The 57,671-nt window shown below is 54.7% G+C and carries 36 protein-coding genes (2 of these 36 only partly in view); 13 read left to right on the top strand and 23 right to left on the bottom strand.

Annotated features, from left to right (window positions below; genetic code table 11):
- Nucleotides 1-585, bottom strand: the 5' portion of a protein-coding gene (locus tag AAFH99_RS08470) for an acyl-CoA dehydrogenase family protein (protein WP_406827490.1). Its footprint begins 639 nt before the window's first position; only the first 585 of its 1,224 coding nucleotides appear in the window; it begins with the start codon at nt 583-585; its stop codon lies off the left edge, out of view.
- A gap of 35 nt (nt 586-620) precedes the next feature.
- Nucleotides 621-1,292: a histidine phosphatase family protein gene (locus tag AAFH99_RS08465; RefSeq protein WP_406827489.1), complete on the bottom strand. Its 672-nt coding sequence runs from the start codon at nt 1,290-1,292 to the stop codon at nt 621-623.
- 193 nt (nt 1,293-1,485) lie between these two features.
- On the opposite strand from AAFH99_RS08465, the gene AAFH99_RS08460 reads away from it, so the two are divergent.
- From AAFH99_RS08460 to AAFH99_RS08445, 4 genes are all read left to right on the top strand, one after another.
- A complete protein-coding gene (locus AAFH99_RS08460; RefSeq protein ID WP_406827488.1) occupies nt 1,486-2,376 on the top strand; it encodes a LysR family transcriptional regulator in 891 nt (296 codons plus the stop codon).
- A gap of 245 nt (nt 2,377-2,621) precedes the next feature.
- Nucleotides 2,622-4,652: an FAD-dependent oxidoreductase gene (locus AAFH99_RS08455; protein ID WP_406827487.1), complete on the top strand. Its 2,031-nt coding sequence runs from the start codon at nt 2,622-2,624 to the stop codon at nt 4,650-4,652.
- A 258-nt stretch (nt 4,653-4,910) separates the two neighbouring features.
- The gene (locus tag AAFH99_RS08450; RefSeq protein ID WP_406827486.1) at nt 4,911-8,096 is read left to right on the top strand and encodes a Mur ligase family protein; all 3,186 of its coding nucleotides are present in this window, start codon (nt 4,911-4,913) and stop codon (nt 8,094-8,096) included.
- Nucleotides 8,097-8,147: 51 nt separating this feature from the next.
- Nucleotides 8,148-9,014: a D-alanyl-D-alanine carboxypeptidase family protein gene (locus AAFH99_RS08445; protein ID WP_406827485.1), complete on the top strand. Its 867-nt coding sequence runs from the start codon at nt 8,148-8,150 to the stop codon at nt 9,012-9,014.
- 178 nt (nt 9,015-9,192) lie between these two features.
- Here AAFH99_RS08445 and AAFH99_RS08440 read toward each other — a convergent pair whose 3' ends face one another.
- From AAFH99_RS08440 to AAFH99_RS08415, 6 genes are all read right to left on the bottom strand, one after another.
- The gene (locus AAFH99_RS08440) at nt 9,193-14,526 is read right to left on the bottom strand and encodes a BapA/Bap/LapF family prefix-like domain-containing protein (protein ID WP_406827484.1); all 5,334 of its coding nucleotides are present in this window, start codon (nt 14,524-14,526) and stop codon (nt 9,193-9,195) included.
- 407 nt (nt 14,527-14,933) lie between these two features.
- The gene (locus tag AAFH99_RS08435) at nt 14,934-16,253 is read right to left on the bottom strand and encodes an HlyD family type I secretion periplasmic adaptor subunit (protein WP_231491573.1); all 1,320 of its coding nucleotides are present in this window, start codon (nt 16,251-16,253) and stop codon (nt 14,934-14,936) included.
- Complete coding sequence (locus AAFH99_RS08430; RefSeq protein ID WP_406827483.1) at nt 16,253-18,412, bottom strand: type I secretion system permease/ATPase; 2,160 nt, start codon at nt 18,410-18,412, stop codon at nt 16,253-16,255. Before AAFH99_RS08430 ends, AAFH99_RS08435 begins: the two co-directional genes overlap by 1 nt.
- Nucleotides 18,413-18,472: 60 nt before the next feature.
- The gene (locus tag AAFH99_RS08425) at nt 18,473-19,924 is read right to left on the bottom strand and encodes a TolC family outer membrane protein (RefSeq protein ID WP_043317058.1); all 1,452 of its coding nucleotides are present in this window, start codon (nt 19,922-19,924) and stop codon (nt 18,473-18,475) included.
- 209 nt (nt 19,925-20,133) lie between these two features.
- A complete protein-coding gene (locus AAFH99_RS08420; RefSeq protein ID WP_406827482.1) occupies nt 20,134-21,984 on the bottom strand; it encodes a BapA/Bap/LapF family prefix-like domain-containing protein in 1,851 nt (616 codons plus the stop codon).
- A gap of 448 nt (nt 21,985-22,432) precedes the next feature.
- On the bottom strand, nt 22,433-23,731 hold the full coding sequence (locus tag AAFH99_RS08415) for an MFS transporter (RefSeq protein ID WP_081848003.1): 1,299 nt from the start codon (nt 23,729-23,731) through the stop codon (nt 22,433-22,435).
- Nucleotides 23,732-24,346: 615 nt separating this feature from the next.
- Here AAFH99_RS08415 and AAFH99_RS08410 point away from each other — a divergent pair.
- Together AAFH99_RS08410 and AAFH99_RS08405 are read left to right on the top strand one after the other, a co-directional pair.
- On the top strand, nt 24,347-25,906 hold the full coding sequence (locus tag AAFH99_RS08410) for a carboxylesterase/lipase family protein (RefSeq protein WP_406827481.1): 1,560 nt from the start codon (nt 24,347-24,349) through the stop codon (nt 25,904-25,906).
- Between the two features lie 29 nt (nt 25,907-25,935).
- Nucleotides 25,936-26,538, top strand: coding sequence for a histidine phosphatase family protein (locus tag AAFH99_RS08405; RefSeq protein ID WP_156035149.1), 603 nt, complete (start codon nt 25,936-25,938; stop codon nt 26,536-26,538).
- A 19-nt stretch (nt 26,539-26,557) separates the two neighbouring features.
- Here the strand turns inward: AAFH99_RS08405 and pepN are convergent, their stop codons facing one another.
- Both pepN and ggt read right to left on the bottom strand, forming a co-directional pair.
- Nucleotides 26,558-29,197, bottom strand: a complete 2,640-nt coding sequence (gene pepN / locus AAFH99_RS08400) for an aminopeptidase N (protein ID WP_406827480.1) — start codon at nt 29,195-29,197, stop codon at nt 26,558-26,560.
- Nucleotides 29,198-29,294: 97 nt separating this feature from the next.
- On the bottom strand, nt 29,295-30,965 hold the full coding sequence (gene ggt, locus AAFH99_RS08395; protein WP_406827479.1) for a gamma-glutamyltransferase: 1,671 nt from the start codon (nt 30,963-30,965) through the stop codon (nt 29,295-29,297).
- Between the two features lie 200 nt (nt 30,966-31,165).
- On the opposite strand from ggt, the gene AAFH99_RS08390 reads away from it, so the two are divergent.
- From AAFH99_RS08390 to AAFH99_RS08380, 3 genes are all read left to right on the top strand, one after another.
- Nucleotides 31,166-34,309 (top strand): YdbH domain-containing protein, encoded by a 3,144-nt coding sequence (locus tag AAFH99_RS08390; RefSeq protein ID WP_406827478.1) that lies wholly within the window; start codon nt 31,166-31,168, stop codon nt 34,307-34,309.
- A 265-nt stretch (nt 34,310-34,574) separates the two neighbouring features.
- The gene (locus AAFH99_RS08385) at nt 34,575-34,700 is read left to right on the top strand and encodes a YnbE family lipoprotein (protein ID WP_406827477.1); all 126 of its coding nucleotides are present in this window, start codon (nt 34,575-34,577) and stop codon (nt 34,698-34,700) included.
- 51 nt (nt 34,701-34,751) lie between these two features.
- Nucleotides 34,752-35,096, top strand: coding sequence for a YdbL family protein (locus tag AAFH99_RS08380; RefSeq protein ID WP_406827476.1), 345 nt, complete (start codon nt 34,752-34,754; stop codon nt 35,094-35,096).
- 110 nt (nt 35,097-35,206) lie between these two features.
- Here the strand turns inward: AAFH99_RS08380 and rpoS are convergent, their stop codons facing one another.
- The 12 genes from rpoS to tilS all read right to left on the bottom strand — a co-directional run bounded on the left by rpoS (nt 35,207) and on the right by tilS (nt 47,593).
- Nucleotides 35,207-36,268, bottom strand: coding sequence for an RNA polymerase sigma factor RpoS (gene rpoS / locus AAFH99_RS08375; RefSeq protein ID WP_043317067.1), 1,062 nt, complete (start codon nt 36,266-36,268; stop codon nt 35,207-35,209).
- A 273-nt stretch (nt 36,269-36,541) separates the two neighbouring features.
- Nucleotides 36,542-36,844: a peptidoglycan DD-metalloendopeptidase family protein gene (locus AAFH99_RS08370; protein ID WP_406827474.1), complete on the bottom strand. Its 303-nt coding sequence runs from the start codon at nt 36,842-36,844 to the stop codon at nt 36,542-36,544.
- Between the two features lie 740 nt (nt 36,845-37,584).
- The gene (locus AAFH99_RS08365; protein WP_231491577.1) at nt 37,585-38,586 is read right to left on the bottom strand and encodes a DUF368 domain-containing protein; all 1,002 of its coding nucleotides are present in this window, start codon (nt 38,584-38,586) and stop codon (nt 37,585-37,587) included.
- Nucleotides 38,586-39,257: a protein-L-isoaspartate(D-aspartate) O-methyltransferase gene (locus AAFH99_RS08360; protein WP_197023772.1), complete on the bottom strand. Its 672-nt coding sequence runs from the start codon at nt 39,255-39,257 to the stop codon at nt 38,586-38,588. The genes AAFH99_RS08365 and AAFH99_RS08360 overlap by 1 nt, the downstream gene beginning before the upstream one ends.
- Before the next feature lie 261 nt (nt 39,258-39,518).
- Nucleotides 39,519-40,511 (bottom strand): tRNA pseudouridine(13) synthase TruD, encoded by a 993-nt coding sequence (gene truD, locus AAFH99_RS08355; protein ID WP_406829171.1) that lies wholly within the window; start codon nt 40,509-40,511, stop codon nt 39,519-39,521.
- 5 nt (nt 40,512-40,516) lie between these two features.
- Complete coding sequence (gene ispF / locus AAFH99_RS08350) at nt 40,517-40,999, bottom strand: 2-C-methyl-D-erythritol 2,4-cyclodiphosphate synthase (protein ID WP_406827473.1); 483 nt, start codon at nt 40,997-40,999, stop codon at nt 40,517-40,519.
- Nucleotides 40,996-41,751 carry a 2-C-methyl-D-erythritol 4-phosphate cytidylyltransferase gene (gene ispD / locus AAFH99_RS08345; RefSeq protein WP_051686983.1) on the bottom strand — a complete coding sequence of 252 codons (756 nt, stop codon included), beginning with the start codon at nt 41,749-41,751 and terminating at the stop codon, nt 40,996-40,998. Before ispD ends, ispF begins: the two co-directional genes overlap by 4 nt.
- Complete coding sequence (locus tag AAFH99_RS08340; protein WP_043317072.1) at nt 41,748-42,062, bottom strand: septum formation initiator family protein; 315 nt, start codon at nt 42,060-42,062, stop codon at nt 41,748-41,750. The genes ispD and AAFH99_RS08340 overlap by 4 nt, the downstream gene beginning before the upstream one ends.
- Nucleotides 42,063-42,287: 225 nt before the next feature.
- Entirely contained in the window at nt 42,288-43,574 is a 1,287-nt protein-coding gene (gene eno, locus AAFH99_RS08335; protein ID WP_043317074.1) for a phosphopyruvate hydratase, read from the bottom strand.
- 98 nt (nt 43,575-43,672) lie between these two features.
- A complete protein-coding gene (gene kdsA / locus AAFH99_RS08330; protein WP_043317076.1) occupies nt 43,673-44,518 on the bottom strand; it encodes a 3-deoxy-8-phosphooctulonate synthase in 846 nt (281 codons plus the stop codon).
- Nucleotides 44,519-44,538: 20 nt separating this feature from the next.
- Entirely contained in the window at nt 44,539-46,167 is a 1,629-nt protein-coding gene (locus AAFH99_RS08325; protein WP_043317078.1) for a CTP synthase, read from the bottom strand.
- Nucleotides 46,168-46,291: 124 nt separating this feature from the next.
- Nucleotides 46,292-47,593 carry a tRNA lysidine(34) synthetase TilS gene (gene tilS / locus AAFH99_RS08320; protein ID WP_406827472.1) on the bottom strand — a complete coding sequence of 434 codons (1,302 nt, stop codon included), beginning with the start codon at nt 47,591-47,593 and terminating at the stop codon, nt 46,292-46,294.
- 279 nt (nt 47,594-47,872) lie between these two features.
- Between tilS and AAFH99_RS08315 the strand changes: the two genes are divergently transcribed.
- On the top strand, nt 47,873-49,447 hold the full coding sequence (locus AAFH99_RS08315; protein WP_406827471.1) for an endo-1,4-beta-xylanase: 1,575 nt from the start codon (nt 47,873-47,875) through the stop codon (nt 49,445-49,447).
- Nucleotides 49,448-49,472: 25 nt separating this feature from the next.
- Here the strand turns inward: AAFH99_RS08315 and AAFH99_RS08310 are convergent, their stop codons facing one another.
- Nucleotides 49,473-50,648 carry a helix-turn-helix domain-containing protein gene (locus AAFH99_RS08310; RefSeq protein ID WP_406827470.1) on the bottom strand — a complete coding sequence of 392 codons (1,176 nt, stop codon included), beginning with the start codon at nt 50,646-50,648 and terminating at the stop codon, nt 49,473-49,475.
- A gap of 183 nt (nt 50,649-50,831) precedes the next feature.
- Here AAFH99_RS08310 and AAFH99_RS08305 point away from each other — a divergent pair, with 183 nt between their 5' ends.
- The 3 genes from AAFH99_RS08305 to bglX all read left to right on the top strand — a co-directional run.
- Complete coding sequence (locus tag AAFH99_RS08305) at nt 50,832-52,988, top strand: carbohydrate-binding protein (protein WP_406827469.1); 2,157 nt, start codon at nt 50,832-50,834, stop codon at nt 52,986-52,988.
- A gap of 296 nt (nt 52,989-53,284) precedes the next feature.
- The gene (locus tag AAFH99_RS08300) at nt 53,285-56,011 is read left to right on the top strand and encodes a TonB-dependent receptor (protein WP_406827468.1); all 2,727 of its coding nucleotides are present in this window, start codon (nt 53,285-53,287) and stop codon (nt 56,009-56,011) included.
- A gap of 142 nt (nt 56,012-56,153) precedes the next feature.
- On the top strand, nt 56,154-57,671 hold the 5' portion of the coding sequence (bglX, locus tag AAFH99_RS08295; protein ID WP_406827467.1) for a beta-glucosidase BglX. Its footprint extends 810 nt past the window's final position; only the first 1,518 of its 2,328 coding nucleotides appear in the window; its start codon is at nt 56,154-56,156; the stop codon falls past the right edge of the window.

Raw genomic sequence — 57,671 nt, 5'->3', positions numbered from 1 at the left:
TTGCTGTCGATAGCGGTCTTCGCTGTCCGGTGCAGTCTTGCCCATCACGATCATGATTTGGCAGCGCTTGTTCATTGCACCACTAATGTAGAACTTGTGCCCGTTGATTACATACTCATCGCCATCACGCACAATACTCGTTGCAATATTCGTCGCATCGCTCGAGGCCACTTTTGGCTCGGTCATGGCGAAGGCGGAGCGAATTTCACCTTGGAGCAATGGCTTCAGCCAGCGTTCCTGCTGCTCTGGTGAACCGTACTGAGCAAGCACTTCCATATTGCCAGTATCGGGCGCGCTACAATTGAAGATTTCAGAAGAGAACCCGACCCGTCCCATTTCTTCCGCCAGCGGCGCGTACTCGAGATTCGTCAGTCCCGCCCCCCATTCACTGTCCGATAGGAACAGATTCCACAGCCCCGCCTCTTTAGCCTTGCGTTTGAGAGTTTTCATGATTGGCGGCTCGCCCCAACGGTCCAGTTCGAGCTGCTGATAATAAGCTTGCTCAACCGGAACTACTTCCACCGCCATGAACTGTTTCAGCTGCGTAAGCAGTGTCTGTACCTTCGGGGAATATTCAAAATGCATCGCGCAGTCCCTTATTCATTCTCATGTCAAACAGCCTAGCTGTACGTAATAAATTCTCGACGCTCGCGGTAATCAAGGTGTGGAACATGGTTGAAGGTGTGTAACGTAGTCCCACTGCGCCCGGCAAAAAAGTGACTGACGGCGGTATTTTTTATCTGCATATTCAACTGCGGCATGCAGAGGGAAGGAGCTCCCAGAGTCTGCCGCACCATCATCGCAATAGCACCACCAGAACTCACTACCAGGGTTCGCCCACCTTTACCCCCCAACGCCAACACCGCGAGTACTTCTTCAATACGCTGCTCAAACTGCTGCCAGCTTTCAGTGGCCTCGATTTCACCACTGGACCAGGCGTGCAGCGCCATTTTCAGGAACCGATAGTAATCCTCACGGACAGCTCTCGAGTGCGGCGCAGCCCGGGGATTTTTTTCGGCATAGGCGCTCATTACGCGCTTGAAATCGAATTCATTCAGTTGCGGTAGTTCTTGCGCCCCTTGGTAATCGAGCCCCAGGCCTTCACAGATACCTTGAACGGTTTGCCGGTGGCGCAGCAGGTTGCCACTTACGACGCGGTCAAACTGCAGCCCCTCTTTCGCCCAATGCTCCCCCAGCCAACGCGCCTGCTGCCAACCCAGCCCAGAGAGCTGGTCGTAGTTGTCACTGCCGAACGACGCCTGGCCGTGCCGCACCACGCATATTTCAGACATCGCCTGTCCTCCACTCCCGTTACACAACCGGTGGATACATATCTTCTTCTGACCAGGTCTCAAATGATATGTACCGCTCCGTCGTTGGCAGACAAACCTAACGACTTACCGTAGATCATTGAAATTTATTATGTAAATATCGAAACATTCACAGCAGTGATGAACTGCCCAAACGATGACGAGAGCCGTGACCATGCAGTTGCAGAAAATGGATATGAATCTGTTCCCGGTACTGGACGCGATATACACCACCCGAAATCTGACCCGTACAGCGGAGCAACTACATCTTACCCAGCCTGCAGTAAGCAACGCGCTCGCACGCTTGCGGCGCGCTCTCGGTGACCAGCTATTTACCCGTACGCCGAACGGCATGTGTCCGACACCGTTGACCGAGCAAATCATGCCCCAGGTGCAACAGGCGTTGTCGTTGCTTGCGAACAGCGTGGCAGAACACCACCGGTTTGAGCCGGCAGCGGCCACGAGGACTCTGCGGGTGTCTATGAACGATATGGCAGAAACTCTTGTGTTACCGCGATTGCTGGAGCACCTGCAGGCCCAAGCGCCGGGGATCAGCGTCGAATCTTACTACGTACCGAGAGACCAGCTGGTGAAGGAGCTGGGGGCGAACAGCCTGGATTTTGCCCTTGATGTGCCAATGATCTCCGCAACCCAGCTGAACCAGCACAGACTCTCTGCGGATCGCTACCAGTGTATGTTGCGCCCCGATCACCCCCTGGCAGAGGAGGCCAATCTGACGCTGGATCAATATCTGGATCTGGAACATATACACGTGTCCAGCCGTCGCAGTGGTCCAGGAGTCGCGGACATCGCCCTCAATAAGCTCGGGCGCCGGCGCAAGGTGAAGCTTCGGGTACAGCACTACCGGGTTGCCCCATTGGTAGTGCTAAAGACAGATCTGGCGTTGACCGTACCGCTCAGCCTGGCACAACAATACCCGGCCAAACGTTTCGAGCTACCCTTCCAGATCCCACAGATGGACTGGCATCTTCTGTGGCATCGCAGTCAGGACGAGGATGGCGCCCATCAATGGCTACGGGAGCAGATACTCGGCCTGTTTGGGTGAAACAGTGAGGTAGGAGTAGTGGAACCCGTCAAGGGATCAACACGCTATCCCCATCTCCGGCCTTACCTCCTTTCCTAGCGCTGAAAGCCAGAGGTTTCGATCGGATTGGTCACTGCGGGCTAGCCTGAACAATTGCTATCCTTGAGCCAGAATATGCAACTTTTTGCATATAAGCCTCTGAAACCAAAGCATTTGCAGCAGGCCCCATCGCCACACAAGAGTCGCATACAGAGAGAATGACCGCCATGACAAACGCCTATCCCCACCTCCTTGCGCCACTGGATCTGGGTTTTACCACTCTTAAAAACCGCGTCCTGATGGGCTCTATGCACACCAACCTGGAAGAACATCCCGGCGGGTTTGAGCGCCTGGCGGCGTTTTATGGTGAGCGTGCACGGGGCGGTGTCGGCCTGATCGTAACCGGTGGTATTGCGCCCAATGAGGAAGGTGGTGTATTTCAGGGGTCATCAAAAATGACAACCGCCGATGAGGCAGAGCACCACAAAGCAATCACTACAGCGGTGCACAACGAAGGTGGCAAAATCTGCATGCAGATTCTGCACGCTGGCCGTTACGCCTATAACCCCAATCTGGTAGCACCCTCTGCCATCCAGGCGCCGATCAATCCGTTTACGCCAAAAGAACTGAGCGATACGGAGGTGGAACAGCAAATCGACGATTACGTACGCTGCGCGACCCTGGCAAAAGAAGCGGGATACGACGGTGTCGAAGTGATGGGTTCCGAGGGATATTTCATTAACCAGTTTATCGTTGCCCGCACCAATCACAGAGGTGACCGCTGGGGCGGCAGCTTTGAAAACCGCACTCGACTGCCAATCGAAATCGTACGCCGTATTCGCGACGCGGTGGGTGAAGACTTTATTATTATCTATCGCCTATCGATGCTGGACCTGGTAGAAGGCGGCAGTGATTTCGATGAGGTTGTTGCATTGGGGCAGGCGATTGAGACCGCCGGAGCATCCATCATCAATACCGGTATCGGTTGGCACGAGGCTCGGGTACCGACTATCGCCACCAGCGTACCCCGTGCGGCATTTGCAGATATTACTGCCAAAGTGAAACAACACCTGAAGGTACCGGTTATCACCAGCAACCGTATCAATATGCCTCAAGTGGGGGAAGATGTCCTGGCCTCAGGTAAGGCAGATATGGTGTCAATGGCACGCCCATTCCTTGCAGATGCTGAATTTGTAAACAAAGCCGCACAGAACCGCGCCGATGAAATCAATACCTGCATCGGCTGTAACCAAGCCTGCCTCGATCACACTTTCGAACTCAAGCTCACATCCTGCCTGGTCAACCCACGTGCCTGCCATGAAACGGAGTTGAACTATGAGCCGGCAAAAGCAGTAAAGAAAATTGCTGTTGTCGGTGCCGGCCCCGCCGGTTTGGCAGCCTCTACCGTAGCCGCGGAGCGCGGTCACCGGGTCACCCTATTTGAGGCAAGCGATAAGGTCGGTGGGCAGTTCAATATCGCTAAACAGATTCCGGGAAAGGCGGAATTTGAGGAGACTCTGCGCTACTTCAAGCGCAAACTGGAGCTGACCGGCGTTGACGTAAAATTGAACACCGTGGCAAGCGAGGAAACTCTGGCGGAATTTGATGAGGTCATCATCGCTACCGGAATCTCACCGCGGAAACCGCCAATCGCGGGTATCGATCACGCCAAAGTGTTGACCTATCTGGACGTGCTGAAAGAAAAGAAACCCGTGGGCAAATCGGTGGCAATAATCGGCGCAGGTGGCATCGGCTTTGACGTTGCGGAATATCTCACCCACAGCGAAGATCACGCCGACGAGCTGATCGCGAGCAACAAAGAAGAGTTTTTCGATGAGTGGGGAGTGGATATCGAACTGGAACACCGCGCTGGTCTGAAACCGCAGCAACCAGTAACCAGCCCACGTCAGATCTTTCTGTTACAACGAAAGACCTCGAAAGTAGGTGCGGGACTGGGAAAAACCACTGGCTGGATCCACCGTACCAGTCTCAAGCATCGAAATGTCCAGAGTCTCGCTGGGGTAACCTACGAAAAGATTGATGACCAGGGACTGCATATTCGGCTGGGGGATGAACAGAAAGTACTGGATGTGGACAACGTGGTTGTTTGCGCCGGCCAGGAATCCCTACGCACCCTGCATGACCAATTGCAGGCCCGCGGCCAAGTCAGCCACTTGATTGGCGGCGCCTTTGAGGCCGCAGAGCTCGACGCAAAGCGGGCAATCGACCAGGGCTCCCGGCTCGCCGCAGCCCTTTAAACCCGCCGATCTCCACTTCTGCTGGGTGCCTGAGCGGCCACCCAGCAGACGCATTCGCACTCAATCTTCTCCCCACTCCTTTTCCCAATCTCTCGCCAGCATTCAGACAATCACAGCAGAATTCCACAGGCTGACTATACTCTATCGTACGGAACAGTCCGCCAGGAAAGCGGATATAGCGCCTGGATGCCGATAGCGAAAACCCAGGTCCGCACCTCCTTACCCCGAAAATAACGATCAACAGGGATAGTTTCCAAAATGGCCACCAGTGCGACCGCCGTTTCCTTTTCCGAACTGCTTATGCAGGCCAAACCTCGGGTACTGCAACATATCGCCCGACTCCCGCCGCCCTACACCGTCTTCTTTTCCCTATCTGACGGAGCGCAACGAGCCAAGGTCTGCCACGAAACTGCGCACGATATTGATGCCCTTTGGCTGAAACTCGCCAATCAGGCTCGTAAAATTATCAAAAGCGCCAAAATAACACCCTGCTGGTTCCGTATAGACTGGGTTACCCGCAGGGAAACGATGACCTGGGAGCGCCTCAATACACGATTTAAAAATACCAAGCGCGGCTACTTCCGCTACGGGCTAGCACTCGACGCTGAGTGTAAAATTGCATTTCTCGAACAGGAATTAAACGGCAACGCAATGCTCTACGGTGGAAACAAGATCCACCATGTAGTCATCAACCGACAGAAATTTCGTGCCTATACCGATACGAGGTTCGGCCCAAAGACGCCTCTCGAGTTCGACGACCAGGCGTCAGTGAGCGTATTGAGCACTGAAGGGATTTTTCTGGACTCCAAGGACATCAAAACACCTCCAAAGCCTTTATACGGGCCCGGGAGGAATGCGGGCCGCAGAATTATCGAAGAGCTCGACGAAGGATCCACCTACCAACTGATCGAATCTAGTGGTAAATACCTGGCTAGCCAGGTAAAACCCAATGGACGTTTCTACTACGGTTGGCACTGCTGCTTTGATCGCCCGATCAACACATACAACACGTTGCGTCACACCAGCTCCATCTACGCACTGACCGAAGCCTGGGAAGCCACTGGAGATGCCGAAATGAAAAAGGCTATCGACCGGGCGTTACACTATCTTACCGGGAAACTCATCCAGCACACCCAGCTGCCATCCGGTGACAAGGCAGCGTTCCTACTAGAAGCAAATGGCGAAATTAAACTGGGAGGCAATGCGGTCTGCCTACTGGCACTGACCAAATACAGTGAGGTTACCGGAACAAAAAAATATCTGAGTCTTCTTGAAGAGCTTGCGCTGGGCATCCAGTACATGCAGGACAAAAATTCAGGAAAATTCGTCCATGTCCTTCAGTATCCAGCTCTTACAGTAAAAGAAGAATTTCGCATTATTTACTACGACGGCGAAGCGGCATTCGGATTGATGCGCCTCTTTGGATTAACCAAAGACGATCGCTGGCTTCAGACTGTAGAAAAGGCATTCGACTACTTTATCGATAACAAACACTGGCAAGCCCATGACCACTGGCTTAGCTACTGCGTGAACGAGCTCACACTCTACCGCCCCAAAGAAAAGTACTACCAGTTTGGCATACGGAATGTCGCTGGCTATCTCGATTTCGTGTTAGAGCGTATTACCACTTTTCCCACTCTACTCGAACTGATGATGGCCGCTGAAAAAATGGTATCTCGACTTCGAGATCAGGAAGAGTTCACGCATTTACTCGCGCAACTTGACCTGGAAAAATTCTACAAAGCACTGCATACGCGCGCAGAATACTTGCTGAATGGCTACTATTGGCCGGAATACGCCATGTATTTCGAAAACCCGAAACGCATCCTTGGCAGTTTTTTCATTCGCCACCACGCGTTTCGAGTCCGTATTGATGATGTGGAGCACTACCTTTCCGGATTTATCGCCTATCGAAACCATTTGATTCAAAAAACACCACAAAACACCAAAGCAATCCCCCCCCTAAGTGCACCGCCAAAATCTGCCGACATTAGCCATCAACAACCTGTAAAAATTACCACAGCAGATAATCGCCCTATTCCAGTAGCAGATAACTGGAATAGGCATAACCTGACCCAGGCCACCTCGGGAGACTGGCTCACTCCACCAAAAGATTCCTGGCGGGCCACGGGCCTATGTATATTTTCCCCCGGCATGCGCCCTGGCAATATGGTGGTACTCAGGCCTGAAAACGACAAACGGTTTATCCACCCCACTCAATTGCGAAATTTACGCTACACACCACAGGCGATTATCACTGACAATCCGGAGTTCCGACCTACTGACAGCACTCCGGTATTGAAAGTCAGCGAAGTACGGAAAGCGATACTGGATATTGGTCGATTCTCAAGAAAGCAGCTCCAGGGAAAGCTGATTGGCATCACAGGAAGTTCGGGCAAAACCACCAGTGTTGCAATGCTGCAACATGTTCTGAGCCCGTGGGGCACCATTGGCAGGACCGAACACAACGCTAATCTCCCACTGGGGATATCCTGGAACCTTGCGTCGATCCCTTGGGACGCAAAATTTACCGTTCTCGAAATGGCAATCGGCAACATGCAATTGAACTCTTCAATCGCACGGCCCGACGTTGCCATGATCACCAATATCCACCCTGCACACCTGGAGTATCACCACAACACAGAGGAAATTGCGAGGAAAAAAAGTCGAATTTTCTCCGGCATGGAACCCGGCTCTATCGCAGTCATCAATCGGGATATAGCAGAGTGGCCGATAATCGAGGCCGAAGCTAAAAAGTTCAGTCTCCGGATCATCTCATTTGGCCAACACTCAGAGAGTGATTTCCACCTGAACCAATACGACTCGGCCACGGGTGCGGCGATTGCCACTGCACGCGGTGAAACACTGCCTTTCACTACCGGCGCTCCGGGTTTACACATGGCCATGAATAGCCTGGCTTGTCTGGCGTGCGTTGATGCTTTGGGCCTGGAACCTCGTATCGCGCTTCCCCTGCTCCCTTTATTTACCCCACTTCCAGGGCGTGGTAGCTTATCCAAAGTGAACATCCGGGGTAAACAAATCAATCTTATCGACGAAGCCTATAATGCTAATCCCGCGTCGATGCAGGCCGCTTTACAATTAATCAAACATACACCTCTTGCACGTGATTCCGCCAAGAAAATTCTTGTTCTTGGCGATATGTTGGAACTTGGCGATAACTCCCGCCACTACCACGAATCACTTGCCCCCCACATTAGCGAAACGGGTGCACAAAAGGTATTCCTTCTCGGTGAGCAGATGAGGAACCTAAACCCAAAGTTGGCTGAACAAGGTATAGACAGTAGCGTCTACGCCGACTCCAAGGCTCTGAAAAAAGCGCTGACCCGCTCTCTGAGTGAGGAGGATCTTCTATTATTCAAGGGTTCACACGGAAGTGGGTTACACCTTCTGGTCAAGGAACTATTGGAGCTGGATACCGCTTAGTACTGTTGAATATGGCGTGATGTAACAATCAGGATAGGTCTGGATAAACAAGTGGAAGACACTCCCCCCTCAAACCACGACTCTCTTACTGCGAAAAGCGCAATTGGGGTTATAACATCGGAAAACAATACCGGAACAACGCTGTGTTTCTACGAAAAAGAAGCAGATAGGCCCATCTCACCGGCATCGATAACAAAGCTTCTAACGGCCCTAACCGCAGTAAAGACCATAATAAATAGTAACATTCCCATAGACAGTCACCTGAAAGTTCTAGAGTCTGACGACGCAGAAGGCTCTGGAAGAAATTTAAAGGCTGGGGATCAAATTACCTTCTTGGATTGTATTGCCAATCTACTGATCTCATCATCGAATATCAGTGCGAATGTAATAGCAAGAGAACTAGGAGATGTTCTCCTGGCCACGGACCCACGTTCGGCCAGAAATCCCACTGATCGTTTCATTCTGGAAATGAATCGGATTGCGCGCCAGCTAAAAATGGAAAATTCGAGATTTTCCAACTCTCATGGATTAGCTCACAAAGCGCAGTACAGTACTGCGCGAGATCTTTCACGACTGGTATCCCAATGCTCAGAAATCCTGATAATTCGCGGACTTTGGAACAAGTTGCGCTATAAAATAACGGTTCACGGAAAAAATGAGCGACAGATCGACATACAGTCCAGCTTTATTTTTTCTACACTTGGAGAAGTTCCCACATTAGATATTCCCCTATTTCGCGGCGGTAAGTCAGGTGCGCTCTGGCCTTCGCATTTCAACCTTGCAGCGACTTCCTCACTGGGTTCCAATCTTGCGCTCATATCCGTCACATTAGGTTCCGCCTCCCCGCGGGACCGCTACAACGATTACCTGTCGATGGTCCGTTTGGCGAAACGCTTCACCGCAAAAACCGGTCAATAACCGCACATCAAATCTTCCACGAAAAATTAAGCCCAAAATGTGAAACTAACCATTATCAGACGGTAATTTCGCTGTCTTCCATATTTTTCAATTGATATCACAATCGACCGGCTTTCAGAGCGCATACAAAAACCGGGCCCTGAAGGCCCGGTTTTCGATCGGTACATAGGTTACCGTTTTATACCACCGTGATACCTGTCTCTACCCACAACTCCTGGTCCGGATCGTCGGTAGCCACATAAATGTGGTAATCGATTCCATGCGCCGTTCCTGTAGTGGATGCGGACCAATCACTGAGTATATCGACAGTGTCCTCAGTACCTCCATTAATAAAGAAGTTGTCATCGCCATTTGAGATCGATAACAAATCATCAAGACCAACGGAAAGTGTGACTGCATTCACCTGGTCCAGATCAATGGCCGCTATATCGCTAAACGAATCACTGTATTCACCTAGCGCGATAGTATCTGCACCGCCCTGCCACTGAAGCGATTCCAGCCCAGACTCGTTAGTCTGTACTACAAAATCATCATCGGAGGAAGCATCGCTGCCATCTTCCACATCCATCGCAAAGGAGCTCATTGCCATCTCACCAGACACAACCACTTCCTTGGTGACTTCAATACTCAGATCCGCCGACAGCGATTCGTTGGTATCAGTGTCAACCACTGCGACTGTGAAGATATCTGTCCCCTCATTACCTAAAACTTCGGTTGGGGTATAGACGTAGTTTCCATCACTCTGTATGACCAAAGTGCCGTGATCACCGGAAATCTCGATCTCTCCGCCAGTTGGTATCACCTCATTCCCGTTGAAAGTAACAGACTGGATCTCGAGATTACTCGTATCACCACTTGCGGATTCACTGATAAAGTTACCAGTCGCGGCCTGACTGCCGACTACCGTTTCCACTTCCAGTAGGTCCGTCGCCGTAACATCGATACTGCGGGTCAATGCCACACCAACACTGATCAGCCCCGGATCAGGCACCAGAGTTGCGCGATACTCACCAGCATCCAGGTTTTCCAGCGTTACCTGACCTGATGTACCACCAAGACCAAGCACACTGAGCGAAAGCAGGCCACCGTCGAGGTTATTTTCGGCATCGTCAACTCTTACCCAGCTGCCACCGTCGAACCGCTCAACGATCAGTACATACTGATTCAGGACACCGATTCCTACCGCGCCGCTGATTTCAAGGTCGAACACCGTTTCGTTAGTGTTCTCATCCAGACCGAACTCCACCAGTGGGTGACCAGAACCTATATCGAGACTGACAAGGTTTCCGATACTTACACCCAGCAGGTCGAACTGACTGTCGTCATCTACCTCTGGTACAGCTTCCGGCTCGTAGGTTATCTCACATTCAACGGCAGCGTTCCCAGCGATATCTGCTAGTTCGAAATCGGCGTCGGCGTCGGCGTCGGCATCAGCGTCCGCATCGGCATCAGCGTCCGCATCGGCATCTGCATCCGCATCGGCATCCGCATCGGCATCCGCATCCGCATCGGCATCCGCATCCGCATCCGCATCCGCATCCGCATCCGCATCAGCATCGGCGTCGGCATCCGCATCCGCATCTGCATCTGCATCGGCATCGGCGTCGGCATCAGCGTCGGCATCTGCGTCCGCATCGGCATCGGCATCAGCGTCGGCATCAGCGTCGGCATCTGCGTCGGCATCTGCGTCGGCATCTGCGTCCGCATCTGCGTCAGCATCGGCATCCGCATCGGCGTCAGCATCGGCATCGGCATCGGCGTCAGCATCGGCGTCAGCATCGGCGTCAGCATCAGCATCAGCATCAGCATCTGCATCTGCATCTGCATCGGCGTCGGCGTCGGCGTCGGCATCCGCATCGGCATCCGCATCTGCATCGGCATCGGCATCGGCATCGGCATCGGCATCGGCATCGGCATCAGCGTCGGCATCTGCGTCCGCATCGGCATCGGCATCGGCATCGGCATCGGCATCGGCATCGGCATCGGCATCGGCATCGGCGTCAGCATCGGCATCCGCATCGGCATCTGCGTCGGCATCTGCGTCGGCATCTGCGTCGGCATCTGCGTCCGCGTCGGCATCTGCATCGGCATCCGCATCGCCATCATCAGGAATAACTTCTTTCGTAACCTCGATGATCAAATTTGCTGACAGGGCTTCATTGGTTTCTGTATCAACAACAGTTACTGAGAAAGTATCTGTACCGGCACTGCCAGACTCTTCATCAGGCGTATAGACGTAACTGCCGTCCGTCTGTATGACCAACGTGCCGTAATCACCCTCTATTTCGATTTCGCCACCGGTAGGCGTTACCAAATTTCCATCAAAGGTTACCGATTGAATTTCCAGGTTGCTCGTATCGCCACTAGCCGACTGGGTTATGAAATTGTCCTCCGCATTCACGCTTCCGACGATACTTTCAATTTCCGTAAAGTCTGTAGCTGTCACGTCAATACTTCGCGTAATACCTACGCTGACGTCGATAAGGTCAGGATCTGGCACCAGAGTTGCGCGATATGAACCGGGCTCAAGGTTCTCCAGTGTTACCTGGCCAGACGTTCCCCCCAAGCCCAGCAAGCTGAGAGATAGCAGACCACCATCAAGATTGTTTTCAGCATCATCAACACGCTCCCATGAACCGCCTTCAAATCGCTCGACGATCAAGACGTAGTCATTAAGTACACCGATTCCCACCAACCCGGATATATCCAGGTCAAATACTGTTTCGTTTGTGTCTTCGTCCAGGCCGAACTCCACAAGAGGGTGACCTGTGCCGATATTCAGGCTAGCCAGATCCGCGATAGTGATGCCTGCGACATCAAACTGAGAGTCACTATCAGTATCCGGAGTAACCTCGGCCTCTAGCGTGATCTCACACTGCAGAACCGCTTCGTCGTTTACGTCTATTAGCTCGAAGTCAGCATCGGCATCCGCATCCGCATCGGCATCGGCATCCGCATCGGCATCGGCGTCGGCATCTGCATCAGCGTCGGCATCCGCGTCGGCATCCGCGTCTGCATCCGCGTCAGCATCGGCGTCTGCATCCGCGTCAGCATCGGCGTCGGCGTCGGCGTCGGCGTCGGCGTCGGCATCAGCGTCCGCATCGGCATCGGCATCCGCATCGGCATCTGCATCTGCATCTGCATCGGCATCGGCATCAGCGTCTGCATCCGCGTCTGCATCCGCGTCTGCATCCGCGTCAGCATCGGCGTCGGCGTCGGCGTCGGCGTCGGCGTCGGCGTCGGCGTCGGCGTCGGCGTCGGCATCAGCGTCCGCATCGGCATCCGCATCCGCATCGGCATCTGCGTCCGCATCGGCATCGGCATCGGCATCGGCATCGGCATCAGCGTCTGCATCCGCATCCGCATCGGCGTCGGCATCGGCATCTGCGTCCGCGTCGGCATCTGCGTCGGCATCTGCGTCCGCATCGGCATCTGCATCTGCGTCCGCGTCGGCATCTGCGTCGGCATCTGCGTCGGCATCTGCGTCAGCATCCGCGTCGGCATCGGAATCGGCGTCGGCATCTGCGTCGGCGTCGGCGTCCGCATCTGCATCCGCATCCGCATCCGCATCCGCATCCGCATCGGCATCGGCATCCGCATCGGCGTCCGCATCGGCATCGGCATCGGCATCGGCATCCGCATCGGCATCGGCATCGGCATCGGCATCCGCATCGGCATCGGCATCGGCATCGGCATCCGCATCGGCGTCTGCGTCTGCGTCGGCGTCCGCATCCGCATCCGCATCGGCATCGGCATCGGCATCAGCATCCGCATCCGCATCGGCATCGGCATCGGCATCGGCATCGGCATCAGCATCGGCATCGGCGTCCGCATCTGCATCCGCATCTGCATCCGCATCCGCATCGGCGTCCGCATCCGCGTCGGCATCGGCATCAGCATCGGCATCGGCATCAGCATCAGCATCCGCATCGGCGTCTGCGTCGGCGTCGGCGTCCGCATCCGCATCCGCATCCGCGTCGGCATCTGCATCAGCGTCGGCATCTGCATCAGCGTCCGCATCGGCATCCGCGTCTGCATCAGCGTCGGCATCGGCGTCTGCGTCTGCGTCTGTGTCTGCGTCTGCGTCTGCGTCAGCATCCGCGTCGGCATCCGCATCGGCATCCGCATCCGCATCCGCATCGGCATCGGCATCGGCATCGGCATCGGCATCGGCATCGGCATCGGCATCGGCATCGGCATCGGCATCAGCATCGGCGTCGGCATCGGCGTCGGCGTCCGCATCTGCGTCGGCATCGGCGTCCGCATCCGCATCCGCATCCGCATCCGCATCTGCATCTGCATCAGCGTCGGCATCGGCGTCCGCATCTGCATCCGCGTCGGCGTCGGCGTCGGCGTCGGCATCAGCGTCCGCATCGGCATCCGCATCGGCATCTGCGTCCGCATCGGCATCAGCATCCGCATCCGCATCGGCGTCGGCATCTGCGTCCGCATCGGCATCGGCATCTGCATCGGCATCTGCATCTGCATCTGCATCTGCATCTGCATCTGCGTCAGCATCGGAGTCGGCATCCGCGTCGGCATCTGCGTCCGCATCCGCATCGGCATCTGCATCTGCATCTGCATCTGCATCTGCGTCAGCATCGGCATCGGCATCGGCGTCCGCATCGGCATCCGCGTCGGCATCCGCATCCGCATCGGCATCCGCGTCTGCATCCGCGTCAGCATCGGCATCGGCATCGGCATCGGCATCTGCATCCGCATCCGCATCCGCATCGGCATCGGCATCCGCATCGGCATCCGCATCCGCATCCGCATCGGCGTCGGCGTCGGCGTCGGCGTCGGCATCCGCGTCCGCGTCGGCATCTGCGTCGGCATCGGCATCCGCGTCGGCATCCGCGTCGGCGTCGGCATCCGCGTCGGCGTCGGCATCCGCATCGGCATCCGCATCAGCGTCGGCATCCGCATCAGCGTCGGCATCTGCATCAGAATCTGCGTCTGCATCGCCATCGGGGGGTGGCGGGGCTGGTGGGTCTATGATCCGTGGGCTCGGCGTAAAGGGCTCAAAAGTATCTCTTTGCTCTCTTCCATCCGTATTGCTTCTGTCGCCATCGTCATCATCATCATCATCATCATCGTCAACTGCTTCTGCGATAGCCGCGATACCTATTGCAGACAGAGCAGCCCAAACCCAGGGGCATACTTGCTGACTCGCAGGAACGACTCCCACCAAGTCAGTGCTGCTACTTACTAAGGAGGTTGAAAAGAAGCTTCCATCGTCACCAAAGTGAGCGAGTAGTACCTCGTCAGTGTCTGGATTTTTAAGAAAAAGGTCGCTCTTTTCTTCGTCACTATGTGGAGAAAAGAACCCTTGAATTGTAATAACTTCTCCCGAGACCAATTGCACGATCAGGTTATTTCCTGATCGAGCATAAGAATCTATTTCATCCTCGGCCAAGGATAACTTGACCATCCCCGGTTCATTCAACGCCAGGGTTACGCCATCAAATTCTGCTATCTCGCCACTGGATTTCGCGACTACCTGAACCTTCATATTCATCACCTAGCTTAGGAACCTTATTTTTGAAATAGCCTTAGAACCACACAATCGAAAGCCACGTCAGAATCTGTTTGATTATTCAAAACCTGTAGAGAGCCAAGAACGTTCATATTCGACAACCAACACCAAGGCTCTGCGCGGAAAGTCAGATTTCTTACAGACTAGTAAATAAATAGTTGTCGAGAACTGTCAGGTCGAAGAAATGACACTGAATGCATCCAATAGCCCCTTCCGGAATCCGAAAGAGCCATTTACTTGGCCACTGCTTTCAATTAGGGAGGTGGATCTCTAAAAACTGTGCAAAAAGCAAAATTTCGAAATCGCTGTTGACATAGACAGGATGAGACCACCTGTCGGAATACATCAGGTGGTCGAGATGAAAACCGAACCTGGCTGACGAACTAGCGCTCCCTGAGTGCCTCGCCGGCTTGATTGATAGGTTTAACGAGGTAATCAAAAATTGTCTTGGCCCCCGTCTTTATATCTACTGACGCAATCATACCGGGAACAATTGGGAATCTTTTACCCGATTTATTAATTAAGGCTGGCGCGTCAGTGAGTATGGTTACGTGATAATAATATTCATCAGGTTTATTCTCGTCCTGAATCGTGTCAGGAGATATCGTCACCACCTTCCCTTCTAGACCGCCAAAAATTGAGTAATCGTACGCGGTAATTTTTACCTTCGCGCTTTGCCCCGGGTGAATATAGGCAATATCTCTAGGAGAGATCTTCGCCTCAACTAACAGGCGATCGTCCAGGGGTACGATTTCCATCAAATGACCATTCGGGGGTATGACACCTCCAATTGTGGTCACAGCGATGTCCTTGACTATGCCACGGACCGGGGATTTTAGGGTTAGCCGGGTAAGAGAGTCGGACCGACCCTCAATAATAGATCGCAATGCTTCGACTTCGGCGCTGACACTGGAAAGCTCCTCTCGAGCCTGCACCATATATTCTGACTTGGCCTCTTTGATTTTAAGCTCCAGCTCAGATTTTTGGCGGCTCAACCTGAGCACCTCTACATTACTCGCTGCGCCGGATTCCACCAGATCCTTGGTGATTTTCAGTTCACTTTTTACCAGATCAAGCGACTCCTCCAGGCTCTCCAATGCGTCTTTCAATCCGTTCTGCCGAATTGCGTACAGTTTTCTCTCCTTTGCAATCAAACTTTCATATCCGGCTAACTCACGCGGAAAGGCCAGCTTTCCACCACTCACTTCTGCACTTAATCGCGCGGCACTAGCCAAAGCTGCGCGAAACCGCGCTTCACTTTCATTGACATTTGATCGGATCTTCGTCGGGTCAAGCTGCGCGATGACTTGCCCCTGCTCGACAATATCCCCCTCCATCACTTTCAGATCTGCGAGAATTCCTCCCTCAAGCGACTGGATGATCTGTGCGCGAGATGTCGGTACTACCTTTCCACTTCCTCGGGACACTTCGTCGACTTCCGCGAAATACGACCATGTAATAAGGGAAATTAATAGAAGTAAAAAAATCCATACAACTCGAGTGGATTTTGTTAGTCGAGAATCATCAAGGTCGACGTTGAAATGAGCTCCGGCATTCTGAAAATCAGCTTCAAGAATTGCAACGCTACTCGCACTTTTCGATTTATCGTCGATTGCGCCAATAGCAGCAGGAATGATCATTTGATCACTACTTGGGTTCGCGCCAATTTCATTATTCGAACCTTTCGCACTATCTGTTGCCACTAGCTGACTACCTCTCTGCTCCGACTATCGCGTGAAGAAGCTTGCGCCAAACGACTCAAGGCATCTGCTTTTGGTGCATCCAGGACCAGCTCTCCATTCTCCACCACAAGAATTCGCTCGGCGAGCTGAAGTGTGCTGCTCCTATGGGTTGCGATAATCAACGTCCTTCCGACAGCCCACTTTTGCAGTTTGGCGATAAAGCGTTTTTCAGTCATGTCATCGAGTGATGCAGTAGGCTCGTCCAGCAAAACTATGCTCGGGTCGCGAATGAACAGCCTGGCCAGAAGCAGGGATTGCCGCTGCCCACCTGACATACCTAATCCCCCCTCTAGAACCATGTGATCCAATCCCTTCGAGAGTTTCCGAACAAACTCCAAGGCCCCAGACATATCCAGTGCCGCCACTATCTCGTGATCAGTCGCACCCGGTGCACCGAGAGTGATATTTTCTCGAAGCGTACCGTGGAACAAGGTCGAGTTTTGTGTGAGAAGGCCAATATCTCTCCGTGTATCCGCCGGATCAATATGGGACAGACTTACATTATCAAGTGTTATCTCGCCTTGGCTTGTCTCGAGAATTCCAGACAAGCCCTGCAGCAAGGTTGACTTTCCGGCTCCATTACGCCCAAGAATCGCAATTTTCTCTCCCGACCGAATATTCAGTTTCGATACGATGAGTGCAGGCAAAGCGCAATCTGCACTGTATTTAAACACTGCCTGATTCAAGGAGTAGTTGCCAGAGATGCTAGGAATATGTACTCGCTTACTCCCTTGTGGATGATCCACAGGTAGTTGCATGATCTGATCCAGGCCTTTCAAGGCGTACTTCGCTTGCTGCCAGCGGCTCAAGACTTGTGTAATCTGTGACATTGGTGCCATCATTCTCGAGCCCAGTATTGAAGCGGCGACTAATGATCCCGTTGTCAGATCTCCAGCCATTACCATTGGGGCACCAATCAAGACCACGATGGCGAAGACCGAAGTTTGAATGTTTTGGGTCCAGGTTGTCAGCCTGCCAATCAGATTGCGCAGTTTGAGGCTAGCCTCAGATGTCACCGCGTTATAGTGATTCCACTGTTGCTGAAAACGCTGCTCCGCCTGTAACGCCTTGATGTCCTCCATACCCTGGATGGTTTCTACCAACATTGCATTCCGCAGAGCAGCCTCCCGGTTTGCCTCTGCGACGAGGTTCGACAGCCTTTTCTGCGCGAGTAACCCAGGCACAACAAGAAGCACCAGCGCACCTAAAGGCACCAACGCAAGCGGGCCAGCCACATACCACATAACAAACAAGAAGAGAAAAAAGAATGGGAAGTCCGCAAGCGCGAGAATAGTCGTTGAAGTGACCATTTCCCGGACTCGCTCCAACTCTTTGATCTGCGAAATAAACACACCTGTTGATTTCGGCTTCGCGCTATTTCGTAACCGGACTGCATGACCATAAACAAGATCAGAGACTCGAATATCCGCCCGTTTTCCCAGAAGATCTGTGATCTTTATACGCGTTACTTGCAGAATAAAACTAAAAAGAATTGCAATTAACACACCAACAAAGAGTACGTACAACGTGGGCATGGATTCCGCCGGTATAACACGATCATATACCTGCTTAGAGAAAAGGATTCCTGCGAGAGCGAGAATATTAGCCGCTGTAGTCGCAATAACCACATGTCCATACGGTTTCAGATCTCGCAATATGATAGAGCGGAACCAGTGTTTCTCGGGCGGCTTTATGTAGTCATCAACACGAACATCTGAGACGTTGCTAGACGGCCTCATGACTACGACAGATGTCACTTCCCGGGTCAATACACTAGATTTGACGGATGTTGTGGCACCGTCATCACCACTCAGTGATAACGCTACTTTTCCCTTCCCATCGATAGTCTGGATGACTCCAACCTGTCCACCTTTCAGCTGAACTACCAGGGGCAGACGCCAAGGAGACAACATATTTTCATTGAATGTAGTAAACCGAGCAACCAGGCCAGCCTGTCTCGCCATACTCCGAATAACGCTTTCAGTCGTCCCCTTACCACTCCAATCACCGGCAATACGGACATTTTCAGCCGAGAAATCCAACCGGTAATATTTCGCAACGGAAAGTACGGCAGCGAGCCAAGGGGCGTAATCTGCGCGCAATTGATCGGAACTATTCATACTACTTATATCCACCCTTGAAATCTGTGATTCCACTGCAAGCCCGAGAAAAACGCATGGTCACGGCAGAATCTCAATGCCTTGGATCTGACGGCCATCAAGATTGAAGGCACTGCGAATCTGCCCTACGGTGTAGAGGCAATCAACTTGCAAGCTATACAGATCGTATTGTGTATTGTTTTTCTCAATACGAGCTTGCTGTACCTCTTCTTCCGAATTGAGCAATTCCACCAGAGTACGCGTCCCCAATGCCGAGTACTGCTTACGGTACAAATCTCTGGTTTCCTCAATTGCATGTAGGCGGGTATCGAGGATATTCAGACTACGTTCCAGACCGATGCTTTGGCTCTGCGCGATACGCAGATCTCTCGCAACTGCCAGCCGAGCATTGTCTTTTGCAGCCTCAGCAGAACGCATAGCAAAATTTGCAGCATCGCGATTTGCATACAACCTTCCCCCTTGGTAAATCGGCATAGATAGATTCAGAAATATCGCACTTTCATGATCATTAAGCGCATTGACGTCGACATACTCCTGGTCCAGATAGCTATTTACGCTTCCGTCCAGCGATAGTGTCGGCCAGGATTGGGCACGAGCCTCCTTCAATTGCGCTACCGCTTCCGCACGTTCTGCTTCTGCGATCAGCACTGCGGGAGCGGTGTTCGCTTGAAGAGGATCAACTGAGCAACCGCTAACAATAGACTGGGGAACTCCGTTATTTAGTACTATTGACTGCTCGACCCCCATTAGATTTTGCAAAACACTGCGCCAGCGATTGAGCTGAGCAATGGTCTGCTGTCGATTAGCGCGAGCCGATTCAATCCGCGCTTGAGCTTGCAGTACATCTGAGCGTGAACTTGCTCCACGCTGGTTTCGCATGATCACGAGATTCGAAATTGCGGAAACACCTTCTACTTGAGCATCTGCGGAGTCCACCAGCGACTGGTATCGCAGCACCTCAATCGCTGCCTGCGCTGTATCGCGAGCAATCGTGTCAATCTGTTGAAGTACACGTGCCTGGGATGCCCGGGCTCCAGCCGTTGCGGTGTCGACACTACCCGCTATCTTTCCAAAATCGTACAGAACTTGCGAAACATAGAGTTGGACTGCGTGCCCATCACCATTCCCTTCGTTTTCTGTTTCGTATCCACCTACAACACCAACGCTGACTTGTGGAAAATAGCCGGCTCGCGCGGCGCGAATATTTTCCTGCTGCCGCTGCAGTTCACCGACAGATTGCCCAACCGCCGGATGCCATCCAACCGCTTGCTGAACAGCATTTGTCATGCTGATTTGAAAAGCGCCGGTACTCGACGTGGTTACCGGATTCAAGGGCTGAGCGGAGAACAGCGGGTTAACTGCCACCTCACTTTGTAACCGGCTCGGGCTGATGGATTCGATCTCAATCTCCCGGGAAGTATCGGCAAGTAAGGGAGTGGCGCCCGTAAATACACCGATTACGAGTAGCAGAAGAAGAAATCTGGACTGGCGGGCATTACGACGCTCAGCCATCCTTAGCTCGCGGGAATCGTATCGCTGGCTCACATTTATTCACTTTTTTGTGCCGCAACTCAATCGCATCCTGGCGATTCGGTGACCTTTTGGCCCTGTGCGGGAATTTATTTCTATTGCCGCATAAAGTTTAGCTCAATAAAAAAGCACCGGGTTTTTAGCCCGGTGCTTGTGGCGCCCAAGTTATCGGGCAAATGCTGAAATCATGTTTAGAGCTCGTATGTACCGCCCTGCTGCCAAAGGTCTTGAGTTAGATCCGGGGTTTCGATCGCCACGAATTCCGGAGCAGCAAGGTCGCTCGAAATTGGTGACGCGTCTGTAGTCAACATATCGAACCCTAGCTGTAGCGGCTCCGAACTTTCGAAATGGCCCTCTAACAAATCTCCAAGGCTAACTGATAGGGCTCCCGGCGTCTCATTCCCAATGTATTGATCGTACGGGTCTTCACAGCAGCAATCGTTCCCAAAATACATACTCAACACCGTTTCCAGGCCAAGCTCGATACTCTGTTCCATTGCAGTTTCTATATGATCTTCCAATAGTGGGTCCGGACAGGGAACTGGGTTTCCATAGTCGTCAACCAGCGAATAAGCAATATCAATATCAACTTCAATATTTATCTCACAGCTATCCTCAGTTTTGATCTTGTCTAGATCAATTTCGATATCGACATCGAACTCACTTCCTTTGTATACAAATTCAAATGAATACTCAAAGTCACTATCTGAATCAGCGTCTGCGTCTGAATCCGCATCGGCGTCACATTCAAGATCTACGTCGACATTTACATTAATTTCGCATTTCTTATCGCAGTCTGCATCTGCATCTGCATCTGCGTCGGCATCTGCGTCGGCATCTGCATCCGCGTCGCCATCCGCGTCTGCATCGGCGTCTGCATCGGCGTCTGCATCGGCATCGGCGTCTGCGTCGGCATCTGCGTCGGCATCGGCGTCGGCATCTGCATCCGCGTCGGCATCCGCGTCGGCATCGGCGTCTGCGTCCGCATCGGCGTCCGTATCGGCGTCTGCGTCCGCATCGGCGTCTGCGTCTGCATCGGCGTCTGCATCGGCGTCTGCATCGGCGTCTGCATCGGCGTCTGCGTCTGCATCGGCGTCCGCATCCGCATCGGCGTCTGCATCAGCGTCAGCATCGGCGTCGGCGTCCGCATCGGCGTCTGCATCGGCGTCGGCATCCGCATCGGCATCAGCATCGGCATCGGCATCGGCATCGGCATCGGCATCGGCATCGGCATCGGCATCGGCGTCAGCATCGGCATCGGCATCGGCATCAGCGTCGGCATCGGCATCGGCATCGGCGTCGGCATCCGCATCCGCATCCGCATCCGCATCCGCATCCGCATCCGCATCCGCATCCGCATCGGCATCCGCATCGGCATCCGCATCGGCATCCGCATCCGAGTCCGCGTCCGCGTCCGCGTCCGCATCAGCGTCTGCATCCGCGTCGGAATCCGCATCGGCATCGCCATCCGGTGGTGGTGGCGGCGGGGGCTCGTTTGTTCGAGGATCGATTACCGGAGGTTCTTGGGCGGGGGGAGGTGCGGGTGGCGGTGGGGGGGCGGAAAATGGCGTAGGTCTTAAAAATGGTTCAAATGTTCCACGCTCATTGTCGTCATCATCGTCATCGACTGCATGGGCGATTGCCGCGATTCCCAGCGCCGCGAGCCCCGCCCAGACCCAGGGGCAAACCACATCTCCCGTAGGCGGAACGACGCCAGCAAGGTCCGAGCTGGTACTGACCTGAGCCATGGAAAAGATGGAGCCATCCACGCCCCTCTGCGCAAGCAGCACGGCGCCTGAATCCGGGTCTTCCAGGAACAGATCACTTTGAATATCTGCTACATCTGCGAGATAGAAATTCTCGATCGTAACGACTTCACCAGAAGCGAGCTGAATAATCAGATCATCTCCTGCCCTTGAAAACGCACGCACTTCGCTCTGCGCTAACTGAAGTTTTACGAACCCTGGTGCATCTAAAACCACGTGGGTGGAATCGAATGAACTCAAGGCGCCGCTAGACTTATCGACTACCTGGGTTTGCATCCTGCATACCTTTTCTTTCCATCACTTTCTGATGGACCCCAAAGAATCTGATGACTGCCACACCTCCGGGGCGATCACCACCTGCACAATCTGTGTAATTTTTAATCACACATACTTTGGTATGGATGAGTTATTCAGATTTTTCAAGTTAACGGCGTTCGTTTAAAAAAATGAATATATGCGAAGAAAGATATATTTGCGCCAATAGCTAAATTTATCCGCTACATAATCTGAAGTTGGTCACAATTTGAGCGGAACCGATTTTCAGCATCACCATATACAGCGCCAACAAACAAGGTCTCACGCCAAACAAAGACCTCTGGCGTGGCGATGCCTCAACCGGGATCACCAGGCGGTGATCGGAAAGACTGCCGTCCGAAATAACGACGAATGAAGTGGCGGCCCTCCGCAAGGAAGGCCGCGATGCAGGTGAATGTTGAGATCGGTGTCAGACAGCAGATTGAACCGGAGTGGGCTTTTCAGATTCAACCCCAGGACTTTTACCCACTTTCTCCTCGATCGGGGATTCGATCACCGATGATACAGCGAGTCTTCCGGCGTAAACGTACAAAAGCATTACCAAAAGACACAAGAGAAATGTCCCCAGAAACAAGACCTGCCCCCCCAGAAATTGGATTGTAAATCCACCTACCAGGGGGGCGCTGGACCAACCGAACGCATACAGACTGGTTGCGCCAAAGTAGCTACCGCGAAGATTTGCGGGCGCCATTCGGTCTATCTGGACACTCATATTTGGAAACAAAATTGCCTCTGCAATGCTGATCAGAAATGTTGCTCCCAACCAACCGTAAAACCACTGAACGGGATTGAATGCAAACCAGAGCTGACCAAACGCCAGTACAACCAGCCCTATCAAGATACGTTGATTGACGGCCAGATGACGCATGAAGCGCAGCAAAGGAAACTGCAGAAATACGATGGTCGATGCATTGATCAGGATCATACTTGAAATAAGAGATACAACCCTGGGGGCATCACTCACCGTCAGGTACTGTATCAGGCTTGAATCCATGTGCGCGTATATGAAAAGCGCGAGAATATTCGCCGAAATCGTTACCAAAAATATTGTGTCTTGAGAAAGTACACGCAAAGTGCTCGCGAAGCTCGTCGCAGGACCCTCGTTGTTTCGATTCTCGGATGCCGGCCGTAAAACGACAAACGCCCACAAAAAAGCGATAAACAGACCTAGGTAGCTCACCGCAGTTACGCCGAATGTTGTCTGTTGAGCACTTATACCAACCCATACACCAATCATCGGCCCCAGGGCACTACCCACATTAATCAGAAAATAGCGAAATTGAAGTGCGAGCTCGCGTACGCTTTTATCTGGTATCAAGTCACCAAACATTGCCATCGCCGGTGGCTCCCATACTGACCGCCCAATCGCACTTAAGGTAATCGCCACCGCGAACTCCGACAGGCTATCGGCTACGGCGAGACAACAGAAGGCAAAAACATTAATCAGCGTACCTGCCAACAGCAGGAACTTTCGGCCAAATCGATCGGACAGCGCACCGGTATAGAATCCCAGAACAGCGGCACACATCGCTGAAATACTGAGTACTGCCCCAATAGTGCCGGGAGTCAGAGAAAATTTTTCGTGCAGCATCACCGCAAGGAAAGGCCACACCATAAAATAGGTACCGCGGCCAAAAAAGCTGCCGATCAGAACGACCCAAATCAAAGGCGGTAAGCCATAAAGTGATTGCCACCACTGCCTGTCCATGCCGTTATCTCCCAAATTTGCGGCAAAAAAAAACCCGGAGGCCAAGACGCTCCGGGTTTTCTGGGGAGGGTCTTGGGAAAACCCTCCAGCACAATTCAATTTGACTGTCAGGTTAACAAATAGCGGGTCTTACGCACTTGGTGTACTTTACACACAATCGCAGAACCAACATGCGCCATTGCGGAATATTCAGTTCCCGAAGACTTGGTGCATAGCAGAGTACATAGAGACACACCGGACAAAGCGTCCGATACGTAGTCGGCCAGGGTATGTTGCACACTAGACACAGCAGTACCTACGGTCATCTTTTGATTCCGCAAGCACGTAGAGACGGCGTCTAAAAGTTTATTCAACATGAAAAATGCTCTGGTTAGGAGGGATGGCCGATTTGTCTGTGTACCTGCATTTTAGTATGAGCAGGACAGTAACCTTTTAATCATATCTCAACAGCGGGTCGATGAAACCGTATTCGTCAATTAATGCCCGGAAACATTTTCTTAATAGACGGCGCCCGAATCTGCAGGAATGTGACAGCTTCTATACTGACAGAGGCTCTGCCCAGCGCATCCCCTAAGCGGTTGCTGAACCACGACAAACACGCAGGACTGGATACCGATGCAAACCCCACCGAATGATACGCTGCTGATCGATGCCCCCTGTGGAGCAGTCAAAGGGAAACTGGAACCACAACACTCGGTGATGCAGTTTTTGGGGATTCCTTACGCTAAGCCACCAGTGGGAGAGCTTCGGTGGCGAGCGCCTCACCCCTTATCCCCCTGGGAAGGGGTACTGGAGGCCACCCGTTACGGAATGCCCGCCCCGCAAAATCCGTCATCCTTGTTCGAAATTCATGGGCCCAACGGTGAGCAGCCGGATTCAGAGGATTGCCTCTACCTGAATGTCTATGCCCCCCTGAATCCCCAACAAGAAAAGCTACCAGTCATGGTCTGGATTCATGGTGGCTCCTTTTATCTGGGCTCCGGTAATCAGGCACTCTATGATGGCAAGTACTTGGCGGCGAGCGGTCGCGCCATAGTGGTGACCTTGAATTATCGCCTGGGCGCATTCGGTTTTTTACGTTTGTGTGACATCAGTGAAATACCCGCTACCGGAAATGAGGGGCTAATGGATCAGCTGGCTGCGCTCCTGTGGGTACAGAAAAATATCGCCGCATTCGGGGGAAACCCAGGAAACATCACATTGTTTGGCGAATCAGCGGGTGCAATGAGCATTGCTTCGCTATTTTCTGCCTGCCCGCAGCAACCGGAGCCTATCTGTGGAAAGCTTTTCCACAAGGCAATTGTGCAGAGCGGCAACCCCGGGGTTTACCATCCTCCGACGGCCGCGAACGAACTGGCAGAGTCTTTTCTGGAAACACTACAGATCGATACGCACACACCCATTCATCAAGTCACAGTGCAACAGCTTTTGAAAGCACAGGCTACCTTGCTGGACGACCCTGCGACCGACAAACAATGGGGCCACCTACCATTTAAGCCAGTACAAGATGGAAACTTCCTACACAAAGCTCCCGTCGATGCGCTGAAAAATCCCGCCGCAGCCAATGTTGCGATGATGGTCGGAAGTAACAGCGATGAGTGGAACCTCTTCAGCGCGGCCAGGCCGGAGAGCTACACCCTTGATGACCAGCAAATTCGCACACATCTGCAACACATCATCCCTGCGCCACTGATAGCCCCATTGCTCGAACACTACCGCGGCCGCGCGGAGTCTATGGCGGAAAATCCGTGGCCCTTATGGAGTCGCGCCTGGAATCTGATGTTGACCGACATGGTATTCACTGTTCCCGGGCTTCGGCTTTTAAGTGCGCATCAAGGCAAGCGCTATCATTATCACTTCACCCATCCACTCAGCGCTCAGCCCCTGTTGGGCGCCTGCCATGCCGCTGAATTGGGATACGTGTTTGGCACCCATAGCGCAGAAGAACTGGCTCATTTTTATGGCGGTGAAACCGAACCACATATCCTTAGTGCATCAATGCGTGATGCCTGGCTGAGATTTGCCGAGACCGGCGAGCCAGGCGATCACTGGCCCGGGTATGAATCGGGGCACAGCCAACAGTTTGGGGATCAGTCCGATAGAGCTCTCAACCCCGCCGCATTAGAGTCTCTGTGGGCAGACCTGGACGACCAGCAATTACGCGGTTTCCTATAAAATACGTAGAATCAGTGCTCCAGATTCTAATGAAGCGTCCGACAATGCATAACATCGTACTGATCCGCCACGGGGAAGCCGCTAAGTCACCGACGGAAAGCGACCCGGACCTAACCGAGCAGGGGCGCCGGCAGGCCACGGAATTAGCGAAAGACCTGCAGCGGCAGTATCCCCATGGCGCCGGAGTCCGGCTAATCAGCAGTCCCAAAGCACGCGCACTGCAAACCGCAAGGCCGGTATCCAACCTTTGGAAAAAATCAATCTTGAGATCTGATGATTTCATCGAGATCCCATCACCGGAGAACATCCCCTTGGCCCAACGCGGGGCATGGATTCAAGAGTTTCTGAACAGCAGCTGGGAAAGCATGACCTCAGAGCAGGTTTTATGGCGTAGGCGCATATTGCAGGCCCTGATAAAGCAGGAGACCGATCAGGGGGTCCATACCACTCTGATATTCTGCCATTTTATGGTGATTAATACCGTGGTAGCAGCGATCCGCGGAGATCACCGAGTCACCCAGTTTCTTGCAGACTACACCTCGCAAACCCACTTGAGCCTGAAGTCAGGCAGCGGCAGGCTCAATATCGTCAGGCTGGGGCAGGAACGCGCCTCCAGGAACCAGATCCAGTAGCCGCTCTCTGCCCACCCTGTCAGTCCGCAAGGCTCTTACTCACTACTTCGTAGAGATCTCTGGAAAGCTCCCCGCTATCGTGCACCTGCTTCAACGCCGTTTGAATCTGTACAGATTCATCCGCACGATATTTTCGCCAGCGAGTCAGCGGGACTACTATCCGCGCCGCCACTTGTGGGTTCAGCTTATCCAGCGCGATAACCTGCTCGGCAAGAAATCCGTACCCACTACCATCTTCAGCGTGGAACTGAGTGAAATTTCGCATAGCAAAACCACCAATCACCGCCCTTACCTTGTTCGGATTCTTGACTTCAAAAGCACTGTGCTGCATGAGAGTGCGCACCTTGGCCAAGGTGCCGAACGTTGGACTACTACTCTGCAGACCAAACCAAGTCTCCACGACCTGTGTATCGTGCTGCCATTTTTCATAGAACGCATCCAGATGAGCCTGGGCCTGCTCCGCGGGACCAAATTCAATCAAGGCTGCCAGTGCCGCAGCGCTATCGGTCATGTTGTCGTCACGGGCCAACTGTGACTCCGCCAGAGCCAGTGTTTCTTTCTCACCCGTAGCGCACAGATAATACAAGCACGTATTTTTCAGGCTACGCTCGGCAATATCATCGGCCGTAGGGCGATAGGGCTTTGAGGAATCAAGTGCTTCATAACGTTTTAGCAGCTTCGCTTTTAATGCGTTAGCCAGCGCATCTCGTAAAAACTTACGTACAGCGATGATCCCCTGGGCGTCAATTTCCTCCCCGTGCTCCGCCAGTTCCTGGGCACTGGGTAGCGTCAGCATTTTTGCGATCAATGCAGGGTCCAGCTGTGCATTTTCCAAAACCGCCGAAAGCCCTTTCACCAACGCTTTCGGCACCACCAGCTCGCTCCCGCTACGGAAGGCACTCTGCAGTTTTGACAGTGCGTTAAATGCAAGCCGCTGCCCCGCGTCCCATCGGTTAAATGGGTCTTTATCGTGCTGCATTAAAAACAGCAACTGTTCCTCGCTGTAGCCGTACCGCAATTTGACCGGCGCCGAGAAACCGCGTAACAGTGAGGGCAATGGTTGTTCAGGAATATTCCGGAAGATAAATTCCTGGCTGGATTCGGTGAGGTGTAAAACTCGCTCTACATCTCCCGACTCATCCAGAGCAAGTTCACTGCCATCCCTACCGAGCAGGCCTATGGTTACAGGAATGTGCAGGGGTAACTTGTTTGACTGACCTGGTGTATTCGGGGTGTACTGACGAATGGTCAGGCGATACTCCCTGGTTTCAGCATTGTACGAGTCATCCACATCCAGTACCGGAGTACCGGCCTGACTGTACCAACGACGGAATTGTTTCAGATCCACGCCGTTGGCGTCCTCCATTGCCACAATGAAGTCTTCACAAGTAACTGCCTGACCGTCATGGCGCTCGAAATACAGATCACTACCACGGCGAAAGCCCTCAGCACCAAGAATGGTGTGAATCATTCTCACTACCTCTGCGCCTTTTTCATAGACGGTGAGGGTATAAAAGTTTGAAATTTCCATATAGGAATCGGGACGGACAGGGTGAGCCATGGGGCCGGCGTCTTCGGCAAACTGCGCGGTCCGTAAAAGAGTGACATCCTCAATGCGTTTAACTGCGCGAGAGTTCATATCTGCAGAAAACTCCGCATCGCGGAATACAGTGAACCCCTCCTTCAGGCTTAACTGAAACCAGTCGCGGCAGGTGACCCGGTTGCCCGACCAGTTGTGGAAATATTCGTGGGCGACAATTGCTTCAATACGCTGAAATGCCGCATCTGTGGCGGTCTCCGGGCTTGCCAACACACAGGCGGAATTGAAAATATTCAACCCTTTGTTTTCCATCGCGCCCATATTGAAGTGGTCTACAGCCACGATCATGAAAATATCCAGATCGTATTCCCGGCCATACACTTCTTCATCCCATTTCATGGAGCGCTTGAGTGAGATCATTGCATGTTCGCACTTGCCAATATTTTTTGGCTCCGTGTACAGTCGCAAGGTGACCTTACGTCCACTGCAGGTAGTGAAATGATCCTCTACAAGCTGTAAATCGCCTGCGACCAGAGCAAACAGATAGGAAGGTTTGGCGAAAGGATCTTCCCAGGTCACGATCAGACGGCCATCTGCAGTGGTTCCACTGTCTATTTTATTGCCGTTAGACAATAGTACGGGGTACGTCGCAGGGGCAACGATGGTCGTGGTGAACACACTCATCACGTCCGGGCGGTCTGGGTAGAAAGTAATTTTGCGAAAGCCCTCGGCTTCGCACTGAGTACAGTACATGCCATTAGACAGATACAGTCCTTCCAGAGACGTATTGGTTTCCGGTGCTATCCGCGTCTGAACTTCCAGCTCGAACTCCGCCTTATCGATACTCAATAAGAGACCGCCAGGCTTTTCTGTGTACCGTTGGGCAGGAAGCAGCTCACCATCTATCGCAATCGACAATAGCTCCAGATCTACGCCATCCAACCAAAGTGGCGGTAGTGAACCATTGATATCAGCCTCCGGATTGCGCCGCACATAAAGGCGCGATTTGACCAGGGTAGCGTGCGGGTCCAGATCGAAGGTGAGCTCTGTTCGATCCACCAGATAGTCGGGCACCTGATAGTCTTTCAGGTATATGGTGCGTGGCTGTGTATCTTTCATTCCAAACAATCTCTTGTAAAACCTGGGGGCGAGACTGCAGTGCTTTCGCTCGTCGACGCCCGACTTCCATCTATTCAGTCTACTGAGTCAACCGACCTCAATAACCAGCTGCATGCCCGTCTTTACGGCTTTCCGATGCGCCATGATATACATCATTGTCAGCCTTCAGAATGCCTTGGTACCCTCCGTAGGGGCCGCTCTCGAAGCGAATTCTATGCCCCATTTGCACCAGTTTTCGTCGGGTTTCCATGGGAAAGCCGTCCTCTAGGCTGATATAGCCGCCATCTTCCATCAACTCATCCGTGGGTTGGCTGGAACCGCTATGCAGAATGCGCGGTGCATCGCCGGCCTCTTGAACATTCAAACCAAAGTCCACCATATTTATGACAATCTGCGCGTGCATCTGCGGTTGTGTAGCGCCCCCCATTACTCCGAAACTCAACCAGGGCTTACCGTCTTTGGTGACAAACGCTGGGATAATCGTATGGAAAGGGCGCTTTCCGGGCTCGTACTGGTTGAAATGTCCCTCTTTCAGGCTGAACATCTCACCTCGATCCTGCAATATAAAGCCGAGTTTACCGGGGGTCATTCCTGAGCCCATTCCTCGATAATTACTTTGGATCAGGGAAACCATATTTCCATCTTTATCGGCGGTAGTGAGATAAATCGTATCTCCATGGCGCAGCGCCACATTACCTGCATCATAGCGTTTAGCAGCCTTATCCGGATTGATCAGTTTACGGCGCTCGTCTGCATAAGACTTAGAAATCAGTTGTTTGACTGGTAGCTGATTGAAAGCGGGGTCTGCGTAATATTTTGCGCGGTCTTCGAATGCCAGTTTCTTCGCTTCCACAAACAGGTGGACATACTCTGGACTGGTACGCCCCAACTTCTTCAGGTCATAGGCTTCCAGGATATTCAGTATCTGCAAAGCGGCTATCCCCTGCCCGTTGGGCGGCAGCTCCCACACATCGTAACCGCGATAGTTGGTGGACACCGGTTCGATCCAATCGGAGGTGTGGCTGGCAAGATCCTCATAGGAAAGGAATCCGCCATTTTGCTTCATGTAACGATCAATCTCCTGCGCGATTTCGCCTTTGTAAAACGCGTCACGACCACCTTCGGAAATTCTCTGTAATGTCTTGGCAAGGCGAGGATTACGGAATAGATCGCCCTCGGTGGGCGCTTTACCACCGGGCATAAAGGTATCGCGGAAACCTGGAAACTTCTCAAGAATGGGCACAGAGCGGTTCCAGTAATAAGCAACCAGCTGGGTCACCGGAAACCCGTCGTTCGCGTATTGAATCGCGGGGGCTAGCAGCTTTTCTATCGGCAATTGGCCAAATTTCGAATGCAATTCAAACCACCCATCAACCGCACCGGGGACGGAGACGGGCAATGGCCCATGAGAGGGGATCTTATCCAGGTTATTGTCGGCAAAATAGTCAAAAGTCAGAGATTTCGGCGAGCGACCACTGGCGTTCAGACCGTATAGCTTCTTGTCTTTTGCGCTCCAGACAATCGCGAATAGATCACCGCCAATACCATTTCCTGTAGGCTCCATTAGCCCCTGCACTGCGTTGGCGGCAATCGCTGCGTCTATGGCATTCCCCCCTTGCTTGAGGATATCCAGCGCGACCTGAGTTGCCAGGGGTTGACTCGTCGCCGCCATGCCCTGGGTGGCCAAAACCGGTGAACGGCTGGCGAACCCCTCCCCGTTGACACGGTCATACCCATACACACTGGCAGTGAACAACAGCGATGCCACAAATGCACCCGTGGCACGCAGTGCTCCAGAGCCCGTGTATCGGCGCCGATTCCCCCAGCCATGTCGCCCCCAGCCTGTTAATACTTTGCTGACGCAGCGGGAAATAAAAACTGTCATCTCGAATTTCACAATTACTGCCCCTATCGTTATTCTCAGGGCAAGTCTCTCCGTATTAGACATGCCGGTCAACCGAGGTATTTGTGCGTCTTGCGTCCCGTTTTATCGTCTTTACCGCAATTTCCGCGGTCGTTCTGGCTTTGCTTGGGGCCACTATCTGGGTCACACGTTATATCTGGGTCCCCAAGCTGGTAAACAGCCAACTGAATGGTGTAACTCTGACGGAGCTTCACGGCTTTACCCTGGTCCGGTCCGAGGGGGGAATTCGTGCAGATATTGAGCACCTCAAGCTAACATCAAACGACCAATATTCCATCAGAGTGCAAGACGCCCGCATCACTGACCTGTCCTCGCTGATGGGCGCACTCGTCAAACCAGGTGCCCGTGGGGCGGCTGCAAGATCCCAGCTATCCGCCGCGCAGGTATCCGTTGACACCGCGAACACTTCTCGACGAAGCAGCAAGGGTAGCGATAGAGACAATAATGATAGTTCTGCACCGCGCTCCGGTATTGAGGGTGATACAAGCACGCAACCCACGGACGCTATCGAGGCAATTAACGGCGAAGAGTATGCTCAGCGCTCGATTACCGAGATTCTGAAACACTTACGCGGTTTTCCACTCCACAAGCTCTCACTTCCGGAAATTCACTGGCCAGCTGTACTGGCCGCCCCTTTTGCCCTTTCGATAGAGCAGCCTAGCCCTGGCGAGCTGACCGCAAAGTTGCGCAGTACCCACTGCGACCGGTGCACACTGGATATCCACGCCCGAAGCGACAACGCATCAATCGTGTTTTCACTGGATATTCGAGAGAACGGACATTCGGTTGCAATGACAAGCACCAGCCTGACGCCGACTAGTGCGAGCGAAAGGTGGCAAGTAACGACCGATCTGAAGGTTGATACTCAACGAATACCAGAGCTCATAAAGAACACTGGTTTTCAAAGTGAGGCCCTGACCGGCTGGCTCCCGCAACCGGATTCAATGAAAGGGAAACTCACTCTTGCGCTAACGGGAGTGCTTCCCGACCACCCCTCCGGCATCTCTGATCTCACCCAGGTGCAAGTATCCGCCCGATCTGATGGATTTGCACTGGACCTACCAAGTGACGTACTGGGCCAATCAGCCAGTATGTTTTTTTCGACCAGTAGTCCGATTAAAGTAAAACTGCACTCTCTTTTTCCGCTATCGGCCGCTTCAATTGACGGAAAAGCCCGACTTCGCACCTCCCTCAACTCCAACCCGGCCGGAACTCTATCTCCCCTGTTCGACGGTACTTTCACTTTCGATACGGTGGAAAGAGTCTCGCGGGTCGGCTTTGCAGGAAACACTCAACTTAGCGAACTCTTTCAGCTCCTGGGTGCAGAAAAATGGCAAGCGGTCGGCAATATACTACCGATTTCACACGCCCAGGGTTCGATCGACATCCTAGGCAGTTTTTACCTGCCAGGAATCAAAACACTGGTGACCCAGACAGATGACATATCGATTGAAAGCTTTATCGCCGAAGTGAAACTGAAAGACAGCGTCACCGTACAGCTTGAATTCCCGGAGAACGCCGATCCGCTGCAGGCAATCCAGTGGGAAAGCGCCTGGGTACAGGCTTCAAGTAAAGGCACCCTGGAGCTTGCCGCCGCCAAGCTGCCGGGGCCACTGGACCTTAAGGCACCAACAATTTCTGTGCGTGCGCAGCAAGCTCGCTTTACCGAGGCTTCTTCCAACCCAGCGAACCTCAACGGTCAGCTGTCCAATATTGAATGTACCCAGCTCCCTCAGTTAAATTGCTCTCTCAGGATGGAAGCCAACCTCCAAGAGCTGACGCTACGCGACGCGCAGGCCAGTGTAACCAGGGCGGATATATCCGTTGAAAAGCTGGCCCTCCGCTCAACTGACGCTCATCCCCTAAAGTTTGCACTCGACACACTTAACCTCACCGCACATAGCTTCAAATCTGATGCACTTACCGTGGAGAATCCAGAACTGTTCGTCCCGAAGGCCAATTGCGAGCTGAGAGACGGACTGACGGTGTGCACAGCCCCACAGGTAGCCGTGAGCCTGTCACCTCTGCAAATTGACGATAATCGCATGCAGGGGGTTGTATTTTTTGATGATCTATCGCTGACTCACCATCGCGACCACCCACATCCCTTCAACGCCGAAACCGGTTTTCGCAGTGAAAACCTGAGTATCCACGCCCTAAATCAGTACCAGAGTGACTTCACAGCTAGTGGGAAGCTGGTGCTTCGCAATGAACTTGTTTCTGGTACCAGCACAATCACCGCAGGCCCATTGGCAATAGAGTCTTCCTGGAGGCACAACCTGAAAGGTGGCACTGGCAGTCTGGAAATTACTGTTCCAAGGAGCGAATTTTCACCAAAGCGCACACTAGCCAGCGCGATAAAGGGGTTACCTGTAGATCTTGTGGAGGGGGCCATCAAGGCCAATGGCGTACTGCATTGGCCCGTATCTGGGAGTGATCACCTCAGTGTTCAATGGTTGAATACCGCACTCCAGTACAACAGTAGCTTTGCCATAGGGATAAACGGCCACATAGCCCTGACCCCGCTGAATACGCAATGGGTCACTGCGGCCCCCTCCCCGGTTTCTATCGATCAGATAGATGCGGGGATCTCCCTACAAAACATAAACTTTCAGTTTTCGCTGGCGAAAAATGGTGATTTGACACTGGGGAATTTCTCCGCGGAATTACTCGAAGGTGCACTTACGTCAAATAGCCTGGTGTGGAATATTCACGGTGAGGAACGACACTCCAACCTTCAGTTCACCGGATTGGCTATCGGGGCACTTGCCCGTGAAATGGAATCCACTCATTTTGCAGCCAGCGGCCTGCTTGATGCGACTATTCCTATCACCACAGACGCACAAGGCATCACCGTCGAGAAAGGCTCTGTACAATCACGCCCACCTGGTGGGCGCCTGCGCTATTATGGCGCTTTTTCACCCTCCATGCTGGGCAGTAACCCGCAGCTCAAGCTCCTCGCAGGGGCGCTGGAAGATTACAATTATCGCGACATTCATGGCACCATTAACTACCCATTGAGCGGTGACCTGAAGCTGAATCTGAAGCTCACAGGGCACAGTAAGGCCATCGACGCCAATCGGGATCTGATTATCAACCTGAACCTGGAAAACAACGTCCCTTCGATGCTTCGGTCACTTCAGGCGAGCCGAGATCTCACCGACGTGCTTGAGCGACAGGTACAATAAATTCTGGGTATTAGACGTATACTGCGCCGGTGTAAGAGCCTGAATGAGCCTGTTCAGGTGCGGTTAATCAGACAGTATCTATAGTGATCATCAACTGCTCCCAGGTGACTCGGTTCGGGCCGATTTGCGCTACAAGAGGCCTGGCAACCCATAACCTGAGAGACACAGGAGTTCATCAGTGAAGCAATCGGGAATATTCAAGAGGCTTACCGTGTGCGTGATGCTATCGTTCGGGGGGGTGGTTACAGCCGCTTGTACACCTACGGTGGCGGTTCAAGCGCCCAGCGAGCCGATTACCGTTAACCTGAACGTAAAGATCGAGCATGAAATCCGAGTGCGGGTAGACAAGGAACTCGATGATCTGTTTGAAGATAAGGAAGGGATTTTCTAACGTCCAAGGCTTCAGAATCCCCCGCATCGAATGAGAGAAGGAATTGAAACAATGTCCAGATACCCATCCATGAAGAAACTGATAAACGGCCTGCTTGGCCTGGCCCTGCTTATCGCTCTGCCCGCCAGTGCGCTTTCGCTGAAAGAAGCGCAATCTAAAGGCTTAGTTGGTGAAGCAAACAGCGGTTATATCGCTGTCGTGCAAGACAGCACCCCTGAAGTTGAAAAACTGGTCGCAGAAGTGAACAACAAGCGCAAGCAGGAGTATGCTGCGATCGCCAAGCGCAACAATATAGATATCAGCCAGGTCGCCGCTCGCGCAGCCGAGAAGCTGGAAGCCCGCCTTTCTAGAGGGGAGTATTATCAGGATAATCTGGGCCGCTGGAAACAGAAGTAGGCCCCTTTCGATGTTCCTGTCCTATCCCAGGAAAGTTGCACATTAAAAAAACCCGCAAACTGCTCGTTTGCGGGTTTTTTATGGGGTTACTTGATTGTCTCGTCAGGCCATTACAGATTGGCAAAGAGTGACATGCCATCCAACCCTTGGCTTTCCATCACTTCACGCAGGCGCTTCAGTGCATCTACCTGAATCTGACGTACACGTTCGCGGGTGAGGCCAATCTCACGCCCTACTTCTTCGAGAGTGCTGGCTTCGTAACCACGCAGACCGAAGCGACGGGATACCACCTCGCACTGCTTGTCGGGCAGCTCCCCCAACCAACGGTTAATGCTGTCGAACAGATCTGAGTCCTGCAGCAGTTCTGCGGGGTCAGACTCCTGTTGGTCCGGAATAGTATCTACCAGCGTTTTTTCCGACGACGGCCCGATAGGGGTGTCTACCGAAGTAACGCGCTCATTCAGGCCAAGCATCCGCTCAACATCTTCGACCGGTTTTTCAAGCAGATTGGCAATTTCTTCTGCTGTCGGCTCGTGATCCAGCTTCTGGGCCAGCTCGCGGGACGCGCGCAAATACACATTGAGCTCTTTAACCACATGAATGGGCAGACGGATAGTCCGCGTTTGATTCATGATCGCGCGCTCAATGGTCTGACGAATCCACCAGGTGGCGTATGTAGAAAAGCGGAATCCACGCTCGGGGTCGAATTTCTCAACTGCGCGAATAAGGCCAAGGTTACCTTCTTCAATCAGGTCCAATAGCGCCAGGCCACGGCTGACATAGCGGCGTGCGATCTTCACAACCAATCGCAGGTTACTTTCGATCATACGCTTGCGCGCAGCCGCGTCACCACGCAGGGCTTTACGTGCGTAGTAGACTTCCTCTTCTGCGGTGAGCAGAGGGGAAAAACCAATTTCATTGAGATACAGCTGGGTAGCATCCAGATTCTTCTGTCCATGAGAATCTTCGAGCTTTCGGGAGGGTGTTTTCTGCGAGGCGCTTTTTGCTGTTGTTGATGTTTTCGGTGAGATTGTTTCAGAGCTTTTTTTTGCCGCTTTGCTCCGGCCACGGCTTGTTTTACTTTCCTTAATGGATTCTTCCTGATCCATTGCTTCGGGTGATAGTTCCGCTCTTGCACCAATGTCCAGGTGATCGTGACGTTGTGCTTCCATTTCCCCAACTCCTTGTACTTTGCCTGTATCAGCCGCATGACAACGCGCGATTGCTGAATCGGTCGCTGTCTGTGCGACAGCCTCCGTTCCCGGCAACTCACCGACGTTACCCTCGTTGGCAACCTGTCGGTAAGTAGGGTCACTGCAGGGCAGTTACTGCCGATCCCGGTGACTACCTCAAGTGGTTATAAATAAAAGTCCATTTTTATTACACAACAGCGTAAAGACAGGGAGCTCAATGCACCGACCAAGCAGGACAGTAAGCACGGGAGATCATGGTAAATAAACCAGTGGATCTACCGGCTGACCATTCTTGCGAATCTCGAAGTGGAGCATATCGCGGTCGGTACCACTCGAACCCAGTTCCGCTATCCGTTGCCCCGCTTTGATTTTCGCTCCCTCGCCAACAAGTAACTTGTCGTTGTGGGCGTAAGCACTGAGGAACTCCTCGCTGTGCTTGATGATCAAAAGCTTGCCGTAACCTCTCAGTGCGCTTCCGGCGTAAATCACTGTGCCATCCGCTGCTGCCTGAACAGATTCCCCCTTTTTCCCGGCGATATCAACACCCTTTCGCAAGGGGTTGTTGGCCTGGTAGCGGGACAGTATTCGCCCTCGTACCGGCCACTGCCACTTTATGTCAAATTTGTTTCTGTCCGAAATTGACGATTTCTTGACAACCTTGGGCGGTGCTTTGGGAGGGGCGACCACAGTCTTGCGCGTGACTTTCTTCGGTACTTGCGCTTGTCTTACTGGCGGCCTGCTTACCGGTGCAGGTACCCGCCCAGTCAGAACCAGGCGTTGCCCCGGGAAAATCCGGTAAGGCGAGGAAATACGATTAATGGCCGCTAAGTCCTTGAAATCTTTACCATATCTCCACGCAATGGAATAAAGGGTCTCGCCTTTACTCACCGTATGGTGCTGAATCTTCTGGCTAGGTGGCTGGTTGAGAGATGACGTGGGAGCCAGGTTACTGGCGCAGGAAACGATCAAAAGGGTAGCGCAAAGCAAGGGCAGCTTGGCCCCCTGAAAAAACGGACAAAGGCGCAAAATTCTTCCGCACAAAGAGAAAAACCGGTGTCCAAATTGTCGAATATTGCGCCGTTTCATTATTCTCTTTTTACATCAAAGGTGGGCATTTATGGAAAAAGTGTCTAAAGAAAACTGCTATTTCCTCGTCTGTTGACGGCCATTAAATCTGCCTTTTTCCGGATCACCGAATAATTGGCGATCTCTGCCAACTTCCCGCTATTTTGACCCTGAAGTCCGGTGGCAATTCCCTGTAATCTGCGGCTGTATGCGCAGTAAGAAATTGCCATTCAACCTTGTAAGTCTTTTCCTACGTAGTGATGGTTGATCCACTCAATCGATAATACGAGTGCCACTGCTGCAAGCGCAGCCAGGGCGCTACCGACCAGGTAAGACGGCTGCCCACTGGCCACAGCAAAGTCCCAGGGGAGAACGTTGGATAGGGTCGGCGCCAGTTTAGCGTTGCTGAGGCCTCCCGTGACACTATCCGCCAGTTTCCAGGGCCATACAATTTTCAGGCTGCCCAGCAACACTCCCACAAGAAACGACAGGGTAACGGAGGGGAATCGGTACATTAGCCAGGACAGCAGGCGACTGAACAACAGCAACCCACAACCAGCGCCGGCGGCGAACCAGACTAGCGCACTGACCTGAAACTGGTGTACCGCAGTAATGACCTGGGGATAAATCCCGATCATCAACAAAATAAAGGAACCGGAGATACCGGGCAGGATCATGGCGCAAATGGCTAACGCTCCGGAGAAGAAGAGCGTATATGGAGTAGCCGCGATTGCGGTGGGTCGCATTTCACTCACCAGAATCGCGAGAGCAACCCCGGCGACCAGGGCGACCCAGCTGGACCAGCGCCACTCAGCTACCCGGCGTGCAATGGGAACAGTGGACGCGAGAATCAGGCCAAAAAAGAACCCCCACACAAGGATTGGGTAATTATCCAACAGATAACTGATCAGCTTGGCGAGGCTGAAGATACTGATCAGGACACCCCCGAACAGCGCCAGCAAAAAGCTGCCATTGATCTGCCGCCAGGTTGCGGCAACCCCTTCTTTATACAGTGTCACCAGGGTATGGGGGCCAATCTTACTCAGGCTGCCGAGCAATTCTTGGTAAATACCCGTAATAAAGGCGATGGTTCCACCCGACACCCCGGGTACTACATCCGCAGCCCCCATCGCGAGGCCTCGTGCCCCGACGCCCCAGTAGCGGCTGCGCCAGACTGACCTGCGGTGCCGAGCATCGGCGGCGGATTTCATTTCCCGGGCATCCTCAGTCATCAACGTACCACTCCACTCAACAGAGGGACAAAACGCACTGGCTCCGCCTTTTCAACGTCATAGCGGTTTTCTTCTTCGCGGCGGGTAACAATGGTGAGATATTGGCTTTCGCTCCCTACGGGCATCACCAGTACGCCCCCAGGGGCAAGTTGCTCACGCAGTTCATCGGGAATGCTGGCGGGGGCCGCCGCACACAGAATGGCATCATAGGGGCCCTGCTCCGGCCACCCAAAGCCACCATTACTCAGTCGCATCTCCACATTGAAGATCCCGAGTTCTCGCATACGCTGGCGCGCTTTAATCAACAGTGGTTCGACCCGCTCTACGGAATACAGTTTATCGACCAGGCGCGCGAGAATGGCAGTCTGGTAGCCGGATCCGGCACCCACCTCCAATACCCGAGCCCTCGACGGAGCGCGGCTTATCAATAACTCGGTCATGCGAGCGACGATATAGGGTTGGGAAATGGTCTGGCCGTACCCAATGGGCAACGCGGTATCTTCATAGGCGCGAATGGCCAGGGCTTCGTCCAGAAACAGGTGGCGAGGTGTGGATGCCATCACATCCAGCACGTCCTCGCTGCTGATACCTTCATCGCGCAGGCGCTGAATCAGGCGGTTGCGGGTACGCTGGGACGTCATGCCCAGGCCTTCGTGTCTGAATCGATCCATTAGGACTGAAAGTCTCCCTACAAGCGGATCACCGGCCCCCAATACTGCTTTATCCGGCGATTGACCGGTGAATGGCTTTCCACACCCGGTCACTTTTGTTGTCGTTTCTATATTCGTAAGGACACTTCTAAAATCGTAGCGAGCGGGTGGCTGGTGGTGGCCGCCGGCGCAGAGGAAGCGCAGTGTACTTTAGTACATGAGCATTCTGAGCACCGCCGGACGCCGCCAGGCGCACGCGCAGTAGATTTTAGGCGTGTCCGTTTATTTTATTGCGGCGGCGGCTTGATTGGCCAGTTCCGCCACTTCGCGCAACAGTGCGGTGGCGAAAGTCCCCGGTGGTAATGCGAAGGAGAGCAACAGATCCTTTCGCCCCTCCTGTTCCTGCCACTCCCAGGCGAACCCCTGAGGCACCAGCACCAGCGGACGCCGCTCCTGGCTTAGGCCACCGTGTTCCAGCCAATCCTGCCACGGTTTCCAAGGCGCCATGGCGCCATCTTCCAGAACCAGTTGCTCACCGGTAGCCGCGTTCCGTCCCCGCCCCCACAGTGGGCCACTGGGATTAGCCTCCGGCTCACCATCAATGGACGCCAACCAGTTGTCCCGCCCGATTCTGGCAGCCAACACCTGATTGAACAGCCAGCTACGGGCGGCAGACAGTGCAAAGGCCTTCTGATTGCGCGGCATACGCCGGCGCTGGCCGGCCTGCTGATCGGCAACCGCCTTTTCTACCAGGTCCAGATTACCGCCGCTGTGGCCAAAGCGCTGTTCGCCAAAATAGTTGGGCACACCATTGGGAATCTGGTGTAACACCTGTTCCGCGGCCGCGGTGTCCCCGGTGATATTGCGCAGGCGAATCTGGAATCGGTTTCCCAGGTGCTCGCCGCGGCGCAGTTTGCGGGCACCGCGAAAGTAACTCAGCACCTGAAACTCTTCGTTATCCAGCGTCTTCCAGTCCGGTTCCGGCTTTTGTGCCAGCCATACACTGAACCACTGGGTGGTGACGGCATGGCGATCCTTGAGGCCGAAAAAGCCCACATCATTACTCTGAACACCCGCTATTTGCGCGAGCTGTTGCGCGACATAGCCGGTATTAGCCCCGCGTTTGCGGATATGCAGATAGACATGTTCGCCCTCTCCGGCCTCAGGGGCGGCGAGTTCGTCCACCACGAAGTCTTCGGGCTCGGTACGGAAGTCAGCCTGAATCGCCGCGCCGCCGAGGGCGCGGGGCCAGTTCAGGTCCCAGCTTTGTGGCAATTCTGTCACGACAGCGTTTCCAGCAGTACGACCGCCTGTGCGGCGATACCTTCGTTTCGACCGGTGAATCCCAGCTTCTCGCTGGTGGTGGCCTTGACGCTGATGGCATCGGCGCTCACCTGGCAATCATCGGCGATGTTTGCACGCATGGCGTCAATATGGGGGGCCATTTTCGGGGCCTGGGCGATCAGAGTTGCGTCCGCATTGACCAGCCGATAACCCTTCTGGTGAATCAGCCCCACCACATGACGCAACAGCACGCGGCTGTCGGCACCGGAGTAGGCGTCGTCAGTATCCGGAAAATGTTTGCCGATATCGCCCAGCGCCAGCGCGCCGAGCAGGGCATCTGCGAGGGCGTGTAACAGGACATCGCCGTCGGAGTGGGCGACGAGGCCCTTATCATGCGAGATGGTGACACCGCCGAGGACGACGTGACCACCGGGGCCGAAGGCGTGTACGTCGATGCCCTGGCCAATTCTGAGGCTCATAGTGTATTTCCAGAGGTAGGTTCAACCGCCCTGTGTTGCTGTCGGTGTCGTAACAGGGCCTCCGCCAGAATAAGGTCGGCGGGATGGGTAACTTTAAAATTACTGCGGCAGGCGGCTACCAGTTCAGGGGCGTGGCCTGCCAATTCCAGTGCGCTGGCTTCATCGGTGATCGCGTTTGGGTTTTCCTGCAGGCCATGCTGAAGGCATTCCAGCAGCACACCCAGCGGTGCTTTTTGTGGTGTCTGCGCGAGCCAGATCTGGGCTCTGGGCAGGGTTTGCCGGACCCGACTTTTTCCTTCGCTTTGTGTGGCCTGTTTTACGGTATCGCTGGCGGGTTGCGCGAGCAGGGCCATGGGGGACGCGGCGAGGAGTTGCTGAATATCGTCAGTGCTTACTAACGGCCTGGCGGCGTCGTGGACTAATACCGGAGTTTCCGCGGGTTGGTGCTCACTCAGAAATTTGAGGGCGGCGAGTACGGAGTCTGCGCGTTCAGCGCCGCCAGTGACGGTCTGGATTCTTGGATCTTGTGCGCAGTTCAGTGTTTTGAATTCTGTGTCGTCGGCGGCGATAGCGACGACGATGCCTTTCATACCCGGCCATTGGAGGACATTTTCCAGGGTGTGGGCGATGAGGGGTTTGCCGCTCAATGGCAGGTACTGTTTGGGCTTTTTGGCGCCCATACGCTTGCCGGAACCGGCGGCGGGGACGATGACCCAGTAATTTGTTTCAGCTGGGTTGCTGGCGGTGGTCATTCTTTTTCCCGTTGTGACTGCGCAGGATTTTTGTGCTTATCCTGGTCGAGAAAAATAAACAGGGTTTCGCCTTCTTTGATGAGGCCGAGGTCGTAGCGGGCTTTGGCTTCGACGCCGTCGGTGCCTTCTTTGAGGCTGCGGACTTCCCGCAGGAGGTGGCGGTTTTCCCGCTCCAGTGCAGCGTTTTTCTGCTGCTGTTCTTCAAGCTGCCGTTCGAGTCTGGTCACATCCGCAAAACTGCCCTCGCCCACCCAAAATCGATATTGGGTGACCAGCAGCATTACTGTGAGGATTGCCAGCAGCCATTTCATTTGTTTTGTTCTCTATCTGGCGTTTCGCGGTTCGCACGGTTGTAGGTCCGTGGCGGCTCCGCCGCCGGTAGTGGTTCGCTAGACACGCCGTGAACCCATCCATGGGGGCTCTGCACCGCCATCCATGGCGGTGAAGGTCTAGCGAACCACTACCGGCGTCGCAGCCTTCGCATCAGAGCGCTATGCTCTGATACGAGTTCCAGCCAGTTTACCGGGCTTACTGAATTACTTGAACTCAGCGATGCCGCGGTAAGGCGCCTTGCCTTCCAGCTCGGCTTCGATGCGCAGCAGACGGTTGTACTTGGCTACGCGGTCGGAGCGGCACAGAGAGCCGGTTTTGATCTGGCCAGCAGCGGTGGCAACGGCCAGGTCGGCGATGGTGGTGTCTTCGGTTTCACCGGAGCGGTGGGAGATTACCGCGGTGAAGCCGGCGTCTTTGGCCATTTTGATCGCGTCCAGGGTTTCGGACAAAGAGCCGATCTGGTTGAACTTGATCAGGATAGAGTTACCCACGCCTTTTTCGATACCTTCTTTCAGGATCTTGGTGTTGGTTACGAACAGGTCGTCGCCAACCAGCTGTACTTTCTCGCCAATTTTGTCGGTGAGGATTTTCCAGCCGTCCCAGTCGCTTTCGTCCATGCCGTCCTCGATGGAGATGATCGGGTAGTTTTCGGACAGCTCCTGCAGGTAGGAGGCGAAGCCTTCGCTGTCGAATTCTTTGCCTTCACCAGACAGGTTGTACTTGCCGTCTTTGTAGAATTCGGAAGAGGCGCAGTCGAGGGCGAGGGTGATGTCGTCACCCAGTTTGTAGCCTGCGGCTTCAACGGCTTCGGCGATGACTTTCAGTGCACCTTCGTTGGACGGTAGGTTGGGAGCGAAGCCACCTTCGTCGCCTACGGCGGTGTTCAGGCCCTGGGAGGACAGTACTTTTTTCAGGGCGTGGAAAATCTCGGCACCCTGGCGCAGGGCTTCGGCGAAGGTTTTGGCTTTCACCGGCTGAATCATGAATTCCTGGATGTCGACATTGTTGTCGGCGTGCTCACCACCATTGATGATGTTCATCATGGGTACCGGCAGGGTGTATTCGCCGGCGGTGCCGTTGATTTCCGCAATGTGCTGATACAGGGGGATGCCCTTGGAGATGGCGGCGGCTTTGGCGGCAGCCAGGGAGACGGCGAGGATGGCGTTGGCACCCAGCTTGGACTTGTTTTCGGTACCGTCGGCGTCGATCATGGCCTGGTCGAGGGCGCGCTGGTCGGTGGCGTCTTTGCCTACCAGGAGGCTGGCGATTTCGCCGTTGATGTTTTCAACCGCTTTCAGTACGCCTTTACCCAGGTAACGGCTTTTGTCGCCGTCGCGCAGTTCCAGCGCTTCGCGGGAGCCGGTGGAGGCGCCGGACGGTGCGCAGGCGGATCCTACCGCGCCGCATTCCAGAATCACGTCGGCGTTTACGGTGGGGTTACCGCGAGAATCCAATACTTCAAAAGCTTTAACAGCAACAATTTTGCTCATGTTTACAACGGGCTCCTTGTTAGTCGGAATTTATTGATCTGTGAGGTTTGGGGTTGGCGACCGCCTTCTCTGGGCCGCTCTTTCTAGTTATTCAGTCTTTACTTCGTATCCAGCGGCTCGAAGTTTTTCACCAGGTCGTCCACGGCCTTCATTTGTGCCAGGAACGGTTCCAGCTTTTCCAGCGGCAAGGCGCTGGGGCCATCGCACAGGGCTTTATTCGGGTTCGGGTGCGCCTCGAGGAACAGACCGGCGATGCCGATGGCGAGGCCCGCGCGGCCCAGTTCCGTGACCTGGGCGCGGCGGCCGCCGGAGGCGGCGCCACCCGGGTCGCGCATCTGCAGCGAATGGGTCACGTCAAAGATCAGCGGGGCACCACCGGTGGAGTCGATCATGGTACGGAAGCCGAGCATGTCGACGACGAGGTTGTCGTAGCCAAAGCAGGCACCCCGCTCGCACAAGATGATATTTTCGTTACCGCCTTCCGCGAACTTTTCCACCACATTCTTGATTTGCGGTGGGCTCATAAACTGCGGTTTTTTCACGTTGATCACCGCACCGGTAGCGGCCATGGCGGAAACCAGGTCGGTCTGGCGGGCGAGGAACGCGGGCAGCTGTATTACGTCTACGATCTCGGCAACGGGTGCGGCCTGGTGTGGCTCGTGCACGTCAGTGATCAGCGGTACGCCAAAGGTCTTTTTGATCTCTTCAAAAATCTTCAGCCCCTCTTCCATCCCCGGGCCACGGTAGCTGTGGATGGAAGAGCGGTTGGCCTTGTCAAACGAGGCTTTAAATACGTAAGGGATTCCCAGTTTGTCCGTCACATTGACGTAGTGCTCGGCCACTTTCATGGCCATATCGCGGGATTCCAGTACGTTCATGCCGCCAAACAGGGTGAACGGCTTGTCGTTGGCAACCTGCAGGTTGCCCACAGCAATTGTCTTCATATCGTATTCTGCCTGCTTCCTTAGACCCGCTTGTGCTTAAGCGCAGCGGCGACAAAGCTTTCGAACAGCGGGTGGCCATCGCGCGGGGTGGAAGTGAATTCCGGGTGGAACTGACAGGCGACAAACCAGTTGTGCTCCGGCAGTTCGACCATTTCCACCAGGGTGTCGTCGGCGGACCAGCCACCGATTTTCAGGCCGGCTTTCTGCAGGCGGTCGACGTAATTGTTGTTCACTTCGTAGCGATGGCGGTGGCGCTCTACGATCACGTCTTTGCCGTAAATTTCACGGGCTTTAGAGTCTTTGGCCAGGCGGCATTCCTGGCCACCGAGGCGCATGGTACCGCCAAGGTCAGATTTTTCGTCACGCTTCTCGATATTGCCTTCGCTGTCGATCCACTCGGTAATCAGACCGATCACCGGGTGCGGGCTCTTGGCGTCAAACTCGGTACTATTGGCGCCTTCCAAATTCAGTACGTTGCGCGCATATTCGATCACAACGGACTGCAGGCCCAGGCAGATACCGAGGAAAGGCACATTGTTTTCACGGGCGTAACGCACGGATTCCAGCTTGCCTTCCAGGCCGCGCTCACCGAAGCCGCCCGGCACCAGAATCGCGTCGGCGCCTTTGATCAGGTCGAGGCCATTCTCGCCCTCCACATCTTCCGCATTGATAAAGTCGATATTGACCTTGGTGCGGTTTTTGATGCCGGCGTGTACCAGGGATTCGATCAGGGATTTATACGCGTCCAGCAGCTCCATGTATTTGCCAACCATGGCAATCTTGATTTCGTGCTGCGGGTTCAGCTTGCCGTCGACCACCTCGTCCCACTCGGACAGGTCCGGTGCATCGGTTTCCAGCTGGAGTTTTTCCACCACGATCTCGTCCAGACCGTATTCGTGCAGCATACGTGGAACACCGTAAATGGTCTTGGCGTCGGGTAGCGGCACCACCGCGCGCTCTTCCACGTTGGTGAACAGCGCAATCTTGCGGCGGGAATCGTCGTCGATGGCGCGCTCGGAGCGGCATAGCAGAATGTCCGGCTGCAGGCCGATGGAGCGCAGCTCTTTCACCGAGTGCTGGGTCGGCTTGGTTTTGGTTTCACCGGCGGTGGCGATATAGGGCACGTAGCTCAGATGCATCAGCAGAGCGCGGTTGGTCCCCATCTCCACGCGCAGCTGGCGCACGGACTCCAGGAATGGCTGGGATTCGATATCACCAACGGTGCCACCAATCTCGACGATGGCGACATCCACATCACGGCCGCCTTCAATCACGCGGCGCTTGATCTCGTCAGTGATGTGCGGGATCACCTGTACGGTGCCGCCCAGGTAATCACCGCGGCGCTCTTTGCGCAGCACGGTTTCGTATACACGGCCGGTGGTGAAGTTGTTGCGCTTGGACATGCGCGTGCGGATGAAGCGCTCGTAGTGGCCCAGGTCCAGATCCGTCTCGGCGCCATCTTCGGTCACATAGACCTCGCCGTGCTGGAAAGGGCTCATGGTGCCCGGGTCAACGTTGATATAAGGGTCTAGCTTCAGGATGGTGACCTTGAGGCCACGGGCTTCGAGAATAGCAGCCAGAGAAGCGGAGGCGATACCTTTCCCCAATGAGGAAACCACGCCGCCAGTGACAAATATATAGCGCGTCATGCAAAACCTTGGTCAGTTGAATGCCCGACGGGTACGGGCGTGCGGGACTGGCTCTGGGGGCGCAGCTCGCGCAACCCGGTGCCTTTGAGATGGGACGCCAGACTACCAGAAAGGCCGTTTCTGCTCAATCTAAAAACCGCCAGATTGGCGGTTGCGGCGGCCCTTCCCCGGTGACGAAAAGATCGCCCACGGACACCAGGGTCTCGCCCCGATAGACCAGCGGCACCCGATCTCGCAGCCAGGGAGGAAGGCCATACTCCTGCAGCAGCTTTTTCAGGGTCTGGGAGTGATGGCGTTCTCGCGGTTTGGCCCTTTCGCCACCTACCCGGAAACGAACCCGATAGTCTGCCACTGGCCAGCCCGGGCTTGGCAGCAAGCCCCAGCTCCCCGGCAAGTTCAGCTCGCCAGATCCATCCCACTTGATCTCGCCCCCATCAATACCATGGAAAGGTTGCAATTGTGGTGTAAGGAACAGGCGATCGCGATAGCGGCGCAGTACCCATTCACCAAGCACAACTTCAGGAGCGGCATCATCGACCGCCCCAACCTGTTGCAACGCCTGAACCAGGTGCGAGGCTTCCGGCATTCTGGATCCCAGGTGTGCCAGCCAGCCCCGCAATAGGTTCTTACGACGCGCCTCGGTGAGTGAGGAGAAGCTCCCCAGGTCGACACTGTGACCAAATAACTCCTGCCGGTATTCACACCGCTGCAGGTCTTCATTGGCCAGGTTCTGTAAGAGTTCAGCAGCCTCGCGCAGGTTTTCCGAGGCCTGCTCCACACGAGCTTGAACTGGCCAGCGTTCGCTAATAATGGGAAGCACCCGGTTACGAAGGTAATTCCGGTCGATTGCGAGGTCTGTATTGCTCTCGTCCTGGATCCAGGTCAACCTGTGGTCGCGGGCATAGGACTCAAGCTCCGATCGAGTTGCCTTCAACAATGGTCGCAGCAGGCTCTTCTTCGTCCGCCGGTCACCAAAGGCACGGTATTCCGGCATGGCACCCAACCCCCGCACCCCGGCACCGCGCAACAGGCGCAATAAAAAGGTTTCCGCCTGATCATCACTGTGATGTGCCAGCAGAAGCTGATCCCCCGCGCCCATCAACTGGTCAAATGCGCGGTAGCGGGCATTCCGTGCGCCCTGCTCCAGCCCACCGTCTCCGTGATCCACCTGCACATGGCGGGCCACAAAAGGCACCCCCAACTGGGCCGCCACGGCCTGGCAATGATTTTGCCAGGCACCCGCCTCCGGACTCAGGCCGTGATGAATGTACACCGCCGTCACCGGCACCTGTGCATCTACCAACAGATACAGCAATACGGACGAATCCAGACCTCCGGAATAGCCCAGCCACAGCCGGCCCGAAGCAGGATAGCGCTTCAGAGAGCGGCTCAGCATTTCGTTCAGTTGCTCAGTGGGGGGCGTCACACACGAATTCCAGACGGGATTTGCCGCGAGTATACCCGGCCAAACCACACCTTGCCCGCATCTACCCGGTACCTTCCGGACTACCGGGAAAAGTTATCGCAGGCGACCGTTTATAGATCTGGTGCACAAAACCGGTACAGCGGGCGGCCCGGACCACACCATTCACACGTCACAGCGTGTGTCCAGCGTTCCCGGGCACAGCCAGTCAGGCAGTCACATCGAAATCAACAATATTAAGAGAACAGGATAGCGATGCAGATACATAAAGAAGCAGGATGTGTGCATAACCACCCCCACCCGGGCCACCATCGCCCTAAACACCGGACCCGATGGCTTACGCCACTGTTGCTGGCGGCTTGCACCAGCGCAGCGGGCAATGCGTTTGCGGGCTGTGAGTACAGCGTCAGCAACGACTGGGGATCCGGCTTTGTCGCCCAAGTGCGTGTCACCAACGATTCCCCCGCCCCAGTGCAGAACTGGCAGGTACAGTGGCAGTACTCTGGAGACAATCGTGTCACCAATGCCTGGAACGCCGAAGTCCAGGGCGACAATCCCTATACCGCCAGCAATGTATCGTGGAACGGCAGCCTGCAGCCTGGACAGACGGTGGACTTCGGCTTTCAGGGAACCTCTGGCGGTTTCGCGGAAACCCCTACGGTGAGTGGCGCCCTGTGCGACGGCGGATCGTCATCGGGCGGTTCATCCAGCAGCTCTTCGTCCAGCTCCGGCGGTTCATCCAGCTCCGGCGGTTCTTCCAGCTCCAGTGGCTCATCCAGCTCAAGTGGGTCGTCCAGTTCCAGTAGCTCGTCCAGTTCGGGCGGCTCCACCGACCACCTGTACAGCCTGGCGTCTTTCCCGATCGGTGTCGCGGTCGCCGCCGGTGACAGTGCGCGCAGCTTTCTGAAAATCCCTCAGCAGGAAATCACCATTCGCCAGCACTTCAGCCAGATCACTGCGGAAAACATCATGAAAATGCATTTTCTGCACCCGGCGGAAAATACCTACGACTTTACCGATGCCGATCAGATGGTGGACTGGGCACTCACCAATGGTCTGAGCGTGCACGGCCACACATTCATCTGGCACCACGAGTACCAGGTACCCGACTGGATGAAGAGCTACAACGGCGATTTCCGGTCCATGCTCAATACTCACGTGGCCACCATCGCCGACCATTTCGCGGGCCGCGTGGTGAGCTGGGACGTGGTAAATGAAGTACTGGATGAGACCCAGCCCAATTGCTACCGGGATACGCTGTTTTACCAGCGGCTGGGGCGGGACTACGTCAGTGAGGCGTTTATTGCCGCAGATAGCGCAGACCCGACTGCGGACCTCTATTACAACGATTACAGTATTTCCGGAGGCAACAGCGCCAAGTTCAGCTGCCTGCTGACCATGCTGGACGAAATGCAGGCGGACGGCATTCCGATTGACGGGGTCGGCCTGCAGATGCACATACAGATCGACTGGCCCACCACCGATCATTTGCGCAGCGCCTTTCAGGCCATCGTCGAACGCGGACTCAAGGTAAAAATCACTGAATTGGATATACCGGTAAACAACCCCTATTCCTCCGCGCCATTCCCGCAGCACACCCAGTTCACACCGGAAGTCGCGGCCTTGCAGAAAGTCCGCTACAAGGCCGTCGTACAAACGTATCTGGAGGAGGTGCCGCCGGCGTTGCGAGGGGGGATTTCTGTCTGGGGTCTCTGGGATGGCGACAGTTGGATACTGGATTTTGAAAACTGGCAGGGCGTGGAAGACTGGCCACTGCTGTTCAGCGGCCCCGCCAATGGCCCTTACGAAGAAAAGCCCGCACTGGAGGGGGTTGCCGAGGCGCTGACGGGACAATAGCCCCATAAACCGGCAGTGTACACCCTCACGCCGTCTCGGGAGTGACGTCGGCCCGGCGATACTGGGACGGCGTCATTCCGGCAGCCTTTTTGAAAAAAGTATTGAATACCGATTTACTGTTAAAACCGACCTCGAGATAGATATCGGTAATGGTTTTGCCTTCACCATCGGAGCTGCGCAACAGACGCATGGCTTCCCGAATGCGGTAGCGATTGATGAATTCGTAAAAGTTCACCTCGAAGTGCCGGTTGAGGATCATCGACAGATCCCGCGTCGGTACACCAAGGTTTTCCGCCAGTAAATCGATGGTCACATCAGGCTGCAGGTAGAATTTTTCAGCAAGCATCTTGCGGTCGATCTCCTCCGCCAGCGCCGGGTTGCACACCTGTTGTTCACCGGCCGCCTTGCGCGATTTATCTGGCTCACGCACGGATTCGAAACCGGCAAAATAACGCACGCCGGTAAATACCAGCAGGTTCACCAGCATAAAGACGATGTAATAGCCAGTCAGCCCGATCCGTTCAAACACCCCCAGGTCGTAGTGCTGATACAGGCCGAATATCTTGACCACGCTCAGCAACGCCTCTACCAACATCACCAGCATAAACCCGGCCACCAGAAACCGGACCCAGGCAACATCCACCCGTTCCACATTCGAATGCGTACTTTTCAGGCGCTGGATGTAATTGACGATCAGCCACAAAGACCACAGGCAGTACGCCACTCGCAGCCCTTTGCACAAAAACTCCACCAATACGTAGTGCCAGCCATACACCAGGGTTTCACTGTTGATCAGTTCCAACCGCTGCTCCAGAGGCAGGCGGAAGAACACCGCACTCATATATACCAGCGCGAGCGCGAATGGCACCAGGTGCACCCCGTCACGGGGACGCAGCTGAAAGTCGCGAAAGATCAGGGATTTCACGCAGAAGAACAGCAGCATGCCATCCAGGTAATAGGCAAAACCGCCGAGGAAATAGACCTGCGGCAACCACTCGCGCACCGCAAATTTGAATTCCGCGCCCCACAGCACCAGTTCGTGGAGCGGAATAAAGGCGTGCGCAAACAGAAAGGCGGCGAGGAAATAGGTACTGGTCTGCCTACCGGTGTTTGTGGCCAGTAGCAGTACCGCAAAAAACAGGCACTGCATAGCCGTCATCAGCAGTACCACATCGTGAAAATTAAACAAGACCTGGCTCATTTTTATGATTTTCCAGTAAAACCGGGGCGTTCGAATCCCGTGGGGCAGCCGAACGGGTTCGGCTCGCTACATGCCATACAATTTACGCCGTCAGAACGACGTGGATTGTCTCCACCTCTTAGGGTGCAGTTGGCGACTCAATCGCCCTTTTCTCTCAACATCAAATGGATAATAAAGGAAAGCATGATGAGATTTAACACCGCAAGTGGACTGGGCAGTGTTCTGACACTGCTGGTTCTCCTCTCCCCGCTCACCCCCACAGAAGACGCTCAAGCCCAGTACCTGCATACCGATGGCAACCAGATCGTCGACGGTAATGGTGACCCCATCCACCTAAACGGTATCAATCTCGGCAACTGGCTGTTGTGGGAGGGTTACCTGATGATGGGTGACTTCAACTACCGGACCCACACCCAGTTCCTGAACAGCCTTGCCGACACCTTTGGCAGCATGGCACAGGCCAAGGAGTTCGAACACCAGTGGCGCATGCACTACGTGACCGAACGGGAAATCGCAGACCTGAAAAGCCTGGGTTTCAACACCGTGCGGGTGCCTTTTCACTACAACCTTTTCTGGGAAAACGGGCAGTTGTCGGACCATGGCTTCCAGTATTTCGATCGCCTGATCGAGTTCTGCCGCACCCACGACATTTATGTGCTGCTGGATATGCACGCGGCCCCCGGCTACCAGAACCCCGGCGACCACAGTGACAATATGGATTCCAATGCGGGCCAGCCACGTGACTCGGTCAAATTCTGGGACGGCAACAACGTGCAGATTGCCAGCCAGGTGTGGCGACACATCGCCAACCGCTATAAAGAGGAACCGGTGATCTGGGGTTATGACCTGATCAACGAGCCGGTGCCCCAGGCCGGACGGGAATACGAGCTGCTCCCCTCCCTGATCGCCATGCGCGATGCCATCCGCGAAGTGGACAGTAACCACGCCATCATCGCCGAAGGCAGCTGGTGGGGGTCGGATATACAGAAAATTGACTGGACAGACTCTGACACCCAGACCAATACCGGTATCAGCGCCCGCTGGGACCACAACCTGGTGTACCAGACCCATCACTATGTGTTCGGCAATGCCGGCTGGATTCCCGACCTCTATCCGCGCGCGGCGCGCACCGACGCCATGGGTGTGCCATTGATCCTCGGGGAGTATGGTGAAGACACCAATGACATCCTACGCCAGCTCACCGACTGGTCGATGGAGAATATAGCGGGACAGTTTCCCTGGTCTTTCAAGAAGATGAGTCACCACCGCACTCTGTGGACCATCCAGCCCAACGCGATCTACAGCGCCGTGGTCGACTACATCAATCATGGCGGCACACCGCCGGCCAATGCCTATTCGGGAATGATCGACTTCGCCCAGAACCATATCGGCAACGGCGCCAGCAATGTGCAGTGGCACCAGGGCTTTTACGATGCGATCCATGCGGGCACTGGTGGCAGTTCCGGTGGCGGCCCCACCTCTCCCGAGTGCATTGAAACCAGTCCTCACACCATAGGTCGTATCGAGGCAGAAAGTTTCTGTGCGATGCAGGGTATCCAGCTGGAAGATACCGCGGATAACGGTGGTGGTCAGAATGCGGGCTGGACCGATAGCGGCGACTGGCTGGATTACCGCGTCGAGATTCCGCAGGATGGTGAATACACACTGACTTACCGTATCGCCAGCACCGCCAATAGCGGGCAGCTGCGACTTCTGGCCGACAGTACGCCAGTGACCGATACCAATCTCCCCGACACGGGCGGCTGGCAGAGCTGGCAATCGGTTTCCACCACCATCAACCTGACCGCGGGTACCCAGACCCTGCGCCTGGAAGTCACAGGCCCCGGGTTCAACCTGAACTGGTTCGAGCTGTCAGTGGGAGGAGGCGAGGAAGAACCCGAGGACCCCACCCCACCGCCATCTGGCTACATTGCCGATGGCGAATACCAGATCCGCAACCTGGCGAGCGGCCTATTGCTGGGCGTTGCCAGCAATGCCACCAGTAACGGCGGCAATGTGATCCAGGGTGGCAGCCAGCGCTGGCAGGTCACCACCCTCAGCAATGGCAGCTACCGGATTGAAAGCCGCTATAGCGGCCTGGCCCTGGATGTACAGGGTGTCTCCAGCGACAACGGAGCCAACATCCAGCAATGGGAATACGGTGGTGGCGCCAACCAGCACTGGATTGTCGAACCGGTCTCTGGCAACCAGTTCCGCATCCTGTCCGAGCTGAGCGGGAAATCTCTGGATGTACAGGACGGGTCCAACAGCGCCGGCGCCAATATTCAGCAGTGGGAATACCACGGGGGCGACAATCAGCTATGGCTGTTTGAAAACTAACCGCCGCTAACAAGTCTCCCTTCTCTCTATCACCTTGATGGGCCGCAATGCACACGCTGGCGGCCCTTCTTTCATCTGCCAAAACAGCGCAGCCCCAAGGTGACCAAAACCCCTAAGTCATTGATTTTTAGGGATTTACTCGACGTTCGAGTGCACGTAGGATAGTCGAACGTCAAAAAAATCCCGTATTTTGCGTTCGAATAACCGCAACCGGACGCCCGCCCGCAAGGCATTTGGCAAATTTCCTCCGTCGCCCACATTGGCGGCCGAAAACAATAAACATGAGAGGAATACCGATGAAGAGACTGCACAAGCCTCTGGCGCTCTCCGTAGCGCTGGTGAACTCAGGCTTCGCCTATGCGCAGCAAGATACGCAACAGGAGCCACTGAATACTCAGGTCGGCAGCCAGGACGTTTCCGCCCTGGAAGAAGTGGTCGTGACGGCCACCAAACGGGAGACCAATCTGATGGAAACCCCGATTTCCATCACCGCCTTTTCGCAGGAGAAACTGGACCGGGAAGGCCTGACCAATATCAAGGATATGGCACAAATGGTGCCGAACATGGAAATCTCCATGGATTCCTCGCAGACCGCACCGGTGGTCGCCATGCGCGGCGTGCGTTCCACTAATATCACCGAGCTGGGCGATCCTTCCGTCGGCCTGCACCTGGACGGTATTTACTCCCCCCGTCCCCAGGGCGCCATGGCGCTGATGTTTGATGTGGAGCGGGTGGAAGCCATGCGCGGCCCCCAGGGTACCCTGTTCGGACGCAACTCCACCGTGGGTAACGTCAATATCATTTCCAAGCGCCCGGACTTCAACGAGTTCGATGCGTCTGTCGGCATCGAGGCCGGCCGCTGGAATCACCAGCAGACCCGCGGCATGATCAATTTACCGGTGAGCGAGACCTTCGCCCTACGCGCCTCGTTCATGCAGGAAACCCGGGATTCCTACCTGGACGGCTACTACGATCCCAACCAGTGGGACGTGCGCTACCTGCCGGAAGAAGTCCAGAATGCGCCGGTCTACACCGGCGCCGATGAAGACCGCAGCCTGCGCCAGCGCGAACGCTGGGGCAGCGGTGAAGTCCAGGAACTGGTCAAGGCCGATCCATCCGACTTCTACAACAACTCTGACCAATACGCCTTCCGTGTGAGTGCCCTGTGGGAGCCCAGCGAAACCCTGTCGTGGATGCTCGCCTATGAGCAATTCCAGGACGACAGCGCCGGCGGTGCCGACACACTCAATTGTGACATGGCCGCCCAGCGTATCCGCAAAGACGGCGATGGCAACTACCTGGATGCAGACGGCAATATTTCCGCCACACCGGTACCCGGTCAGCTGGGCTGTGAAAGCGTGTACGGCCCCGGTGCCGACGACTTTACCGTCAACGTCAGTGTGCCCGGTTTCCTCGACCTAAATATTGAATCCATTCGCTCCAACCTGAGCTGGGATCTCTCCGAAGAACTCGCGCTGGTGTACAACGCCGGCTGGTCAGAGCAGGTGCGCTCCCAGCATTCCGACCAGGATCGCGGTATCACCGGCTGGGACATGTCCATTTTCTTCCGCGACGCCACGTTTACCTCCCAATCTCACGAACTCCAGTTGCAGTCCACCGGCTCCGGTCCACTGCAGTGGATTGCCGGCGCCTTCTACTTTGAAGAAGACAACAATATGCAAGGCGGCTGGATCAACAGTGGCGCCAATGCGGATTATTGGAACCAGCCCAATCGTACCCTCAAGTCCCAGGCATTCTTTACCCAGGGCACCTATGCGCTCACCGATCGTTTGAACGCTACCGTGGGTGTGCGCTACACCGAAGACACCAAGCAGGACGTGGGCGGCCGCAACATGGCCTGTAACAGCGATACCATCAACCCACAAACCGGCGAAGCCTGCTTCCCCGCCTGGGACCGCGACGCGTTCAATCAGCTGCCCACGGACTACTTCGACGACGCCGGTATTTACACGGCGGTCAGTGACAACCAGACCAAAGGCAGCTGGGACTTCACCAACTACCGTTTGGGCCTGGATTACATCATCAACGACGACCTGATGGTATTCGGCTACGTCGCCAACGGCTTCAGATCCGGCGGTATCGGCGATGTCTTCGTGCAATACGAACAGGACCCTGCTACCGCTGAATATCTCCTCGACGACAACGGTGATCGCATCATCAAAGAGCGTCACCGCAATACTTACGACCCTGAAGTCGTTACTACCTACGAGCTGGGCAGCAAAGGCACCTACCTGGATGGCAGCCTGAATGTGATGGCCACCCTGTTCTACAGCGATTACGAGGATATGCAGGCCGCCTCTGCCAAGGGTATCTTCCCCTACTATGTGGAAGAGCGGGCCGATGACACCGGTGAGCTGACCGGCGAAATCACCACCGAAACCCAAACCGTATTCCAGACCGACAATATCGGCACCGCCGTTATCAAGGGCCTGGAAGTGGAGTTTGACTGGGCACCCATCGAAAACGGCCGCTTCGACGGTTACATCACCTGGCTGGATACCGAAATCACCAGCGATTTTATTTATCACTGGGATTTCGCCGCTACCGATCTGTTCGAAGTGGACCACGGAGCGGCCACCAATCCAGACAACGACGCCATGAAGGTCAATCTGAAAGGCAACGAGCTGGCGGCGTCACCAAAACTCAGCGCCAAGCTGAATTACACCCACACCTTCCGCTTCAACAATGGCTTTGCCATTGTCCCTCACCTTAGCTACTTCTGGCGGGACAAGTCCTACCACACCTTCCAGAACGTGGATAAACACTACGACGTTTTTGCCACAGAAACCCCGGACGCGTTCAGCGATGTGCGCCCAGCATTCCACAGTGTAAACAGTACCCTCAAGCTGGAAGCACCGGACAACAAGTGGAATGTAGAAGCCTTTGTTTACAACCTCACCGACCAGAAAGAAACCTACTGGGCCGGTGGTGGCGACGGCGTAATCAAGGGCCCGGTTTCCATGCCGCGTTTCTACGGTATTCGCGGCAACTACAACTTCTAACCGCAATCGTCATCGTCGCTTGCCCTCACCACAGATGGTGGGGGCCTTTTTCCCCGCGCCTGTCTAACACAGAAAAGTGGCGCACAAGCGAATCGATGCCGGCATAGCAGTACCCGAAATCAGATTTACTAGAGTGAGCACCATGAAAAAGCACCCACTTACTGTCGGCGTTATGGCCGGGCTTCTTTCTCTCGCGGCCACCCTGCCCCTGCAGGCCGCCAACGAGACCTCGAATTTCAGCACCCCCAGGCAGCAGATGCTGCAACAGGAAGACATCGAGTCCCAGATCGAGCATCTGCTGGCGCAAATGTCCATTCACGAAAAAATCGGTCAGCTGGCCCTGCGCGACTGGGGCACCTTTGGTGCTTCGGACATGAAGTCAATCAAGCAGGCGGTGCGCGAGGGGCGCGTAAGTGGATTCCTGAACGTGAACTTCAGCGCTGTGGACAAGAATGCGTTTGAAGAACTGCAACGCATTGCGGTGGAAGAAAGCCCCCTCGGTATTCCTCTGCTATTCGGCCAGGACGTGATCCACGGTTATGAAACCATCTTTCCCATCCCCCTTGGCCAGGCCGCCAGCTGGAATCCGGAACTGATCAAAAACGGCGCCCGCATCGCCGCTCAGGAGGCCAGCGCCGACGGTATCCGCTGGACCTTTGCCCCGATGATTGACATCAGCCGCGACCCGCGCTGGGGCCGGATTGCCGAAACCCTTGGGGAAGACCCGTTACTCACCTCCATTCTGGGTGTGGCCATGGTGGAAGGCTTCCAGACCAGTAACCTCGCCGACCCCACCAGCCTCGCAGCCTGTGGTAAACACTTCGCCGGCTACGGTGCGGCAGAGGGAGGTCGCGACTACAACAGCGCCTATATTCCCGAACGCCTGCTGCGCGATATCTACCTGCCACCGTTCAAGGCGGGTATCGATGCGGGCATGCAGAGCATCATGAGTACCTACAGTACCCTTAACGATGTACCCGGCACCGGCAGCCCCTTCCTGTTCAAACAGATCCTCCGCGACGAATGGGGTTTTGACGGTTTCGTGGTGAGCGACTGGAATGCGGTCATGGAAATGGTGCCCCATGGCTTCGCCCGCAACGCCAGGCACGCGGCCAATCTCGCCGCCAACGCCGGCATCGATATGGAAATGCACACAGATACCTATGAGAAATTCCTGCCGCAACTGATGGATGAAGGGAAGTTCTCGGAAGCACAGCTGGATACCGCCGTTGCCAATATCCTGCGGGTAAAACTGCGCCTGGACCTGTGGAACCACCCCTACCCCCGCGCGCAATCCGAGGCCGAGCGCGAACAGATCATCCGCAGCGCGCAGTTCCTGGACGCAGCCAAAGAGGCCGCCAAAGAGACCTTCGTACTTCTGAAGAATGACAAAAAAGTACTGCCGCTGAAGAAAGGGCAGACCGTTGCGGTCATCGGTCCACTGGCAGAAGCCCCCCATGAACAGCTGGGCACCTGGATTTACAACGGTGACAAGAAACACTCCCGCACCCTGCTACCCGCTTTGCGCGCGATGGTCGGGGACGAAGGAGAGATCCTCTATGCAGCGGGTCTCGATTACAGCCGTGACATGAGCACCCGCGGCTTCAAAGCGGCCGTCAAAGCGGCCCGGAAAGCCGACGTCATCCTGTACGTGGGTGGT

This window comes from Microbulbifer sp. ARAS458-1, from assembly GCF_045348205.1.
Taxonomy (GTDB): domain Bacteria; phylum Pseudomonadota; class Gammaproteobacteria; order Pseudomonadales; family Cellvibrionaceae; genus Microbulbifer.
This window is presented reverse-complemented; position numbering and strand designations above follow the sequence as displayed.

What these genes read in the sequence shown, in the direction of transcription:
- AAFH99_RS08465 (WP_406827489.1), bottom strand. Translation starts at nt 1,292, where the DNA reads ATGTCTGAAATATGCGTGGTGCGGCACGGCCAGGCGTCGTTCGGCAGT.
- AAFH99_RS08460 (WP_406827488.1), top strand. Translation starts at nt 1,486, where the DNA reads ATGCAGTTGCAGAAAATGGATATGAATCTGTTCCCGGTACTGGACGCG.
- AAFH99_RS08455 (WP_406827487.1), top strand. Translation starts at nt 2,622, where the DNA reads ATGACAAACGCCTATCCCCACCTCCTTGCGCCACTGGATCTGGGTTTT.
- AAFH99_RS08450 (WP_406827486.1), top strand. Translation starts at nt 4,911, where the DNA reads ATGGCCACCAGTGCGACCGCCGTTTCCTTTTCCGAACTGCTTATGCAG.
- AAFH99_RS08440 (WP_406827484.1), bottom strand. Translation starts at nt 14,526, where the DNA reads ATGAAGGTTCAGGTAGTCGCGAAATCCAGTGGCGAGATAGCAGAATTT.
- AAFH99_RS08430 (WP_406827483.1), bottom strand. Translation starts at nt 18,412, where the DNA reads ATGAATAGTTCCGATCAATTGCGCGCAGATTACGCCCCTTGGCTCGCT.
- AAFH99_RS08425 (WP_043317058.1), bottom strand. Translation starts at nt 19,924, where the DNA reads ATGGCTGAGCGTCGTAATGCCCGCCAGTCCAGATTTCTTCTTCTGCTA.
- AAFH99_RS08420 (WP_406827482.1), bottom strand. Translation starts at nt 21,984, where the DNA reads ATGCAAACCCAGGTAGTCGATAAGTCTAGCGGCGCCTTGAGTTCATTC.
- AAFH99_RS08415 (WP_081848003.1), bottom strand. Translation starts at nt 23,731, where the DNA reads ATGGACAGGCAGTGGTGGCAATCACTTTATGGCTTACCGCCTTTGATT.
- AAFH99_RS08410 (WP_406827481.1), top strand. Translation starts at nt 24,347, where the DNA reads ATGCAAACCCCACCGAATGATACGCTGCTGATCGATGCCCCCTGTGGA.
- AAFH99_RS08405 (WP_156035149.1), top strand. Translation starts at nt 25,936, where the DNA reads ATGAAGCGTCCGACAATGCATAACATCGTACTGATCCGCCACGGGGAA.
- pepN (WP_406827480.1), bottom strand. Translation starts at nt 29,197, where the DNA reads ATGAAAGATACACAGCCACGCACCATATACCTGAAAGACTATCAGGTG.
- AAFH99_RS08380 (WP_406827476.1), top strand. Translation starts at nt 34,752, where the DNA reads ATGTCCAGATACCCATCCATGAAGAAACTGATAAACGGCCTGCTTGGC.
- rpoS (WP_043317067.1), bottom strand. Translation starts at nt 36,268, where the DNA reads ATGGAAGCACAACGTCACGATCACCTGGACATTGGTGCAAGAGCGGAA.
- AAFH99_RS08365 (WP_231491577.1), bottom strand. Translation starts at nt 38,586, where the DNA reads ATGACTGAGGATGCCCGGGAAATGAAATCCGCCGCCGATGCTCGGCAC.
- AAFH99_RS08360 (WP_197023772.1), bottom strand. Translation starts at nt 39,257, where the DNA reads ATGGATCGATTCAGACACGAAGGCCTGGGCATGACGTCCCAGCGTACC.
- ispF (WP_406827473.1), bottom strand. Translation starts at nt 40,999, where the DNA reads ATGAGCCTCAGAATTGGCCAGGGCATCGACGTACACGCCTTCGGCCCC.
- ispD (WP_051686983.1), bottom strand. Translation starts at nt 41,751, where the DNA reads ATGACCACCGCCAGCAACCCAGCTGAAACAAATTACTGGGTCATCGTC.
- AAFH99_RS08340 (WP_043317072.1), bottom strand. Translation starts at nt 42,062, where the DNA reads ATGAAATGGCTGCTGGCAATCCTCACAGTAATGCTGCTGGTCACCCAA.
- eno (WP_043317074.1), bottom strand. Translation starts at nt 43,574, where the DNA reads ATGAGCAAAATTGTTGCTGTTAAAGCTTTTGAAGTATTGGATTCTCGC.
- kdsA (WP_043317076.1), bottom strand. Translation starts at nt 44,518, where the DNA reads ATGAAGACAATTGCTGTGGGCAACCTGCAGGTTGCCAACGACAAGCCG.
- AAFH99_RS08325 (WP_043317078.1), bottom strand. Translation starts at nt 46,167, where the DNA reads ATGACGCGCTATATATTTGTCACTGGCGGCGTGGTTTCCTCATTGGGG.
- AAFH99_RS08310 (WP_406827470.1), bottom strand. Translation starts at nt 50,648, where the DNA reads ATGAGCCAGGTCTTGTTTAATTTTCACGATGTGGTACTGCTGATGACG.
- AAFH99_RS08305 (WP_406827469.1), top strand. Translation starts at nt 50,832, where the DNA reads ATGATGAGATTTAACACCGCAAGTGGACTGGGCAGTGTTCTGACACTG.
- AAFH99_RS08300 (WP_406827468.1), top strand. Translation starts at nt 53,285, where the DNA reads ATGAAGAGACTGCACAAGCCTCTGGCGCTCTCCGTAGCGCTGGTGAAC.